Source organism: Pseudothermotoga sp., from assembly GCF_031962025.1.
Taxonomy (GTDB): Bacteria; Thermotogota; Thermotogae; order Thermotogales; family DSM-5069; genus Pseudothermotoga_B.
The window spans coordinates 1-57,671 of the sequence record NZ_JAVRKW010000011.1; the positions used below are offsets into that span (position 1 = coordinate 1).

At 41.8% G+C, this 57,671-nt stretch carries 53 protein-coding genes, 2 tRNA genes and 2 pseudogenes (1 of these 57 running past the window's edge); 42 read left to right on the forward strand and 15 right to left on the reverse strand.

Features of this window, described 5'->3' with window-relative positions:
• Positions 1 to 191 (forward strand): annotated as a pseudogene (locus tag AC4E92_RS08095) (RNA-guided endonuclease IscB); the annotation flags it as partial.
• 798 nt (positions 192 to 989) lie between these two features.
• Here AC4E92_RS08095 and AC4E92_RS08100 read toward each other — a convergent pair.
• Positions 990 to 1,065, reverse strand: a tRNA-Met gene (locus tag AC4E92_RS08100).
• A gap of 64 nt (positions 1,066 to 1,129) precedes the next feature.
• Between AC4E92_RS08100 and AC4E92_RS08105 the strand changes: the two genes are divergently transcribed.
• From AC4E92_RS08105 to AC4E92_RS08115, 3 genes are read left to right on the forward strand one after another with little or no spacing between them, the layout of a single operon-like run.
• Positions 1,130 to 1,306 (forward strand): hypothetical protein, encoded by a 177-nt coding sequence (locus AC4E92_RS08105; protein ID WP_490240085.1) that lies wholly within the window; start codon positions 1,130 to 1,132, stop codon positions 1,304 to 1,306.
• Between the two features lie 36 nt (positions 1,307 to 1,342).
• The gene (locus AC4E92_RS08110; RefSeq protein ID WP_490240086.1) at positions 1,343 to 2,788 is read left to right on the forward strand and encodes a TldD/PmbA family protein; all 1,446 of its coding nucleotides are present in this window, start codon (positions 1,343 to 1,345) and stop codon (positions 2,786 to 2,788) included.
• Positions 2,785 to 4,116, forward strand: a complete 1,332-nt coding sequence (locus tag AC4E92_RS08115; protein WP_490240087.1) for a TldD/PmbA family protein — start codon at positions 2,785 to 2,787, stop codon at positions 4,114 to 4,116. The genes AC4E92_RS08110 and AC4E92_RS08115 overlap by 4 nt, the downstream gene beginning before the upstream one ends.
• A gap of 14 nt (positions 4,117 to 4,130) precedes the next feature.
• Here AC4E92_RS08115 and AC4E92_RS08120 read toward each other — a convergent pair whose 3' ends face one another.
• Both AC4E92_RS08120 and AC4E92_RS08125 read right to left on the reverse strand, forming a co-directional pair.
• Entirely contained in the window at positions 4,131 to 5,891 is a 1,761-nt protein-coding gene (locus tag AC4E92_RS08120) for an NAD+ synthase (RefSeq protein ID WP_490240088.1), read from the reverse strand.
• A 95-nt stretch (positions 5,892 to 5,986) separates the two neighbouring features.
• Positions 5,987 to 7,234 carry an iron-containing alcohol dehydrogenase gene (locus AC4E92_RS08125; RefSeq protein WP_490240137.1) on the reverse strand — a complete coding sequence of 416 codons (1,248 nt, stop codon included), beginning with the start codon at positions 7,232 to 7,234 and terminating at the stop codon, positions 5,987 to 5,989.
• A gap of 121 nt (positions 7,235 to 7,355) precedes the next feature.
• Here AC4E92_RS08125 and AC4E92_RS08130 point away from each other — a divergent pair, with 121 nt between their 5' ends.
• The 8 genes from AC4E92_RS08130 (at position 7,356) to pyrE (ending at position 15,307) form a co-directional block, all read left to right on the forward strand.
• Positions 7,356 to 7,796: a MarR family winged helix-turn-helix transcriptional regulator gene (locus AC4E92_RS08130; protein ID WP_490240089.1), complete on the forward strand. Its 441-nt coding sequence runs from the start codon at positions 7,356 to 7,358 to the stop codon at positions 7,794 to 7,796.
• The gene (locus tag AC4E92_RS08135) at positions 7,789 to 9,534 is read left to right on the forward strand and encodes an ABC transporter ATP-binding protein (RefSeq protein WP_490240090.1); all 1,746 of its coding nucleotides are present in this window, start codon (positions 7,789 to 7,791) and stop codon (positions 9,532 to 9,534) included. The genes AC4E92_RS08130 and AC4E92_RS08135 overlap by 8 nt, the downstream gene beginning before the upstream one ends.
• The gene (locus AC4E92_RS08140) at positions 9,524 to 11,386 is read left to right on the forward strand and encodes an ABC transporter ATP-binding protein (RefSeq protein WP_490240091.1); all 1,863 of its coding nucleotides are present in this window, start codon (positions 9,524 to 9,526) and stop codon (positions 11,384 to 11,386) included. The genes AC4E92_RS08135 and AC4E92_RS08140 overlap by 11 nt, the downstream gene beginning before the upstream one ends.
• A gap of 195 nt (positions 11,387 to 11,581) precedes the next feature.
• On the forward strand, positions 11,582 to 12,712 hold the full coding sequence (locus tag AC4E92_RS08145; protein WP_490240092.1) for a dihydroorotase: 1,131 nt from the start codon (positions 11,582 to 11,584) through the stop codon (positions 12,710 to 12,712).
• A complete protein-coding gene (locus AC4E92_RS08150) occupies positions 12,675 to 13,328 on the forward strand; it encodes an iron-sulfur cluster-binding protein (RefSeq protein WP_490240093.1) in 654 nt (217 codons plus the stop codon). Before AC4E92_RS08145 ends, AC4E92_RS08150 begins: the two co-directional genes overlap by 38 nt.
• Positions 13,319 to 14,146 (forward strand): tRNA-dihydrouridine synthase, encoded by an 828-nt coding sequence (locus AC4E92_RS08155; RefSeq protein WP_490240094.1) that lies wholly within the window; start codon positions 13,319 to 13,321, stop codon positions 14,144 to 14,146. The genes AC4E92_RS08150 and AC4E92_RS08155 overlap by 10 nt, the downstream gene beginning before the upstream one ends.
• Positions 14,143 to 14,751 (forward strand): orotidine-5'-phosphate decarboxylase, encoded by a 609-nt coding sequence (gene pyrF / locus AC4E92_RS08160; protein ID WP_490240095.1) that lies wholly within the window; start codon positions 14,143 to 14,145, stop codon positions 14,749 to 14,751. Before AC4E92_RS08155 ends, pyrF begins: the two co-directional genes overlap by 4 nt.
• The gene (gene pyrE, locus AC4E92_RS08165) at positions 14,744 to 15,307 is read left to right on the forward strand and encodes an orotate phosphoribosyltransferase (RefSeq protein WP_490240096.1); all 564 of its coding nucleotides are present in this window, start codon (positions 14,744 to 14,746) and stop codon (positions 15,305 to 15,307) included. Before pyrF ends, pyrE begins: the two co-directional genes overlap by 8 nt.
• 58 nt (positions 15,308 to 15,365) lie before the next feature.
• Here the strand turns inward: pyrE and AC4E92_RS08170 are convergent, their stop codons facing one another.
• Positions 15,366 to 16,211: a DUF4382 domain-containing protein gene (locus tag AC4E92_RS08170; RefSeq protein WP_490240097.1), complete on the reverse strand. Its 846-nt coding sequence runs from the start codon at positions 16,209 to 16,211 to the stop codon at positions 15,366 to 15,368.
• A 247-nt stretch (positions 16,212 to 16,458) separates the two neighbouring features.
• On the opposite strand from AC4E92_RS08170, the gene AC4E92_RS08175 reads away from it, so the two are divergent.
• The 3 genes from AC4E92_RS08175 to AC4E92_RS08185 are packed head-to-tail and all read left to right on the forward strand — an operon-like array spanning position 16,459 to position 18,910.
• On the forward strand, positions 16,459 to 16,974 hold the full coding sequence (locus AC4E92_RS08175; protein ID WP_490240098.1) for a hypothetical protein: 516 nt from the start codon (positions 16,459 to 16,461) through the stop codon (positions 16,972 to 16,974).
• Positions 16,971 to 17,642 carry a response regulator transcription factor gene (locus tag AC4E92_RS08180; protein WP_490240099.1) on the forward strand — a complete coding sequence of 224 codons (672 nt, stop codon included), beginning with the start codon at positions 16,971 to 16,973 and terminating at the stop codon, positions 17,640 to 17,642. The genes AC4E92_RS08175 and AC4E92_RS08180 overlap by 4 nt, the downstream gene beginning before the upstream one ends.
• 5 nt (positions 17,643 to 17,647) lie before the next feature.
• Positions 17,648 to 18,910, forward strand: a complete 1,263-nt coding sequence (locus AC4E92_RS08185; RefSeq protein ID WP_490240100.1) for a sensor histidine kinase — start codon at positions 17,648 to 17,650, stop codon at positions 18,908 to 18,910.
• Between the two features lie 47 nt (positions 18,911 to 18,957).
• Here AC4E92_RS08185 and AC4E92_RS08190 read toward each other — a convergent pair whose 3' ends face one another.
• The 3 genes from AC4E92_RS08190 to AC4E92_RS08200 all read right to left on the reverse strand — a co-directional run bounded on the left by AC4E92_RS08190 (position 18,958) and on the right by AC4E92_RS08200 (position 24,071).
• Positions 18,958 to 20,121, reverse strand: a complete 1,164-nt coding sequence (locus AC4E92_RS08190; RefSeq protein ID WP_490240101.1) for a flagellin N-terminal helical domain-containing protein — start codon at positions 20,119 to 20,121, stop codon at positions 18,958 to 18,960.
• 71 nt (positions 20,122 to 20,192) lie between these two features.
• Positions 20,193 to 21,356 carry a flagellin N-terminal helical domain-containing protein gene (locus AC4E92_RS08195; protein WP_490240102.1) on the reverse strand — a complete coding sequence of 388 codons (1,164 nt, stop codon included), beginning with the start codon at positions 21,354 to 21,356 and terminating at the stop codon, positions 20,193 to 20,195.
• A 156-nt stretch (positions 21,357 to 21,512) separates the two neighbouring features.
• Entirely contained in the window at positions 21,513 to 24,071 is a 2,559-nt protein-coding gene (locus AC4E92_RS08200) for a glycosyltransferase (RefSeq protein ID WP_490240103.1), read from the reverse strand.
• Between the two features lie 120 nt (positions 24,072 to 24,191).
• On the opposite strand from AC4E92_RS08200, the gene AC4E92_RS08205 reads away from it, so the two are divergent.
• Complete coding sequence (locus AC4E92_RS08205) at positions 24,192 to 25,934, forward strand: ABC-F family ATP-binding cassette domain-containing protein (protein ID WP_490240104.1); 1,743 nt, start codon at positions 24,192 to 24,194, stop codon at positions 25,932 to 25,934.
• A gap of 7 nt (positions 25,935 to 25,941) precedes the next feature.
• On the opposite strand, the gene folP is transcribed toward AC4E92_RS08205, so the two are convergent.
• Together folP and AC4E92_RS08215 are read right to left on the reverse strand one after the other, a co-directional pair.
• The gene (gene folP / locus AC4E92_RS08210; RefSeq protein ID WP_490240105.1) at positions 25,942 to 27,138 is read right to left on the reverse strand and encodes a dihydropteroate synthase; all 1,197 of its coding nucleotides are present in this window, start codon (positions 27,136 to 27,138) and stop codon (positions 25,942 to 25,944) included.
• Positions 27,135 to 27,641 carry an NUDIX hydrolase gene (locus AC4E92_RS08215; RefSeq protein WP_490240106.1) on the reverse strand — a complete coding sequence of 169 codons (507 nt, stop codon included), beginning with the start codon at positions 27,639 to 27,641 and terminating at the stop codon, positions 27,135 to 27,137. The genes folP and AC4E92_RS08215 overlap by 4 nt, the downstream gene beginning before the upstream one ends.
• A gap of 113 nt (positions 27,642 to 27,754) precedes the next feature.
• Here AC4E92_RS08215 and AC4E92_RS08220 point away from each other — a divergent pair, with 113 nt between their 5' ends.
• The 23 genes and pseudogenes from AC4E92_RS08220 to AC4E92_RS08330 all read left to right on the forward strand — a co-directional run bounded on the left by AC4E92_RS08220 (position 27,755) and on the right by AC4E92_RS08330 (position 47,991).
• Positions 27,755 to 28,225, forward strand: coding sequence for an ATP-grasp domain-containing protein (locus AC4E92_RS08220; RefSeq protein WP_490240107.1), 471 nt, complete (start codon positions 27,755 to 27,757; stop codon positions 28,223 to 28,225).
• A gap of 123 nt (positions 28,226 to 28,348) precedes the next feature.
• Positions 28,349 to 29,408: pseudogene (locus tag AC4E92_RS08225) on the forward strand (RNA-guided endonuclease InsQ/TnpB family protein).
• Between the two features lie 141 nt (positions 29,409 to 29,549).
• A complete protein-coding gene (rnhB, locus tag AC4E92_RS08230) occupies positions 29,550 to 30,233 on the forward strand; it encodes a ribonuclease HII (protein ID WP_490240108.1) in 684 nt (227 codons plus the stop codon).
• Positions 30,234 to 30,290: 57 nt separating this feature from the next.
• On the forward strand, positions 30,291 to 30,491 hold the full coding sequence (gene rpmB / locus AC4E92_RS08235) for a 50S ribosomal protein L28 (protein ID WP_490240109.1): 201 nt from the start codon (positions 30,291 to 30,293) through the stop codon (positions 30,489 to 30,491).
• A gap of 110 nt (positions 30,492 to 30,601) precedes the next feature.
• Positions 30,602 to 31,114, forward strand: a complete 513-nt coding sequence (locus AC4E92_RS08240) for an adenine phosphoribosyltransferase (protein WP_490240110.1) — start codon at positions 30,602 to 30,604, stop codon at positions 31,112 to 31,114.
• Between the two features lie 14 nt (positions 31,115 to 31,128).
• The gene (locus AC4E92_RS08245; RefSeq protein ID WP_490240111.1) at positions 31,129 to 32,484 is read left to right on the forward strand and encodes a glucose-6-phosphate isomerase; all 1,356 of its coding nucleotides are present in this window, start codon (positions 31,129 to 31,131) and stop codon (positions 32,482 to 32,484) included.
• Positions 32,481 to 32,714: a hypothetical protein gene (locus AC4E92_RS08250; RefSeq protein WP_490240112.1), complete on the forward strand. Its 234-nt coding sequence runs from the start codon at positions 32,481 to 32,483 to the stop codon at positions 32,712 to 32,714. The genes AC4E92_RS08245 and AC4E92_RS08250 overlap by 4 nt, the downstream gene beginning before the upstream one ends.
• Entirely contained in the window at positions 32,711 to 33,310 is a 600-nt protein-coding gene (coaE, locus tag AC4E92_RS08255; protein ID WP_490240113.1) for a dephospho-CoA kinase, read from the forward strand. The genes AC4E92_RS08250 and coaE overlap by 4 nt, the downstream gene beginning before the upstream one ends.
• Entirely contained in the window at positions 33,307 to 34,563 is a 1,257-nt protein-coding gene (locus AC4E92_RS08260; protein ID WP_490240114.1) for an ABC transporter substrate-binding protein, read from the forward strand. Before coaE ends, AC4E92_RS08260 begins: the two co-directional genes overlap by 4 nt.
• Positions 34,564 to 34,606: 43 nt before the next feature.
• Entirely contained in the window at positions 34,607 to 35,638 is a 1,032-nt protein-coding gene (gene kdd / locus AC4E92_RS08265) for an L-erythro-3,5-diaminohexanoate dehydrogenase (protein WP_490240115.1), read from the forward strand.
• A gap of 8 nt (positions 35,639 to 35,646) precedes the next feature.
• Positions 35,647 to 36,171, forward strand: a complete 525-nt coding sequence (locus AC4E92_RS08270) for a hypothetical protein (RefSeq protein WP_490240116.1) — start codon at positions 35,647 to 35,649, stop codon at positions 36,169 to 36,171.
• A gap of 29 nt (positions 36,172 to 36,200) precedes the next feature.
• Positions 36,201 to 36,290, forward strand: a tRNA-Ser gene (locus AC4E92_RS08275).
• A 15-nt stretch (positions 36,291 to 36,305) separates the two neighbouring features.
• Positions 36,306 to 37,151: a pantoate--beta-alanine ligase gene (panC, locus tag AC4E92_RS08280; protein ID WP_490240117.1), complete on the forward strand. Its 846-nt coding sequence runs from the start codon at positions 36,306 to 36,308 to the stop codon at positions 37,149 to 37,151.
• 1 nt (position 37,152) lies between these two features.
• A complete protein-coding gene (locus tag AC4E92_RS08285; protein ID WP_490240118.1) occupies positions 37,153 to 37,641 on the forward strand; it encodes a DUF5317 domain-containing protein in 489 nt (162 codons plus the stop codon).
• A gap of 273 nt (positions 37,642 to 37,914) precedes the next feature.
• A complete protein-coding gene (locus AC4E92_RS08290) occupies positions 37,915 to 38,961 on the forward strand; it encodes a sugar ABC transporter substrate-binding protein (RefSeq protein ID WP_490240119.1) in 1,047 nt (348 codons plus the stop codon).
• Positions 38,962 to 39,027: 66 nt separating this feature from the next.
• Entirely contained in the window at positions 39,028 to 40,494 is a 1,467-nt protein-coding gene (locus tag AC4E92_RS08295) for a sugar ABC transporter ATP-binding protein (protein WP_490240120.1), read from the forward strand.
• Positions 40,491 to 41,501, forward strand: a complete 1,011-nt coding sequence (locus tag AC4E92_RS08300; protein ID WP_490240121.1) for an ABC transporter permease — start codon at positions 40,491 to 40,493, stop codon at positions 41,499 to 41,501. Before AC4E92_RS08295 ends, AC4E92_RS08300 begins: the two co-directional genes overlap by 4 nt.
• Positions 41,502 to 41,518: 17 nt before the next feature.
• A complete protein-coding gene (mtnK, locus tag AC4E92_RS08305) occupies positions 41,519 to 42,721 on the forward strand; it encodes an S-methyl-5-thioribose kinase (RefSeq protein WP_490240122.1) in 1,203 nt (400 codons plus the stop codon).
• Between the two features lie 14 nt (positions 42,722 to 42,735).
• Positions 42,736 to 43,764, forward strand: a complete 1,029-nt coding sequence (gene mtnA, locus AC4E92_RS08310) for an S-methyl-5-thioribose-1-phosphate isomerase (RefSeq protein ID WP_490240123.1) — start codon at positions 42,736 to 42,738, stop codon at positions 43,762 to 43,764.
• Positions 43,765 to 43,782: 18 nt separating this feature from the next.
• Positions 43,783 to 44,694: a transketolase gene (locus AC4E92_RS08315; protein WP_490240124.1), complete on the forward strand. Its 912-nt coding sequence runs from the start codon at positions 43,783 to 43,785 to the stop codon at positions 44,692 to 44,694.
• On the forward strand, positions 44,691 to 45,692 hold the full coding sequence (locus AC4E92_RS08320; protein ID WP_490240125.1) for a transketolase family protein: 1,002 nt from the start codon (positions 44,691 to 44,693) through the stop codon (positions 45,690 to 45,692). The genes AC4E92_RS08315 and AC4E92_RS08320 overlap by 4 nt, the downstream gene beginning before the upstream one ends.
• Positions 45,693 to 45,885: 193 nt before the next feature.
• Positions 45,886 to 47,025: a RuBisCO large subunit C-terminal-like domain-containing protein gene (locus AC4E92_RS08325; RefSeq protein ID WP_490240126.1), complete on the forward strand. Its 1,140-nt coding sequence runs from the start codon at positions 45,886 to 45,888 to the stop codon at positions 47,023 to 47,025.
• A 48-nt stretch (positions 47,026 to 47,073) separates the two neighbouring features.
• On the forward strand, positions 47,074 to 47,991 hold the full coding sequence (locus AC4E92_RS08330) for a sugar-binding transcriptional regulator (protein WP_490240127.1): 918 nt from the start codon (positions 47,074 to 47,076) through the stop codon (positions 47,989 to 47,991).
• A gap of 20 nt (positions 47,992 to 48,011) precedes the next feature.
• Here AC4E92_RS08330 and AC4E92_RS08335 read toward each other — a convergent pair whose 3' ends face one another.
• The 6 genes from AC4E92_RS08335 to nagZ are packed head-to-tail and all read right to left on the reverse strand — an operon-like array spanning position 48,012 to position 54,485.
• A complete protein-coding gene (locus tag AC4E92_RS08335; RefSeq protein WP_490240128.1) occupies positions 48,012 to 48,839 on the reverse strand; it encodes an ABC transporter permease in 828 nt (275 codons plus the stop codon).
• 7 nt (positions 48,840 to 48,846) lie between these two features.
• Positions 48,847 to 49,800, reverse strand: a complete 954-nt coding sequence (locus tag AC4E92_RS08340; protein WP_490240129.1) for an ABC transporter permease — start codon at positions 49,798 to 49,800, stop codon at positions 48,847 to 48,849.
• Positions 49,797 to 51,287, reverse strand: a complete 1,491-nt coding sequence (locus AC4E92_RS08345) for an ABC transporter substrate-binding protein (protein WP_490240130.1) — start codon at positions 51,285 to 51,287, stop codon at positions 49,797 to 49,799. The genes AC4E92_RS08340 and AC4E92_RS08345 overlap by 4 nt, the downstream gene beginning before the upstream one ends.
• 21 nt (positions 51,288 to 51,308) lie before the next feature.
• On the reverse strand, positions 51,309 to 52,058 hold the full coding sequence (locus AC4E92_RS08350; protein WP_490240131.1) for a GntR family transcriptional regulator: 750 nt from the start codon (positions 52,056 to 52,058) through the stop codon (positions 51,309 to 51,311).
• A 22-nt stretch (positions 52,059 to 52,080) separates the two neighbouring features.
• Positions 52,081 to 52,980 carry an N-acetylmuramic acid 6-phosphate etherase gene (gene murQ / locus AC4E92_RS08355; protein WP_490240132.1) on the reverse strand — a complete coding sequence of 300 codons (900 nt, stop codon included), beginning with the start codon at positions 52,978 to 52,980 and terminating at the stop codon, positions 52,081 to 52,083.
• Entirely contained in the window at positions 52,977 to 54,485 is a 1,509-nt protein-coding gene (gene nagZ, locus AC4E92_RS08360) for a beta-N-acetylhexosaminidase (protein ID WP_490240133.1), read from the reverse strand. Before nagZ ends, murQ begins: the two co-directional genes overlap by 4 nt.
• Before the next feature lie 255 nt (positions 54,486 to 54,740).
• Between nagZ and AC4E92_RS08365 the strand changes: the two genes are divergently transcribed.
• The 3 genes in view from AC4E92_RS08365 to AC4E92_RS08375 are tightly spaced (each overlapping or abutting the next) and all read left to right on the forward strand, a layout consistent with a single transcriptional unit that may run on beyond the window.
• Positions 54,741 to 55,541 (forward strand): electron transfer flavoprotein subunit beta/FixA family protein, encoded by an 801-nt coding sequence (locus AC4E92_RS08365; protein WP_490240138.1) that lies wholly within the window; start codon positions 54,741 to 54,743, stop codon positions 55,539 to 55,541.
• Positions 55,538 to 56,488 (forward strand): electron transfer flavoprotein subunit alpha/FixB family protein, encoded by a 951-nt coding sequence (locus tag AC4E92_RS08370; protein WP_490240134.1) that lies wholly within the window; start codon positions 55,538 to 55,540, stop codon positions 56,486 to 56,488. Before AC4E92_RS08365 ends, AC4E92_RS08370 begins: the two co-directional genes overlap by 4 nt.
• Positions 56,481 to 57,671: the 5' portion of an FAD-binding oxidoreductase gene (locus AC4E92_RS08375; protein WP_490240135.1), read on the forward strand. Its footprint extends 201 nt past the window's final position; only the first 1,191 of its 1,392 coding nucleotides appear in the window; its start codon is at positions 56,481 to 56,483; its stop codon lies off the right edge, out of view. The genes AC4E92_RS08370 and AC4E92_RS08375 overlap by 8 nt, the downstream gene beginning before the upstream one ends.

The window sequence follows — 57,671 nt, forward strand, 5'->3', positions numbered from 1 at the left end:
ATAACGGACAGGTTGGAATAGTTTATGGGTTAAGGAGTACAGGATATTTTGACATAAGGACTTTGGCTGGTGAGAAGATACATTCGTCGGTAAAATGGACAAACTTACGGCTTTTAGAGAAAGCAAAAACATTGATGTTAGAAAGGAGGGAACAGCACATTCTTCATCTTGCAGAAGATGGAGTATCCTAAACTGAATGTTGATGAACCTACCGTCTTTTTCAGCTTGAAAGAAGAGCTCAAAAAAGCAAAACACAGCTATGAACTCAAAAATCTTTCACGCTCAAGCCAGTGAATTAGCCAAGCTGGTGAATTGAAAAATAAAAAAAGAGGGCTTTCGCCCTCTTTTTGTTCAAAAATGTTATCTTATCGTGAAGTTGAAATTTTTTCAAACCTATCAGATTGAAAAACTTCGCTTTTTATAAAAAAATAAGGTGTGTGAATTATTTTTTCAAAAGCTTTTATACAGATTCAAAAACCATTTTTCAAAAACTGCTGTAAATCCTTGTACCAGTTATACCAGCTTTTTGATAGACTCAGAACAACTCATAAACCATACTCTAAATCCTTTTTCCAATCATATTTACCCATACAAGATATCAAAACCAAACCAAAAACTTCTTCTTCTTCAAAAACATTAGACCTATCCCAATATACGTCCTACCTTTTACCAGGATCCCGGTTGGCGCCTCCCATTATATATTATACGAAATGTATAAAACTAACAGTTGAGCCAAAGCCTTTCACAGAGAGCAGAAACGTTAAAATAACGATGTCTTTGCACATCAAAAGCGACATTCACAAGCACAATTTCATCTGATTTTGAAAAATCAGATCAGATAAGGCATCAGACTCTATTTCCATTGCCCAAACAGTTTTGTTGACGTTTATTTGGCTGAAAAAATTCACTGCACTGTAAGGTTTTGAAGACCACTTAACTTTACAAAATCAAAAGCTTGTGTTAAAATAAAAGGGAGCAAAAGCTCCCTTTGGTGGGCTCGGGAGGCTTCGAACCCCCGACCACCCGGTTATGAGCCGGGCGCTCTACCTACTGAGCTACGAGCCCGCAGCAGAAAAGATTATACATCCTGTCCTTGAGAGTGTCAAGGACTTTTAGGATGGTGGTCAAATTGAAAGCCGACGTGATGAAACTCGATCCGATCAAGAAACTGCTCAAGCGCTATCCACGTATTCTGGTAATAAAAGCCGCTCTGATTGTTCTCAGCACCGGTCAGAAAGTCAGTACAGAAAACATAGAAAGAGCAATAAAAGATATAATTGAAGCGAACGAGGAAAGCAGGGATTGATTCCCTGCTTTCTGATTGACGAAAGGAGGTCAGATCGTGCAGGAAAAATTACAGAAGATTCTGCATTTTCTGAGTTCAAAAGGTGTAAGGTACGCAGATGTGAGGTACGAAGAACATCTCAATCAGGAGATCAACGTCGAAAACGGAGTACTCAAAGCAATCACAAGCAACTTCAACTCGGGTACAGGAATAAGGGTTCTGTTTGAGAACGGCTGGGGGTTTGCTGCAAGCGATGAGCGGGGAGAATCTGCCTTGGAAAAGATTGCAAATCAGGCACTCGAAATCGCTCAGACTTCGAACATGAGGGCGAAAAAACAGGTGAGATTGGCTCCAGAGCCGGTGCACAAAGATAGTTTCAGCTCACCGTATCAAAAAGATCCGTTTGAAATTTCAGACAAAGAAAAAATCGAAATTCTAAAAACTGCGACTTTGAAGGCAAAAGAAGTTGAAGGCGTGGCACGCTCAACCGGCTCGATGCTTTTCAGAAAGATCAACAAACTCTTTATGAGTACAGACGGTTCTGTCATTGAACAGCATATCATTGTTTCCGGGGCAGGTATCACAGCTCAGGCAGTCACAGAAGATGGTTTTCAAATAAGATCCTATCCGGCGAGCTTTGGAGGAGATCACGCGACAAGGGGCTGGGAATTTGTAGAGCAGATGAATCTGGTTGAACATGCACCGAAGATTGCAAAAGAAGTTGTTGAACTTGTCAGAGCTCCAGAGATCGAACCAAAAGAATACGACATAATCATCAGCGGTAACCAGCTTGCACTGCAGGTACACGAATCCTGCGGTCATCCGGTTGAACTTGATAGAGTAATGGGATCTGAACTGAGTTTTGCAGGTGGTAGTTTTCTGGATATCAGCAAACTCAATACTTTGAAATACGGAAGCGAACACGTCACAATAACCGCAGACGCGACAATTCCCGGTGGACTTGGAAGTTTTGGTTATGACGACGAAGGGGTACAGGCACAGAAAACTTTCATAGTCAAAGACGGTCTGTTTGTTGGTTATTTGATGAACAGGGAAACTGCGGCAGAACTTGGTTTGAGATCTAACGGTGCCGCAAGGGCAGACAGCTGGTCTCATCTTCCCATAATAAGAATGACAAACATAAACCTGCTGCCCGGTAAATTCACTCTGGACGAACTCATAGCCGGTATAGATTATGGCTTTTTGCTGGACACAAATAAAAGCTGGTCCATAGACGATCTGAGGTTGAATTTCCAGTTTGCCACAGAGATCGCCTACGAGATTAAAAACGGCAAGCTAACGGGAAGAATTTTCAAAAATCCAGTGTATTTTGACATAACACCAAAATTCTGGAACAAATGCGACGGAGTTGCAAATGAGAACTTCTGGCATGTATGGGGCGTTCCAAACTGTGGTAAAGGTCAGCCAATGCAGGTAATGTACGTGGGACACGGGACAGCACCGGCAAGGTTTAGAAAAGTGAAGGTAGGTGTTAAGCGATGAAGACAGAAAACTTCTACAGAAATCTTTTCAGATTGATGAATGAACATTTTGTTGGGTTGAAATTTTTGAGTGTTGTTTCAAACAGCGAGGGAGCTTTAACCAGATTTGCCAACAGCGAGATTCACCAGAATGTCTCTGAGAAAAAAAGTTCTGTGAGCGTCCTTGCCACAAAGGACAACAAAGTGGCTATCGCCACTACCAACGATCTTTCCATAAATGGTCTGAAAGAAACAAGAAAAAGGCTCGAACAGATGCTGGAAAATTCAACTCCTTTGGATTACGAGTTCAAACTTCCAGAGGTCTCTATCGGATATCCAGTTGAAAATATCTGTGATTCTGTGAGAAATGCTTCAGCCCAGGACAGAGCCAGAATTTTTGATGAGATTGTCAAAGCATCCGGCAAAGATGTTCAGGCTTTTGGATATGTAAGCGACAACATCTTTGAGAGTGCCGTCATATCATCAAATGGCATGTTCATATACCAGGCTTATTCGAGTGCCAGTTTCAACTTTGTAGCGCTGAGCAACTCTGGCAGCGGATATGTTTCTTCGACGGCTCGTGGTTATAAAGACCTTGAGGTTGAAAAAAAGATCGGTAGAGCAATTGAATTTGCAAAAAAATCGAACAATCCTGTGGAGATTGATCCCGGGCTTTATACAGTTGTGCTTGGACCAGAAGCGGTCAGTGAGCTGTTTTTCTACTTCACCTATCTGTGCACAAACGGATACATGCATGAACTCAAGATGAGTCCTTCAGTGAGATTTCTGGGACAAAAGATCGGACCTGACAGTCTCAACGTTTACGACGATCCAACTCACAGGATGCAGGTGCCGCTGGTCTACGATATGTGCGGGAAAAAACGCGAAAAAACACCAATAATAGAAAACGGCACATTTAAAAATGTACTGTACTCACACGGTGCCGCTTTGAGATTTGGCAAAAAACCAACAGGTCATACATTCTCACTTGAGGATCTTGATTTTGCGATAGCCGCAAACCTTGTAATCGAAGGTGGAAGCACGCCCGTTGAAAAGATCATCTCAGATACCAAAAAAGGTATATACATAAACAGATTTCACTACATGAATATCGTGGATCCTTACGAAGCGATGTTCACGGGAATGACACGAGATGGCACATTTTTGATCGAAAACGGTCAGCTCACAAGGGCTATCAAAAACATGAGATTCAATGTGAAATTTTTTGAATTCACACAGAACATCGAGGCAATTTCACAGGAAACAGAATCAACCAGCGGCGAATATTTCCCGGCAATAGCACCGTTTATCAAGGTCAACAATTTCAACTTCACTTCTAAAACCGCTTAAAAAATTGGGCGACTTCAGTCGCCCAATTTGTTTTCCCATTCTCTGAAGTAATTTGTTATTGGAAGACGTCTGTCCTTACCAAAGGCACGGTGTGTTATTTTCGGTCCTAAAGGAAGCTGGCGGCGCTTGTATTCACTGCTATCAACCATCCAGGCAACCTTTCGAACGACAGACTCGTCGTATCCCATTGAAACAATCTCTGCCACACTCTGATCCTGTTCAACATAAGCTTTGAGTATGGAATCGAGCAGTGGATACGGCGGCAGTTTGTCCTGGTCGGTTTGATTTGGTCTGAGCTCAGCGCTCGGCGCTTTAACAAAAACGCGGCGCGGTATGATTTCTCTTTTTGCTTTTCTGTTCACATACTCAGCCAGTTCATAAACAAAGGTTTTATAAACATCTTTTATGACCGCAAACCCACCGGCCGTGTCGCCGTAAAGTGTACAGTAACCCGTACTGCTCTCGCTTTTATTTCCAGTTGTCAGCACGAGCCAGCCGAATTTGTTCGAAAGAGCCATAAGTATCATTCCGCGAATGCGTGCCTGCAGATTTTCTTCGGTGACATCAAAAGCAAGGTCTTTGAACACAGGTTTCAAGGTGTTCAAAAAGCTTTGAAAAATGTCGTTTATGGGTATGATCATGTACCTGATCGAAAGATTCTGGGCTAGTGCACGTGCATCTTCAAGGCTGTGATCTGAAGAGTATGGACCCGGCATCAAAACGCCGGTCACATGCTCTGGTCCAATTGCATCCACAGCTATGCAGCAAACAAGAGAACTGTCCATACCGCCGCTCAATCCAACCACAACATCGGTTATCTTGTTTTTTCTGAGATAATCACGTGTCCCGACAACCAACGCATTGTAAACTTCCGCCACAGGTTCTAAGTGTTCTTCTATACGCTGCTCGATAAAAGGCTTTTGCTCTGTTTTTTCAAAATCAAGTTTCACAACCTGAACTTTTTCAAAGTCATCCTGCTCAAGTGCTTTTTTGTCCTGCCTTCGACGCGGATCGCGCAGTCTGGACCTTTCAATGTTGTTCAGGTCAAGGTCTGCTATTAAAAAGTCTTCCTGGAATTGTTTTGCCCTGGCAAGCACCTCACCCTGTTCGTTTATAACCAAACTTGCTCCATCGAAGACGAGTTCATCCTGACCTCCGACCAGATTCACATACGCGACAACTGCAAGGTTGTCATTTGCGCGAACAGAAAGCATCCGTTCTCTCCAGCTTAATTTGCCAGAATGGTACGGTGAGGAAGAGATATTTACCAGAACTTGCGCATCACCAACAAGCGCCTCAAGTCGTGCAGGACCTCCAGGATACCAGATATCTTCACAGATCGTGATGCCAACACGAACATCACCAAGTACTAAAACAAGCGCTCTGTCGCCGCGCTGAAAGTATCGAAATTCATCAAAAGCACCGTAATTTGGCAGATAGTTTTTGTGATAAACAGCGGCGATTTTTCCATCGTGAAGTACGGCAGCCGCGTTGTATATATCGCTGTCTCTGTCAACAAACCCGACGACCGCAACAAGCGACTTTGTGACATACTTTGCCAGTTCACCGACCATCTGGACATTCTTAGAGACAAAGTGAGGCTTGAAAAGCAAATCTTCAGGTGGATACCCTGTCAACGCAAGCTCGGGAAATGCGACTATATCGGCACCCATTTGCTTTGCCAGCTCGATTTTCTCAATGATCTTTTTTGCATTGCCTTCTATATCACCTACAACTGTGTTTATCTGTGCAAGTGCTATTCTCAGCCTGCTCATCTTTTCACCTCACCAACGGCACACAGATTTTCCAACCTTTAGAGGCTGGATAAATGTGCCAGAGATTTTTGCCTGTTTTAATTCATAGTTGATCTTCATTGCAACTGTTCTACAAACCAATCGCAAAAATCGCCAAGAATACCAAGCTGATCAAACAGGTCAAGAATAGTGTACCGGTCTCTTATCATAGTCGAAATGACAACGGCATTTTTTATAAAATCCCCATCATATTCTGTGAAAAGCTCCTTTATCCCCATATCGATCAAAGAGGTTTCCACAAGATCATAATACTGCAAATAGAGTGATTCAAGTAGTTTTTTGACGCCTTTTATATCAATCTTCTGCGCTCTTTTTTTGCCAAGATATGTTTTTTGAAAATCTTTGGCAATCTGCTGTCCAAAAAAGGATATCAGCAGATTTTCTCTATCTTTCATGGGAATTTGATTTTCTGAAAAATGAAGATCTTCTAAAAACGCTTTATACGCCTTCAGAGTTATATAAGTTCCCATGGCAACCTGAAGTCCGTGAAACAATGGTAACTGTCCCCTGCATTCCTGATACATTTCCATCACATGAGAAATCAGATGTTCTGCCCCTGAAGCTGGTCTTGAATTACCCACAATGGTTATGTTCAGACCGGATATCAGTTGAACCTTCATCAGATTCAGTACACTCGATCTGTCTCTGTGGAGGATTTTTTTTACATCGACCATAACAGCTTTCAAAAGATCTTTCATATTGTCCCACACAAAATCGCAGATATATTCGCCCGTGAGAAAATTCGACAAAATCCAGTCAAGCCTTGCGGTGATTTTTGATGAAATATCTCCTATTCCGGCTTTTAGAAGATCAGCGGGTGAGTTCACAAGTACATCAGGATCGATCAGGACCTTTTTTGGAATGCCGGCATTCAGAGTTTTTTTCACACCTTTGATGATCAATGGAGCCACAGATGAGGTATAGGCGTCAACAGAAGGAGCCGTTGGAAAACAGGAAAAATCGATCTTAGAGAGATATGCCGAATATCTTGTAATATCCGTTAAACTGCCAGATCCAATAGATACTATATCCTGACAATTCTTATCTTTCAAAAAATCCAGCACCTTCTGAACATTCTCCATTGTGGCTATGACTCTGTGCGGATCTTTCAGAACAAATGTCCTTTCAGCGGGAACTATGGCAAGCAAAGCGGTGTTCTGATCTGCTATGAAGATGGCATTATCAAAAAAATCTGTCAGCCTTTCTGACAGGTTCTGGCTATAAACTATTTCTATTGCTGGAACTTCATGAGTTCTGCCACAGCTACACCTGATGGTCCTACTAAGAAAATCTATCAACCACATCACCTATGTTTCATTATACAACCGCGTTTGTTTCTTTTTTGAAAAGTGATTGACTGGCATCTTCCACGGTAGTAATATATAGACGTCTAATAGTTAGACGTAAAAAGATTGGAGGTATTTTATGTATGACAGTCTTTTGAAAAGGTTTTTCATAATCCAGAGACTACATTTTCGGCTCATGCAGGAGGAACTGGAAAAAAGGCAGGTCCATCCCGGTCAGCCACCGATGCTCATACTCATTGAAAAAAATGAGGGTATCACTCAAAACGAAATTGCCCGCAAGCTCAATATACGCGCCGCAACTGTTGCCATCATGCTCAAGCGTATGGAAAAGGCTGGCTTGATACGAAAAGATCAGGATGAGAATGACAAAAGAGTGCAGCACGTTTATCTGACAGAAAAAGGAAAAAACAACTGTGAATTTTTGAAAGAACAGGCACAGAGAATTGAACAAATTGCCACAGAAGGTCTTTCTGAAGATGAGAAAAAAGAACTCATGAGGCTTTTAGATCATGTGATTGCAAATTTCAAAAGACATACAAAGGAGTGGTGTCATGACTAAGGTTTTCAGATATCTCAAACCCTATACCTGGCTGGTGATTGTAACTGTTCTGCTGGTGATCGTCGATTCTTATGTAACTCTCTACTTACCGGATTTGATGTCTCAGATCGTGGACAAAGGTATAGCAAGAGGCAACGTCGATTATATATGGCAAACTGGTGGCAAGATGTTGCTTGTATCTCTGATTCAGGTTCTGGCAATAATTCTGATGAGTTTCACATCCGCAAAAGCCGCTATGGCAGCCGGCAGAGATTTGAGAGACGACCTTTTCAAAAAGATTCAGAGCTTTTCACTGACTGAAATCGACAAATTCAGCACAGCATCTTTGATCACCAGAACAACAAACGACATAACTCAGATACAACAGGCGCTGGTCATGATACAGAGAATGGTAATAAGAGCGCCAGTAGTTGCAATAGGCAGTATAATCATGGCAGTCTCGAAAGACGCAAAGCTCACGATGATCCTGCTCGTCACAGTACCGATTGCCCTGGTCGCAATGTATTTCATTTTCAGCAAAACTATGCCGCTGTTCAAGAGTATGCAGAAAAAGGTGGACAGATTGAATTTGGTTCTCAGAGAAAGAGTTACAGGCATCAGAGTCATAAGGGCTTTCAACAAAGAAAACTATGAAAAGAACAGATTCGAGCAGGCAAATGAAGATCTGACTCAAACCGCGCTGAAGGTAAACAGAATAGGTGCGATTATCTTTCCGATCATGATGATCATAATGAACTTCACAGTTATCGCACTGATCTGGTTTGGTGCAAAACAGATAGACCTTGGAAAACTGCAGGTCGGTTCGATGATGGCGGTTATGCAGTATGTCATGCAGATACTCTTCTCTTTTGTGATGATCTCAGTGATCTTCGTATTTCTGCCACGTGCCTCTGTTTCGGCACAGAGAGTCGTTGAAGTCCTGCAAACAGAACCAACCGTACACGAACCGCAAGAGCCCGTCATACCTGTCGGGAAAGGTGTAGTTGAATTTGAAAATGTGACATTTCAGTATCCGGGTGCCAAAGAAAATGCTCTGGAGAACATTTCGTTCAAAGCTGAACCCGGAAAAGTAACCGCCATTATCGGCAGTACAGGTTCGGGAAAAACGACCATGCTGAATCTGATTCTCAGGTTTTACGACGCCACACAGGGTAGTGTAAAGATAGACGGTGTAGATGTGCGGAAAATTCCTTTGCAAAAACTGCGCAGCATGATAGGCTATGCTCCACAAAAAGCGATCATCTTTTCTGGAACCATAGCAGAAAACATAAGATTCGGCAGAGAAGAGCTTACAAATGAAGATATATTCAACGCCGCTGAAATAGCACAGGTCAACGAATTTGCACAAAAGATGCCCGAAGGTCTGAACACACTTATCGCACAGGGTGGAACAAATCTATCAGGAGGACAGAAACAGAGAATCTCAATAGCGCGTGCCATCGCGGCAAAACCAAAAATCTATCTTTTTGACGATACCTTTTCCGCACTCGATTTCAAAACAGATGCACGCGTCAGAACAAGGCTGTTCAAAGAGACAAAAGACTCCACTGTGATCATCGTCGCACAGAGGGTCGCAACAATAATGCACGCAGATCAGATCATCGTTTTAAAAGACGGAAAAATACGCGGAATAGGAACTCACAGAGAACTCATGCAGACAAATGAGGTTTACAGGGATATAGTGCTATCACAGATCTCAGAAGAAGAAGCAGTTGGAGGTGAACTCAATGGCAAATGAGAACAGACCTTCACCCATGCGCAGACCAGGACCGCAGGGACCGATGTTCGCAAGACCTGCAGAAAAGGCAAAAGATTTCAAAGGCACTCTCAAAAGACTCATAGCGTATTTAAGACCTTATTTAGTTGCCATCATCATCGTTCTTGCCATTACCATAACTGCAACCGTCTTGACCATTTTTGCGCCAAAAATACTCGGCAAAGCCACAACTGAGATCTTCAGGGGAATCATGGCTAAGATGTTCCGCCTGCCAAATGCCGGAATAAACTTTTCCTATGTCGCAAAGATTCTGATTCAGGTGAGCATTTTATACATAATCAGTGCCCTGCTCAACTACATCCAGCAGTATATAATGGCTGGTGTTTCACAGAAAATCGTCATGAAAATGAGAAAAGATATATCCGAAAAACTGGCAAGACTGCCGTTGAAATTCTACGATTCAAGGACTCACGGTGAGATACTCAGCCGCGTGATAAACGATGTTGATCTTATAAGCAATACTCTCCAGCAGAGTCTGGTCCAGTTCGTCTCAGGTATTGTATCGATAGTCGGTGTCACGGTGATGATGTTAACAATAAGTCCGCTTTTAACCGGCGTGACTATTCTCACCCTGCCACTGAGCATAATAGCGACCGTGATAATTGCAAAATATTCTCAGAGATATTTCATCAAACAGCAAAAGCACCTGGGTGAACTCAGCGGTCATACCGAAGAAGTTTACGGCGGTCATGTGGTTATCAAGGCTTTTTTGAGGGAAAAGGAATCGATCGAGAAGTTCGAAAAAATCAACAACCAGCTTTATAACGCAAGCTATAAAGCACAGTTTTTGTCCGGTATGATAATGCCGTTGATGAGATTCATAGGAAACCTTGGATATGTGATAGTCTCCGTGGTAGGCGGAATTCTCGTCACAAAAAGGGCTATAACCATAGGAGATGTTCAGGCGTTCATACAGTACTCACAGCAGTTCACACAGCCGATTGTTCAGATCTCCAACATAGCCAATTTGATTCAATCCACCATTGCTGCAGCCGAAAGGGTTTTTGAAGTACTCGACGAACTGGAAGAAGCTCCAGAAAAACCAGATGCGGTAAAGGTTGAAAAAGTAAAAGGAGATATCAAATTCCAAAACGTTTATTTCAGCTATGTACCAGAAAAACCATTGATAGAAGATCTGAACATAGAAGTCAAAAGCGGACAGAGAATAGCCATAGTTGGTCCGACAGGTGCCGGAAAAACCACACTTGTGAATCTTTTGATGAGATTCTACGAGATACAGAAGGGAAGCATCAAATTAGACGGTATAGACATAAGGGATATTCACAAAAACAATCTGAGAAAATGTTTTGGAATGGTTTTGCAGGATACATGGTTGTTCAACGGCACGATAAAAGAAAACATTGCGTATGGTAAAGAAAACGCAACAGAGGAAGAGATAATAAAAGCTTCGCAGATGGCTCAGGCACACCATTTCATCATGGCTCTGCCCGATGGATATGAAACAGTGATAAACGAAGAGGCAACAAATATATCCTACGGTGAAAAACAGCTCATAACCATCGCAAGGGCATTCCTGGCAGATCCAGATATTCTGATACTGGATGAGGCAACGAGCAACGTCGACACGCTCACTGAAATCTACATTCAAAAAGCCATGGATGATCTGATGAAAAACAGAACCAGCTTCATCATAGCTCATAGACTCTCAACGATAAGAAATGCCGACTTGATTCTGGTGATGAATGAAGGTAAGATCATAGAAAAAGGCACGCACAAAGAACTTCTGCAAAAAGAAGGCTTCTACGCACAATTGTATAAAAGTCAATTTTTGGGAGCACTGGTCGATGCGTAAAATTTGTCAAATTAACCTTAAAGAAAAACAGCGGCAAAAAAGAAAGTGATAAAATTCTGAATTGAGAAACCCAGAGGTGAGGGAAATGGTTCTGTCGATGTGTCAAAAAATCGATACGATCATCAATAAAGATTCAAGCTATAGGTGTTTTTCAAAGGGGCTTTCAAGCCCCTTTTATTTTAGGTGTGGTCTGTCATGAAAATCTACAATCCAAAAGATCGCAAATGGTATCAGATGCAAATTCACACACCAAAAACCAGTAAAGGTCTCATAGCATGCCCAACTTTTTTTGACATGCACACGCACGTGAGGCTTTTTCATCAGGAAGACTACGATTCACTTGAAAAAGCCGCAATTGCCGGTGGGTTCGGCTCTGTTTTGATCCAGCCAAACACAAAGCCACCTATAGAAACACAGGATGTTTTCAAAAACCACCTTGAACTTGCCAGAAATAAAGCCGTTGATTTTTACTGGACCTGTTCTTTTTTTGGAGAGCTAAAACCAGACGGTAAAAGGATTTTGTGCTATTCAAATGACGGCATAGAATACGACACGCACAGGATAATGATGGCTTTCAAATCCAAAGAGCCATATTTATTACTGGATCACAGTCAGCTATACGAAGTCGGTGGAATCTTTTACGAAGGTACACCGCTGTATGTTCAAAAACGCCCTGTTTGCAGCGAATCGATCAGCATCTTCAGGAATGTCATGCTCGGTGTCGAATACGGTTTTAAAAGATTTCACATTCAGCACGTCACCACGGAGGCTTCGATTGAAACTATTCAATACCTTAAAAGATATGCTCAGATAACCTGCGAGGTAACGCCGCACCATCTTTTTTTCACCATGGAAGATATCAAAAACTCAAATTTCAAGGTAAATCCACCATTCGCAACAAAACAGGACAGACAGGCACTGCTGAATTGCGTTAAAAACGGCATCATAGATGTTTTTGCAACAGATCATGCACCGCACGATGAAAAGCCATCTGATTTTGAAAAAGCCCCATACGGAACAAGTGGCATTGAAATTGCCTTCAGCGCTTTTTACACAGCAACAGAAAACCTTGAAATGACTATCGAAAAAATGACAGTCGCACCAAGAAACTTACTGTCTCTCAACAGCGATTTTGATCCTGAAAATATCACCGTGATAGACCCACAGGCTGAGTACGTGGTTGATTCAAAAAAATTTCACAGCAAAGGTAAAAACTGCGTCTTTGATGGCATCAGGTTAAAAGGGAAGGTGATCGGTGTGAAACTGAAAGGAAAGTGGGTGTACTGGGATGGAGAATTTTTCCTTGACAGTCAAAAGAACCATTAAAGTCACCGAAGACAGCTTTATAATAACCTTCAACGAGAAAATCGACTTTGTCCCGGCTCAGTTCATCATGGTTGAAACACCATCGGTCACAAGAAAGCCATTCGGGCTTGGAAGATGGTTTGATGACCTTGCCATAGGTGTTCAGGTAATCGGTAATGGCACAAAATACATAACCGAGCAAAAGATACTCAAAGCCCATGGTCCTAATGGAAAGGGATTTGTCCCGCCGTCCAGAAAAGGTGCCGTGATAGCTACACCGGCATGCCTTGCAATTGCCTATGATCTTTACAGAAGATACGGCTGTGATATCTTCATCGGTTCGGTCAGCAGGCTCATGGTGGAGATACCATTCAAAACGGTTATCGGGAACGAGCAATTTGTAAGTCTGCTTGAATCTCTAAATGGTTACGAATGGTTTTATGTCGTTGGTTCAGATCAGATGGAGAAAGTATCCTTCGATTTATTGCGCAAAAAAGCACCGGTGTACCTTTCCTTTAACGAATACATGGCTTGCGGAATAGGTGCCTGCCGCGGCTGTGCGATTGAAACAAAGGAAGGTATCAAGCACCTGTGTGTGGACGGTCCCGTTCTCAGGGGTGATTTGATATGGAATTGAATCCACCTGTGGTGATAGCCTCTGGTACTGGCGGCATGGGTGAATATTTAAAACTCATCAATCCAGAGCATATAGGAGCCTACACGCTCAAAACGGTGACACTTTTCCCAAAGCAGGGAAATCGTCCACCGAGACTTTTTGCAACCGAAAACTATTTGATAAACAACATCGGTCTTGAAAACACGGGAATAGATGCTTTCATAGAGGCTCTGAACAGTGGTTGTTACAGAGAGCTTTTTGATAAGGTAAAAGTCATCTTCAGCATAGGCGGAGATGATTCAGATCAATACAAAAAGATGGCAGAAAAGATCAATCCCTATGAAAAATACTTCGAAGCGATCGAAGTTAACTTCTCATGCCCCAATGTAAACAAAGGCGGGTTGAATATCCTTTCTGATCTTTCTTCGTTCAGAGATGTTTTATCCTTCATGAGAAAAACACTCGGTGGTTTTTTGATAGCCAAAATCGGGATTGAAGGTGGTTTTGTTGAACACATCGCACAGATTGTAAAAGAACACGGCTGGAATGGAATAACATTGATCAACACGATCAGGGGGTTACACATTTCTCAGGACAGAATAATAAAAGGTGGTATCTCAGGTCCCATCTTAAAACCAGTTGCGCTCAGGGCTGTGTACGAAGTCAAAAACAAAGTCCCGGATCTTTATGTGATTGGATCAGGTGGAATTATGTGCGAAAAAGACGCAGATGATTTTTTCAAAGTCGGAGCAGACGCAATAAGTCTTGGCACAGCCATCTACAAAGATCCACAGATTGTTCAGAGAATATCAGAACATTTAAGGGGGTGTTGTAAGTGATATTGGTTCTGAGCCTTGATATGGAAAATCCATTCGAGTTTCTGGAAAAATATGGAAGCTTTGATCATGTCAAAATAGGTCACAGCGTTGCGGTTTTTGGTAAAAGCGTGTTCAATGAATTTGAAAAAAGAAATCTCAAGGTCATCGTAGATCTCAAGTTCGTGGATATTCCATCCACGGTGGTTAGATCCATCAAATCATGGGATCATCCGTGTGTTGTTGGCTTCACAGTTCACGCGGCAGCCGGAAACGATGCGATCAGGGCGGCACTTGAAAGCACAGACAAGCTGATCTTTTCGGTGATAAAGCTCACTTCGATTCAGGGGGAACTGAAGGACTACATCGATCAAATTAAAACCCTTAAAGAACTTGGATCTTCTTTCGTGTTGCCCGGCAAATGGGCGATTCAGCTCAGACACGATATACCAACCAGTATACTCGTACCCGGTGTGAGAATGAAAAGAGAGGCAGACGACCAGAAAGATGTTGTGAGCATCGAAGATATAAAAACAGTTGCCGATTTTACGGTAATAGGCAGAGAGGTTTATAAAAGCGACGATCCAAAATCGGCTATGGAACAAATAAGGAGGTATGTACATGCTTGAGATGCTCTATCAGGTGGGAGCGATTCTTGAGGGGCATTTTCTTCTCTCTTCAGGTAAACACTCTTCAAAGTACGTACAGTGCGCAAAACTGTTCGAAAGACCGCAGTACGGTGACAGAATCGGTGAGATGATTGCCCAAAAAATTTCCGATCACAAACCGGACGTCGTCATAGGACCGGCACTCGGTGGAATCATTCTGGCTTACACCGTTGCACGCCATCTTGATGCTCGAGCGATGTTCACAGAAAGAGAAGATGGCATCATGAAACTCAGAAGAGATTTTCACATCAAAGAAGGCGAAAAAGTGGCGATAGTTGAAGATGTCACAACCACAGGTAGATCAGTCCTTGAAGTTGCCCAAGTTGTTGAAGAATACGGCGGTCATGTGTGCTGTATAGCCAGCATCATCGATCGATCAACACAGCCTTTGCCCTTTAGTGTGCCGTTTTATTCATTGATAAAGCTGGAACTACCCATATACGAACCGGACAACTGCCCGCTGTGCGCGCAAAAAATACCAATTGTAAAACCTGGGAGTAGAACTCAAAAAAAATAACCGCAAAGTGGCAAATTAAATGAAGCAAAAACCTCCACCTGTTTAGGTGGAGGGTAATTCACTCTGATCTGATCTCAATTTCACCAAGATCAAGATCTTCATATCCAAGATTTACATCAACTGTGGCATCTGGTGTTTGTGAAAGTATGTACTGATCGATATTTTCGCTATCCCAGCATTCAAATTTTTCCTTCAAAAAGATTTTCAGTTCATATTCTCCAGGCTTTATCTTTGACAGCTTGAATTTTCCTTCATCCCAGTTATTGGACTTTTTGTGCGTGAAAGTGGTAGCAACCACAGTGGAAGGATCTGTTAAAGCTACAAGTGCATGAGCTACACCGGAAGATGCAGATGTGACTTTGCCAGTGATGTCATAAAGCTTTCCATATCTTAAGTGCACCACAGGCGTCATGTGATACTCAGTTGGACCATTGCCGTTACCATTCAAACTGCCTGTGACTTTTATGGATTTAGAAAGATCAAAATCCAGTACCAGAACTGTGTCGGAGTTTATCTGCAAAGGTTCTGTGAACGGGTATTTCAAAGAACCTGAAGAAACTCTGAGCTCATGTTCTTGGTTATTCACAGTTATCGTTGCCCGGGCTATGTCCAGCCTCAACTGGTTGTAAGTTCCTGAAATCTGAATGGTTGGAAAACTTATCTCTGAGCCGACAAGATCGAGTAAATTAACCGTCGTAACCTGGTCTGTAACAACAAGCGATGCCGCATCGCTCATCAACCAGATTTTGCTGATTGTCACATCGATTCTCTGTACATAACTAAGCGGTAAAACGGCGTCAGTCAGATAAACTTTGAGTGTGCCACCATTTGAAGATGAAAAATTCATGCAGCCAGCCACCAAAAGAACAACCAATACCAGACCGATAAAAAGCAGTTGTTTCATCCCTTCACCTCCACGATCTACACTTTACGACTTTTATTAAAAAATTATTAGAAACCATGACAGCAAAAATCACGGCAAAAAGATCGTTTTCGTGATGCAGTCGAACTTTATCAAAGAAATTTTTCACGTTCCAGTCTTTGCTGAAGTTAGATATTTTATTTTGACTGCGGTGGTATACTTTTTGTGGATTGAAAAAAATCTAATAATTTTTTAACCTCAGATAATTAAGATCTGGGCTGGTGGTCGAATGAGAAAGACCATAGTTTTGTTGTTCTTAGTTTTTGCGAATATCGTTCTTACGCAGGATGATCTTACAAATGCCATCGATAGAATAAACGAACTAATCAGTGTATACAGCCAGTTTGACCTGAGCACACTGAAGGTATCCATTCTCGATGCCATAAACATCTCTAAGAAAAAAAACGTGATAGCAACCTACCTTGATTTTGTAAACAACTTTCCTGTGTGGGTTGTTCTGACTGTTGAAGATAAAACATTAATCGACCCGTACACCGGAAAAATCATTTCTTCACAGCAGTATAACCACAAGCCAGTTACATACACAGTGTCGCTCAAAGATGCCATCTCGCTTGCCTTTGTTTCCACAGGGAAGGGTATTTACTTTGCTTTTTTGAACGATGACGGCACATGGCTTATCGGATCAAAAGAACAGATTGTCCATGTGAGTACAAAAACACCCGCGGTACTTTCAACACAAAAAAGAGAAGGACAGTTAAAGACACCGGGTGGTGGTAAAAAATGAAAATACTGGTCGTCGAAGACAACAAAGACCTGCTCAGGTCGATCGAAAGGTTCCTCACAAAGGAAGGCTACAGCGTTGATACATCCACAGATGGCGATGAAGGGCTTGATTTAGCCCTTGAAAACCACTATGACTGCATAGTTCTGGACGTGATGCTTCCCAACGTTGACGGCTTTGAATTCGTCCAGACGCTCAGAGAAAGCCAGATAGAAACCCCTGTTTTGATGCTGACAGCGCTGGATGCCGTCGACGACAAAGTCAGAGGTCTTGCAAGCGGTGCAGACGATTATCTGACAAAACCCTTCGATTTTCGAGAACTACTTGCCAGAATCAAAAGCCTAATCAGAAGAAGCAATTTGACAAAAGGTGAAGAAGTGATTTTCAAAGACCTCAGACTGAACAGCCGAACAAGACAGGTGAAGATCAAAGACGAGACAGTCAAACTCAGCAAAAGGGAATTCGATCTTCTTGAAATTTTTCTGAGAAACCCGGAAGTGACTTTTTCAAGGGACGAACTCATAGAGAAAGTCTGGGAAAACGAAAAAGAGATAAGAAGCAATGTAGTCGATGTCTATGTGCTGTATCTGAGAAACAAATTAAAACCTTACGGCTATGACAAATACATAGAAACAGTCGCGGGACTTGGTTATAGATTTCACAGGGAATGAAAAAGATGAGATCGCTTAGAAGAACGATTGAAAGATATTATCTTTCGGTCTTTTTTCTTTCCATGTGCGCCATGGCAGTTGTTTTTCTGGTCACAGTCGAAAGGCTCACCATGAAGCAAATAGATCAAGAACTTCTGGCATTCACCAGTGATCTTGTGCATTTTCTGGAAAATCCATCCGGCGAACTGGTTGCGGTCTTTGGGAAAAAAGATTATTCCTTCCAAGTTTTTGAAAAAGATAAAACTTATGCGAGCTTCAACACATCTGAAAAAATCTCAGCTGAACACACGGGCTTTTCATTGCTCGGCAGCAAAAGAGTCTATGCAACACAGGCTGGCACATATAAAGTGATCGTCGCAAGAGACATAAAAGACCACATAATGGTTATGGTAATACTCACGGCAGTGCTCATATCTGCGATAGCGGTACTGACATTCGTTGTGCACAGATCTGGCTTGAGACTCACAGGCAAGATGATCCAGCCGATCGAAGAAATAGGAAAACAGATGGATGACATATCAAAAGGAATCGCAAAACAGATACAGATCGAGCCGACAAGTCAGGAGGCTTACAATCTTCAGGTTCAGATAAACGACGCCTTAAAAAGGCTTCACAGCACAATGGAAGAACTCAGAGAATTCGCTTCAAGTCTCTCTCACCAGTTGAGAAATCCACTTGCAAGCGTCAAGGCACAGATCGAAGTCATGTTGAAAGAAACAAACAATCCCGAGATAAAAAACGAGCTGACATCCATGCTGAAAAACATCAACACAATGGTTCAGATCACATCTTCCCTGCTTTTGATAGCAAGGGCTCAGCACCAGAGCGAAGAAAGTTTCCAGCAGGAAGATATCTCCCTGATAGTTATGGAAAGCATCGAACAGGTTATGCACAGATTCCCGCAAACAGATTTTATACTGGAAGTGCCGGACCAGATAAAAGCAAGATGTGTTCCCGGACTTCTTTCACATGCCTTTATAAACCTGATAGAAAACGCCTGTAAATACTCCGAGCAAAACAAACCTGTCAGAGTGAGCCTGTCAAAGAACGAAAAATTCGTGATTTTCACCGTGTCAAATTACGGTGAGCCCATACCAGAACAGGACAGAGAAAAGATCTTTGAAAGATTTTACAGATCAAAAAACGCAAAAGCCGACGGACTTGGACTTGGACTTGCAGTGGTAAAAGCCATAGCCGAACTTCACCGCGCAAAGATTGAGTATTGTTATGACAAAATGAACATCTTTTCCATGTACCTGCCACTGTGAACAAAACAAAAAGGCGGGCAAGAGCCCGCCTTTTTTTGGTGAAAAAATTATCTCATCAACTGCAGGACTGTTTGAGGTTGAGTATTTGCCTGAGCAAGCATAGCCATGCTCGATTGCATCAATATCTGCTGTTTTGTAAATGCCATCATTTCTTTTGCCATATCTGCGTCTCTGATTCGAGATTCTGCAGCTGTCAGATTCTCCGCCGCTACTCCAAGGTTGGAGATGGTGTGTTCCAATCTGTTTTGTATAGCACCAAGTTGAGCCCTTGCACTGCTCACCTTGTGTATAGCAGCATCCACAACCATGATTGTTCTTTCTGCACTGTTCTGATCTGTGACAACCAGAGAATCTGCTGTCAAACCAAGTGCAGCCGCTCTCATGTCGTCAATTCCTGCAAGCATGTTGTGACCTTCGTTCGCTCCGATCTGGAAAACAAGCTGGCTCGCTACTGTATTCATGGCTTCTACCCTGACTACTGCACTATCTACAACTTCACCCGTAGGAAGCGCTCCACCAAAATCAGCAAGGGAAATGACTTTTGTATCCCACTTGAATGTAATGTTTCCAAGAGCAGCCGAGCCCGCACCAATTGTTGCAATTGTTGTTGAGATTCCATCGGCTTTGAAAAGCGTTATCTTCACATCCAGGGGACTTGTTTCACTACCATCAAGTTGTCCAACTTCGATTACATAAGTACCTTCAGATGCAGCCGAACTGACTGCACTGAGTTTTAGATTAATATTTCCAGCCGTGACTACTTTTGCATCTGGAGAAGATCTAAAGCTTTCTATCTTTCCATCCAAAAGCTTCATCGTGTTAAACTCAGTCGTTCTTGCTATCCTGTCAATCTCTTCGCGAAGTTGATTCAGCTCTGCCTGAATTTGATTCCTATCCACATTGGTGTTTGTGTCTGAAGCCGCCTGAACTGCAAGTTCTCTCATCCTCTGAAGTATCGAGTGAACCTCTGTTAAAGCTCCTTCAGCAGTCTGAATCAAAGATATGGCGTCCTGAGCGTTCTTCACTGCCATGTCAAGACCTCTGATCTGTCCTCTCATCTTTTCACTTATCGCAAGACCTGCCGCGTCGTCTCCTGCCCTGTTGATCCTCAAACCTGAAGAAAGTTTCTCAAGTGTCTTGCTCATCGTGTACTGCGTCTCACTCATGCTCCTCCATGCATTCAACGCACTGATGTTGTGATTAATCCTCATTAAACCACACCTCCTTGTTCTTCACACTGCCTTCCTGGCAGTTACTTGCTTTTTCATCTATTGGTCAAAAATTATCTCATCAACTGTAGGACTGTTTGAGGTTGAGTATTTGCCTGAGCAAGCATAGCCATGCTCGATTGCATCAATATCTGCTGTTTTGTAAATGCCATCATTTCTTTTGCCATATCTGCATCTCTGATTCGAGATTCTGCAGCTGTCAGATTCTCCGCCGCTACTCCAAGGTTGGAGATGGTGTGTTCCAGCCTGTTTTGTATAGCACCAAGTTGAGCTCTTGCACTGCTCACCTTGTGTATGGCAGCATCCACAACCATGATTGCTCTTTCTGCACTGTTCTGATCTGTGACAACCAGTGAGCTCGTTGTCAGACCCATCGCAGCCGCTCTCATGTCGTCAATTCCTGCAAGCATGTTGTGACCTTCGTTCGCTCCGATCTGGAAAACAAGCTGGCTCGCTACTGTATTCATGGCTTCTACCCTGACTACTGCACTATCTACAACTTCACCCGTAGGAAGCGCTCCACCAAAATCAGCAAGGGAAATGACTTTTGTATCCCACTTGAATGTAATGTTTCCAAGAGCAGCCGAGCCCGCACCAATTGTTGCAATTGTTGTTGAGATTCCATCGGCTTTGAAAAGCGTTATCTTCACATCCAGGGGACTTGTTTCACTACCATCAAGTTGTCCAACTTCGATTACATAAGTACCTTCAGATGCAGCCGAACTGACTGCACTGAGTTTTAGATTAATATTTCCAGCCGTGACTACTTTTGCATCTGGAGAAGATCTAAAGCTTTCTATCTTTCCATCCAAAAGCTTCATCGTGTTAAACTCAGTCGTTCTTGCTATCCTGTCAATCTCTTCGCGAAGTTGATTCAGCTCTGCCTGAATTTGATTCCTATCCACATTGGTGTTTGTGTCTGAAGCCGCCTGAACTGCAAGTTCTCTCATCCTCTGAAGTATCGAGTGAACCTCTGTTAAAGCTCCTTCAGCAGTCTGAATCAAAGATATGGCGTCCTGAGCGTTCTTCACTGCCATGTCAAGACCTCTGATCTGTCCTCTCATCTTTTCACTTATCGCAAGACCTGCCGCGTCGTCTCCTGCCCTGTTGATCCTCAAACCTGAAGAAAGTTTCTCAAGTGTCTTGCTCATCGTGTACTGCGTCTCACTCATGCTCCTCCATGCATTCAACGCACTGATGTTGTGATTAATCCTCATTAAACCACACCTCCTTGTTCTTCACACTGCCTTCCTGGCAGTTACTTTTACCCACAGGCGCCTATGGGACTTCATTATTTATATCGGCAGGACCTTGGAAGGCTTTAGAGAAAAGTTGGTATGAACTTTTTCTAAAACCCGCAGATGAACAAGGACTTATCTGTTACACTTAAACGCAACAATCGTTCTGTAATCCCCCTGCGAAGTTCTCCATCTGCCGAGAGTTTGGTAAGGTACTTTGAAATGCTCCAGCAGTTCCTTTTCTGTACTGAAATATTGCCTCAACTTGCTGATCCACCCTTGCCTGTAAATACCTTTTTCCTCGGGATGACCACTGTCGAAAACCAGATAGAATGTTTTTGAGAGCAGTTTGAAAAAGACGTCATCGGCCTTTTTCAGATCGTAATTGAAGACCAGGTGATGATAGACACTCAAAAAAAGAATGACATCCGCTTCTATGGGTAAATCCGACTCAGCTATGTTCATCTGTATGAACTCGTAATCTTCCGGCACCTGGAGATCCTTTTTTGATGAGATGTCAATACCTATTACTCTCATACCGTAATTTTTAAAGCCGTAAGAGAGTTCTCCCCTGTTGCAACCTATATCAACTATAGTCTTTGGTTTGACCGACAGAACGAATTGTTCTATTATTTTCTTTTTCTCTGGATCAGTTTGCTGAATTTGGTATGTTCCATCGAATATTCCCACGTAAACACTTTCAATGAACGTGCGGTAATGCTTCTCCTGTGACTCTATGTAATACTTCCAGTAAGCTGGCATTATCGAAAATATTTTTCCTTCCTCGCTCAAGAATCGATTTTTCAAAATATAAGCAGGTATTTTTTTATGACCCAGATAGTTCGCTATTGCTACCCTATGTCTTCCGCTAACAGTCCAAAACTTCACACTCTCTGCTATATCAACCGAACGTTTTTCACCGTTTTCAAAACTCACACCTTTCAAGTTTCCATCGTTTATGAAGGCAACCATGGGTTTCAGGATTTTACCGGATAGTTTCACGCTCTCGTACAAGTCGATGAATTTTTTTATGATTACCTCTGGTGGTAGGGAATAAAGCCCTTTCTTGTAAACATCGTGCAAAAACGCATAGTACAGAGTTTTTGTGTATGGAACACCGCGACCGTAGAACTTTTCAAGAAAATCTATCATGTACTCTACGTTGGTATCAGACACCAGGCTTCCCGGAGGCAAATCATTTTTATAACTTTCAAAAGATGCGAGTGAGTTTTCGAGATTTTCCTCGTAGTTTCGACCCATTTTCAAATAGATGCCTGCTTGAACAGGATCGATTATGCATAAATTTTGACCTGAAGGATTTTCTGTCTTTACTTGAGATGATGTGCTTTCAATCGCTTTAACAATCTGGTTGATTTGATTTTCTAAAGAACATTTTTCTTCGACAAAACTTCTATATCTTTCTGAATCATAGTTTTCGTTTTTTATCATTTCAATCGCTTCATCTATGGTATTGAATATAAATTCCTTTGGATAAAATTCCTCTGCTATGTAAAAGTTGTGAATCACCGGTTTGATACCTTTTGCCATTGCTTCGAGAATTGCTACTCCATATCCTTCGTGGATGCTGGTAGATAGAAACACATTCTTATCTTCAAGATAAGAATTCACATCATTATGCCAACCATCGAAACTGAAACTTTCTTTTATATGCAATTTCTCAAGCAGGTATGTGAAGTACCTGTAAATTCTCTCGTCTTGAATGCTACCAGCCCAAAACAGTTTGTATCTATTGTCAATGTCTAACAGTTTTTTGAGAATTTGGATAGCCAGGATGGGATTTTTCTTGTAATTAAAGTGACCAACAAAAACCAAGTTATAACCTTTCTCTCTTTTTGCATAAGTGTACCTTGTCAAATCAATACCATTTTGAATGAGATTTAAGGGTATTTCCTTGATCTTTTCACAATTTTCGTATGCTGTCTTCATAACATTTTCTGCAACAAATATCATCTTGTCTATTTTCTCCCAATTTATTGAATTCAGAAAATCCTTTCTCAGTGATTCGTATCCATGAAGCCTGCACAGCAACTTTTTATTTCCCTTAGGGAGTTTATTTGTTATTTCCACCGCCATCTCGTTTGCCCATTCAAGCCAGACGATGTCCGCCCAGTTGTAGGCTTCCATGATCTGTTTGCTATCAACACTGACGACCAGCCTGACCTGATAGACATGTGACAAAATCTCTGCAATGTCTTTTATGAAATTGTCCAAGCCGGGCAGACAAAAGATGGCGAGTTTTTCACTTTTAAAATGCTGTTTTTTGATAGATTCATACTTGTCTTTAAGTTCGTCAATCTTTGATAGTTCATAAGCTTTTTTGTAGTAATGCAGTGCCATCGCCGGGTTGTCCTGTTTAAGCTGCGTGTCGCCGAGCATGTCGTAAATTTCCCATGTTTTTTGGGCAATTCTCGTCAAATACCGCCATGATTCAAAATACTCTTCTTTTTCAAACAGCGCTTTTGAATAATTGAAAAGCACATCTGAATGTGTTGGGTTTATTTTCAGAGCTTTTTCAAAAAACTTTAGTGAATCATCGATTTTTCCTTCATAGAAAGATATCATCCCAAACACGTTGTTTTTGTCGACATCATCCGGTATATTCTCAGCAAGTTCTCTTGCCTTTGAAAATTCTTTTGCCCGGATTAAACCGGATATCTTTTCAAATATTTCCATTTTCAACACTCCCAAAAAATCGCTCCATTTAAACTTTCCATAATCAAAATGGATATTCCTAAAAATACAGATTGAGATGTTATAATCCAACTTGCACAGATGCAGTCTGGAGTGTTGTGAATGGTGATAATAAAAAACCTTTCCATATCTTTCGCTGAAAAAACACTTTTTACAGACTTCAATGCGACCGTAACTGATAGCGACCGAATAGGTCTTTTGGGGAAAAATGGCAGTGGCAAAAGCACTCTTTTGAAAGCCATAGCCGGTTTGTTTGAAGACTACGATGGCGAGATAATCACCACTGGAAGGATCGCTTATCTTGACCAGTACAGAGCTTTCAGTGCAAAGACACCGTTTGAATATTATTCTCAGCTTGCAGATACTCCACAAAAGCAGAAAAATGTGCGCAGTATATTAAAAGGCTTTGGCTTTGATGAAAAAGACTGGCACAGGTCAATTACCACTTTCAGCGGCGGGGAAAGAACCAAAATCCAGCTTGGAAGACTTTTCATTGAAGAACCAGACTTTCTTTTACTGGATGAACCAACCAATTTCCTTGACATAGAAGGCATTGAATTTTTGAAGAACCTTCTGAAAAACTTCAAAGGCGGTTACATAGTCATAGCACACGATAGAGACTTTCTGCGAAGTGTTTGCAACAAATTCTGGGAGATCAACAACGAACACGTGTGGGTATTTGATATGAATTTTGACAGCTACCGCACGCAAAGACAGCTAATCATCGAGACGCAGAAAAGACAGTTCACAAACATGCAAAGAGAGATAGAAAGGCTGAAAAAAATAATAGACCAGTACAAAAAATGGGGCAGAGATAAGGCAGTTAAGCAGGCAAAGAGCAGGCAGAAAATGCTCGATAGAATGCTTGAAGAACTTGAAAATATGCCGGCTCAATATATGCAAGAGCAGGAAAAGATCATAAACATACCCCTGCCGGAAAGTGCCGGTCATGTTGTGCTGGAATGCAGGGATATTCATTACAATTCTTTGATCAAGGGCGCCAGTTTTACGATGTACTGGCAGGATAAAATAGCCCTGATCGGTCCCAACGGCTCTGGGAAGACAACGCTGTTGAAGATCATAACCAACCAGGTTGATTACACAGGTACCGTGAAGATAGGGCACAATGTGAAAATGGTTTATATCGATCAATTTGTTGAAAAACTCGATCCGCAGAACACGGTTTTCGACGAAATATTTGAAGAACTTTTCGATCAGCCAGATTACGTAATAAGATCGTACCTGGGCAGGTTTGGATTCAAAGGCGAAGATGTTTTTAAAAGCGTTTCAGAGCTGAGCGGCGGCGAAAGACAGATGCTCGCACTTGCCAAGGTTTTGCTCAGAAAACCGAACCTTTTGATTCTGGATGAGCCAACCAATCACATGGATCTTTCGGCTGTTGAAGCGCTTGAAAATGCTCTTAAGGAATACAGTGGAAGTGTACTGATAGTCTCTCATGATGTTGAGTTGATCAAAAACGTCTGCAACAGATTTCTGAGCATCAAAGACGGCTCTTTAATAGAAGTCGACGAACCCATATTTTTCAAGGCACAGAAAAATCAGGATCTTCCAAAAAAGGGCAACGATCTGTTTGACGAAAAAAAGAAATTGAGAAATCAAATAAAAAGCATGAAAACACGTCTGCAACAGCTCAAAGACCTTGAAGAGTCGATAATATCACAGATAGACGAAATCGAAAAACAACTTTCCACAACCAGCGACTATAACAGAATCATAAAGATGAATGAACAAAAAGAGAATCTGGAACATAAACTGTACCAGATACTCGAAGAATCCGAAAAGATAAACCAGAACCTGAAGGAGCTGGAAAATAAATTGCTGTAAATGAACGTTATACAGAATTGTTCATATCACACAAATGACGAATGATCTTTGCAACATGAGAATTAGCCAGTACATCGTGTACCCTTATTATCTGAACACCTTTTGCCACACAATAAGCGCTGACGGCTAAAGTCCCGTATAATCTTTCTTCAGGTGGTATACCGTCCAAGAGATTACCTATGAAAGACTTTCTGGATGCTCCAATCAGAATGGGAACCTTGAAGGCTTTGAACTCTTCGATCCTTTTTAAAATTTCAAGGTTATCCTGCAATCTTTTTCCAAAGCCTATACCCGGGTCTATGATGGTCTTTTCTCTAAGCCCGAGTTCTTCAACCACCCTGAGCCTTTCTTTGAAGAAAACAAAAAGTTCTTTTATCACATCTTCGTAGAATGGATTTTGCTGCATTGTTTTTGGCTCACCTTTCATGTGCATCAAAACAACGGCGGGTTTGTATTTTGACAATACCTGTGTCATTTTTTCATCAAATCTCAGTGCGCTGATATCGTTCACTATATCCGCACCGATTTTCAAAGCTTCCTCTGCCACTTTGGCTTTGTAAGTATCCACAGAAACCACCACATCGAAGTTTTTCTTGATCAGCTCGATCGCCGGGATCACTCTATCCAGTTCTTGCTGCTCTGTCACCGGGTCAGAGCCGGGTCTTGTAGATTCTCCACCTATATCTATGATGTCAACTTTTTCGTTTATCATTCTTGCCGCCGAATCGATGATTTTACCTTTGTCAACTCTGCTTTTTTCGTAAAAAGAATCCGGTGTGACATTTATCACACCCATGATGAGCGTTCTATCAAAGACGAGTTTTTTACCAGATGGAAGTTCTATTTGCTTCACCTGTTCTTTGAACAAACATTCCTCGATCTGTCTTGCAATTTCACTCAAACCCCAGTAATTCATCATATAGAGCTTCTCTATCAGTTTCTGGTGCTGACCCAATGTGCCCATAGTCAGCACATCTGTCTTTTCAACTTTGTGCGTAATTGCATGTCTGTGAACGGCTGCATCTGCTCCAGCAGCAAGCATTTCCTGTTTAATAACATTGGCTGCAATAACCGGAACATCGTAGATCAAAAGGCTCACAAAAGACCCTTTCCTTTTAAAAATCGGTATAGAAGCCGGATCAACTCCCACCTTTTGCAAAAAATACAGGGGATTTTCCACCTTTGCCACGATAAAATCACTCATCTTTTCACCTCTTTCAGCATTTCTTCTATTTGCGAAAGCGACTGGTTTATTATCCTCGCAGTAGCACCCCAGACAACCAGTTCCCGCAGAGGATAACGGCAGGTGATATTTCCATTGGGCATAACAACCTCAACGCACTTTGTATTTTTGAACAGTTCAACCGACACAAAGTATATTTCTTCAACCTCGCTTTTGTTCAGGTGAAATTCTCTGCAATTGACGACAGCCAGAAAAGGAATTATTTTCACCGAAGTTCCCACTGTCACTGTACAAGACAGCTCACCAAGGACGGTAAGACAGTCCTCTTTGACTCCTATTTCTTCCTGTGTCTCTCTTATGGCTGCTTGCAGTGCGCTTTCACCTTTTTCGATGAAACCACCGGGGAATCCCACCTGCCCCGGGTGGCGCCTGAGCTTTCGAGATCTTCTTATGAGAATCAGATAAGGCTCTTTTTCGATGAAAATAACCGGTACACAAACAGCCGATTCGTTGATCTTGTTCACCTCAATTTGAATTATATATGTTCAGAGCAGGTGGTACGTTTTTAAAACTGACTATAATACAGTTATATTAATACAAAAGCTGAATCAGACTAAATAATAGTAACTTGACATATTTGAAATATGGTGATAAAATTATAGCAAAACTGATTTTCTTCAACTCTCAAATTCCTGCGTATTTTACCCGACCAAAGGGGGATTTTGCCACAATCCGGGCAGAACGGCAGGCGGCGCTCGTGGAGCAATTCATAGATGGAAGAGAGTTCAGTGTGGGTATACTGGCAGGTGAGGTTCTGCCAATTTTGGAAATAGATTTTTCTACACTGCCGGATGGACTGGAGAGGTTTTACTCCTACAGAGTCAAACACAGTTACGGCAGTTATACACGATATATATGCCCCGCGCAGATCAATGAGGATCTGCAAAGAAAAATCATAGACTACGCCTTGAAGGCATTCAAAATTCTGGGTCTTAGAAATTACGCGAGAATAGATCTGAGAGTCAAGGAAAATCACATATATTTTCTTGAAGTTAATTCTCTTCCCATGTTGACAGAAAAACCAGTCCCGCAAGCCCTTCTTCTTTAGGGGAAAGGTAAGGGGTCGGTTAATTATTTAAACTGTGCTACCATTGTATATGGAGAGTAGAACATACTATGTAGATTCGGCATGAACTGTTTCAGAAGAAACCATCAGGAGGTACATCGAAGAATGCCAAGATGTACAGTCAGAACCTATAAAGTTCCTGTTCCGAGAGACTTATATCCTCTGTGCTCTGAACTGAACAAGACAGCAGCAAGAATCTACAACAAAACCTTGTCTCTGGTCAAGAAGATAAAACAAAAGAAGAACTTCTGGCTCTCAGAGAATGCAGCACAAAAGTACATCCTGCGATGGTCTACTGATATCAACATCCACACCCACTCAAAACAGGCCATGGTTCAGCAGTACTTTCAATCACTTTACAGCTACCTCAAAGCAAGTAAAGAAAATCCAGACCTAAAGCCTCCGTACAAGAGAAAAAGGTTCATGCCGTTTATCTGGAAAAACACCGCAGTAAAACTCTTACCCGATGGAACACGGAACCGGCATCATGGCGGTTGACCTTGGGATACTCCGCCCCATAACCTGTTTTGACGGCTCTGAAGTGATCTCATACCACGGAGGAGTTCTAAACAGCGTGCTCAGATACCGAAACAGGAGGGTGGCAGATCTTCAAAGAGCCATGAGTTGTTGCAAAAAAGGCTCAAGAAGATACAGAAAACTTTCGATAGCAAAAAGAATGGTGCTGAGGAAGATTGGAAATCAGATCAAAGACATACTGCACAAGACAACAAGCAATTTCATTGGACTGTGCTTGCAAAAAGGAGTCAACACCGTTGTGATAGGAGACGTTACAAACATTAGAGAGGACGCAGAAGGAAACGACAACTTCAATCAGAAGCTTCATCAGTGGTGCTACAGGAAGATGATTGAGATGATAACCTACAAGGCAGAGCGGTTCGGGATTGAGGTAAAACTTGTTTCTGAAGCATACACAAGCAAGGAATGTCCTGTGTGTAGAAGTAGGAATCACCCGAATGGTCGAAACTACAGATGCAGCAAGTGCGGGTTTGAGTACCACAGGGACGGAGTAGGGGCAATAAACATCTGGAAAAGGTATCCTGGGAATTCCCAGGTAGTAGCGGGCTTGGCACCCGCCAGAGGTGTGAGATTCAACCCACACCTCCGTGGCTATGGAGCATCTACTGCTCCATGGAAGGCAGCCTGAACGAGCTGCCAAGAATCCTATCCCCTTTAGGGGATTGGGAGGAGGTCAAACCGAATTATTCTGATATCATAAAAATGGCAGAGGCGGCCGGGTATTCTTACGATAAACTCATTTTGAAAATACTCGACGATGCTCTAAATCATGAGAGATGAACTTTTCGAATTCGACGATTTCTACAAAAAAACCTTCAAAAACATAATAGGTGTCGATGAAGCGGGAAGAGGATGTCTCGCTGGTCCTGTTGTTGCAGCAGCAGTTATACTTCAGGAAAAGATCGATGTCTTTGATTCAAAACAGCTCACAGCAAAACAGCGCGAAAGACTTTTCAAAAAAATACTGGAAACTTCCAAGGTTGGAATAGGACTTGCTTCAGTTGAGGAAATCGATGTGTACAACATCTTGAATGCAACAAAGCTGGCAATGAACAGAGCTCTGAAGATGCTGAATCAGGATGGCTTTGTGCTGATCGATGGAAAATACTTAAGGCTCTCCATGCAGGGCACCTGTATCGTCAAAGGTGATGCAAAGAGCGCTTCAATAGCGGCGGCTTCGATCGTTGCAAAAGTGGTGCGTGACAGGATAATGAAAGCCTATGACAGAGTCTATCTTGGTTATGGATTTTCAGAGCACAAGGGTTATGCAACAAAACAACATATTTGCCGGCTAAAGCTCCTTGGTCCAACTGTTTTTCATCGTCTCACTTTTTCACCGGTTCTGTCATTGCTCAGCGTCGAACTTGTTGAAAAACTTTTCTCAGCACATCCAGATTCTTTAAGAAAAAAAATCTTACTGGAAAAAATTGCCTTGGTGGATAAAAAAGCTTGAAATTATTTAACGGTTCTGATAATATTAACTGGATGGATCAAGAAAGGGGTATGCGAAATGGCAAAAAGATGTGAGATATGTGGTAAAGAACCTGTAGCCGGCAAGAATGTGAGCCATTCTAACAGACATACTCCAAGGATGTTCAGACCAAACCTTCAAAAGGTTCGAGTCGTGATGGAAGACGGAAGCATCAAAACGATGAAAGTCTGTACAAAATGCCTGAAAGCAGGCAAAGTTCGAAAGGTAGCAACAGTATAACGCGCGGAGCCATCCGCGCTTTTCATTTTCTTTCCCTTTCGTTGAAAAATTACCTTCTTGTTTGCTAAAATGTACCTGTGTGATTTTTCTAAAAAAAGGATGGTGAAAAAATGGATCTGAAAAGTTTTATAAGAGATATCCCGGATTTTCCCATTGAAGGTATTATCTTCAGAGATGTCACACCTCTTCTCAAAAACCCAAAAGCCTTTCACACGGCAGTTGACGAAATGGCAAAAACCATTCTCGACTGGGACTTTGACCTGATCGTCTCTCCCGAAGCAAGAGGTTTTATCTTCGGTGCGGCACTCGCGTATAAACTGCAAAAAGGTTTTGTACCCATCAGAAAACCTGGAAAACTGCCGTATGAAACAACTTCCATCGAATACGATCTTGAATATGGTACGGCACAGCTTCAGATGCACTCAGATGCCATTGAAAAAGGACAGAGAGTAATAGTCGTGGATGACGTTTTAGCCACCGGCGGTACAGCCAGTGCAATTGCAAGGCTTGTCAAAAGAGCCGGTGGAGATGTTGTGGGCATGTGTTTTTTGATAGAACTGACATACCTTGATCCAAGAAAGAAGTTGGCTGAGTACCCCGTAAAAACGGTTATCTCTTACTGAGAGGGGGTAATAACATGCTTCGGTTCGACTTCAGTTTTATGTTTGAACCGAACACAAAAGGCGGTATAAACGATGAAGAATTCGCTTCTATGAAAGAGCAGGTCACAAAGTCTGTTGAAAAAACCATCAAAAGCAGACCCGGATTTGTCAATGTCATTTTCGACAGGAGCTATATGGACTCAGTCGAAGATATAAGGCAGTGGGTATTGTCCTTCAACAATCTGGTCGTTATAGGTATAGGCGGATCGAGCCTGGGAGCTGTGGCACTCGCGAATGCACTGACACCACCAGACTGGAATTATCTGACCAAGCAAGAAAGAAGTGGCTATCTTAGAATATTCTTTCTGGAAAATGTCGATCCGGATCAGGCAGCGGCGGTTCTCGATGAAATCGACCCGCGAGAAACCCTTTTCAATGTGATATCAAAATCAGGTTCTACGGCTGAATGTCTTGCGCATTATCAGGTAGTACGGGGCTTACTCCAGATAAGGGGATTGAATCCAGCCGAACACATGATATTCACAACAGATCCGAAAAAAGGTTTGCTGCGGCAGATAGCCAAAAATGAAAAAATACCGGCTCTGGATATCCCGCAGGACCTTGGCGGCAGATTCAGCGTGCTTTCACCTGTGGGGCTTTTGCCGGCAATGGCTTGTGGTGTGGACATAAAAGCGCTGATAGATGGTGCAAAAGACGCTTATCTCAAATGTGCAGACCTGAACATAGAAAAAAATCCGGCAGCTATGATGGCTGCGTGTCATTATTTGCACAAGAAAAAAGGCAGAAACATCAGCGTGATGATGCCTTATTCCAACAGACTATTTTCACTCGCTGACTGGTTCAGACAGCTTTGGGCAGAAAGTCTTGGAAAGAAATATTCCTTAGATGGGCAGATAGTCAACGAAGGTCTTACACCCATAAAAGCGCTTGGTGTGGTTGATCAGCATTCTCAGATTCAACTGTACAACGAAGGTCCGGACGACAAGACCGTGACATTTCTTGAAGTCGAAAAATTTGACAGAGACATACTGATCCCTGCCATCCACGAAAATGATGAAATTTCTTATCTGGGAGGAAAGAAACTCGCAGAATTGTTGAAAAGTGAACTGACCGGCACAGAAAGAGCACTGGCTTCTAATGGCAGACCGAGCATGCGCGTCATCTTTCCAACAATAAACGCATACGATATAGGTCAATTCTTCATGTATTATGAGTTCACCACAGCACTCATGGGAGATCTTCTGGCGATTAACCCATACGACCAGCCGGGAGTAGAGCTTGGCAAAAAAATCACGTACTCTCTGATGGGTAGAAAAGGTTTTGAAGTGCTGAAATTTCCCGAACCGGTTAAGAAGGTCGTGATAGATTGACAGAACACATCGTAAAAATATTTCAGCCGTTGATGGTCTATTTTCTCAAGGAAAGTCCGTTTGGGGATGATGTGTACATCGTCGTGACCAGCGAGACGAAAGACATGAACAAAAAGATGTCTGAACTTTACCAGAAAGCCGGTGAAGATATAGCTGTCGTTGTTTTAACAAAAGAAGAGTACAAGAGCTTTGAAGATCTCTTACGGGAAAAAGGGGAAAGGCTATATTGAAATTGGTCATCGGCTTGACCGGAAAGATGGGCAGTGGGAAGAGCACCGTTGCTCGAATCTTTGAAGAACTCGGTGCCCACATAATAGATGTCGATAAAATCGGGCACGAAATTTTGCAGGAACAGGCTGTGAAAGATGAGCTGAAAAAAGCTTTTGGTGAAAAAATCTTCAACGGCTCAGATGTTGATCGCAAAAAATTGGCTTCGGTAGTCTTCTCAGATCCTGAGAACTTAGCCGCTTTGGAACAAATTGTTCATCCAAAGATGAGAGAAAAGATCAAAAAGGAACTTGGCGCTCTTGATGGACTTATAATAATAGATGCTGCTATTTTGCACAGGCTCAAATTAGACGAACTGTGCGATTTTGTCATAAACGTTGTGGCTCCTTTAGAAAAAATCATCGAAAGGCTCAAACACAAGGGTTTAAACGAAGATGAAATCTATCAGAGACTGTCTTGCCAGCAGGATATTAAAAGCTCAGATTATGTCATCGTCAACGACTCAGATCCTTCGTCTTTGCGTGAGAAAATAAAAAACTTTTACAACAAGGTGATAAAATCAAAAATGCAACAACTGTCAGGGGAGGTGCAGGTATGAAAAAATTTGTTCTGGTTTTGTTGCTTGTTGCGGTAACTCTGAGTTTTGCCAAGGTCAAGGTTACATTCTGGCATGCCATGGGTGGTGGACACGGGCAGACACTTCAGGAAATAGTCAATTTCTTCAACCAGCAGCACCCGGATATCGAAGTCGAGGCAGTTTACATTGGAAACTACAACACACTGCAGCAAAAGTTACTTGCCGCGGCTCAGGCTGGAGGGCTCCCAACGATTTCACAGGCTTATTCAAACTGGACGGCAAAGCTGATTTACTCCGGTATCGTTGAACCTCTGAACAAATTCATCACAGACCCAAAGATCGGTTTCACATCCGCTGAGTGGCTCGATATATGGGAACCAATGAGACTCAACTGCACATGGGATAAAACCGTCTATGCACTGCCGTTTAACAAAAGCATCTACGTTCTTTACGTGAACACAGATGCTTTAACGCTGGCTGGTTTGAAAATACCAGAAACAATCGGTGAGCTGAAAAGGGCAGCTATACTCATGACCGAGGACTTCAACGGCGATGGAACGATCGATCAGTACGGTTTTGGATTCCGTTCCACAGTTGATCACTTCCAGGTCTTTCTGGCTCTGAATGGTGGAAATATACTCAAAAAAGATTCAGATGGAAAGTGGAAAATCACAATCAACAGTGAAGAATCAAGAGAAGTTTTACAATTCATGCTTGATCTGAAAGACAAATACGCGCTGGTGCAGGGTGGATATCTTGACGGTCCATTCGGCGAAGGTAAAATTGCCATGTTCATAGAGACCGTTGCAAGCAAACCTTATGTGGCAAGCTCATCAGCAGGCAAGCACGGATGGAGCTGGGCTCCACTTCCAGTCTGGAAAACCCAGAATGCGCTCTTTGCAGGTACTGACGTGATTATGTTCAGCACTGCAAAAGACGAAGAAAAGAAAGCCGCATGGGAATTCATGAAATTTCTCGTCTCTCCAGAGATAACAGCATACTGGGCGACCAAAACAGGATATCTACCGGTCAGAAAGAGCGCAACTGAAACCCAGATTTGGAAAAAATTTGTGGCGCAGGATCCTGCCGCAGAAGTTCCACTTCAGCAGTTGCCAAACGGCGTTTTTGATCCTCAGCTTGGCGTCTGGGCAGAGATTAGAACAATCGTGGGCAATATGGTCAACGACGTCTTATTCGGCAAAAAAACCATAGATGAAGGACTGAAATGGGCTGAGCAGGAAATTGCAATATTATTGCAGAAAGAAGGACTGTGATAAAAGGGGGCGCTCAGCCCCTTTTTCATCTGGAGGTGATCTTGTGCGCGGAGATCCATTTGGACTTCACAGGGTGATAGAACCAAAGGGAAAATTACCTCAGCCAGCCTGGAAGATCGACAACGACACCTCAAAAATATACGACAACGAAATACTCATAGACGTTATCAAGCTCAACATAGACGCTGCTTCGTTCACGCAGATCAAAAATGAGGTTGGAAAAGACGAATCGAAAGTGGCAGAAAAAATCATGCAGATAGTCAAAGAACGCGGTAAGATGCACAATCCAGTAACAGGTTCCGGAGGAATGCTGATAGGAAAGATCAAAAAGATCGGGAAAGATCTGAAAATAGACGCAAAAGAGGGAGATAAGATCGCAACACTTGTCTCATTGAGCCTGACACCTTTGAATTTGAAAAAAATCACAAAAGTTCATCTGGATAAAGAGCAGGTTGACGTCGAAGCCGAAGCCATACTGTTTGAAACAGGAGTTTTTGCAAAACTGCCTCAGGACATGCCAGAAGCAGTGGCGTTAGCCATCCTGGATGTGGCAGGTGCTCCAATACAGACCGCAAGACTTGTCTCACCCGGAGATACTGTCTTGGTAATCGGCGCGGCGGGAAAATCAGGAGTGCTCTGCTGTTATGTGGCAAAAAAATACGCTGGACCCACCGGTAAAGTGATCGGTCTGGTTCATTCAGAAAGATCTGTGGCAGAGCTTGAAAGTCTTGGAGTAGTCGATAAAATCATGGTTGCGGACGCTCAAGATGCAGTCGGAACTTATCAGAAATTCATCGAATTGAATGGCGGCGAACTTGCCGATGTTGTCATAAACGTTGTGAATGTTCCTGATACGGAAATGGCTTCTGTGATGTGCTGTAAAGAACGCGGAAAGGTTTACTTTTTCTCCATGGCAACCAGTTTCACAAAGGCGGCTCTCGGTGCAGAAGGTATAGGCAAGGACGTGGATATGATAATCGGGAATGGCTATGCAAAAGATCACGCAAAATTCGCTTTGGAGATCGTAAGAGAAAACAAAAAACTCTATGAACTGTTTCTCAAAAGGTACGGATGAGGTGAAAAATGAGACATATCGATGATTTCACAATAGATTATTTTCACGACAGTCAGGAAGCTATAAAACTCTACGAGACCATACAGAATCTGGAAAAAGATCTGTCACTGACTCTGAAAATCGGAAATAACGAATATTTTGGAAGCATTAACGTAGCAGTTTACACAATCGAGGATGAAAAAAACTTCCCATCTCTTGTAGCTTTGATAGCCCTGCACGGAGAAAATGCCATCGACACACTCACAGAATCAGGCGCTGATTTTTCCCAAACCGGTTTGCTCGAAGAACTTTCATTCACAAAAAACTTTTCAAAGCATCTTGCAACATTGATCTGGCTTGACAGTCTGGAAGAAGATTTTCCCATGATAGAACTTGGGGACAGCGTTATATGTATAACAAAATATTCAGATATAAAACAGATCAATCAACAAAAGCTGGCTGAGAAAATCGTGCAGGAATATGCAAAAAGACATTTCAGCGTTGAGAGAAACTACACCGTAAAAGTACAAACAAGTTCTTTGATTGATTTTTAAGCGTCTAATGGGTATAATGAAGGTAAAGCGGAGGCGTGTCCGAATTGGCTAAGGAGCCGGTCTCGAAAATCGGTGGGCTTTTTAAGCCCTTGTGGGTTCGAGTCCCACCGCCTCCGCCAGAGTGGGGTGGAACGATGACGGTTGTCAAAAGCATAGATCAAATGAAGAAAATATCCTCAGAATTGAGAAAAGAAAAAACCATAGGCTTTGTTCCAACAATGGGTTATCTGCACGAAGGACACGTTTCTCTGGTCAGGCGTTCAAAAAAAGAAAATGATATAACCATCGTCAGCATATTCGTCAATCCAACACAGTTTGGTCCAAATGAAGATTACAACTCCTACCCGAGAGATCTCAAAAGGGATCTTTCAATGCTTGAAAAAGAAGGCGTGGATTTTGTTTTCATACCAGAAGTTGAAGAGATGTATCCAAAAAACTACTCAACATACGTCAATGAAGAAAGCCTGTCCAGATACCTGTGCGGCAGATCAAGACCCGGGCACTTCAGAGGCGTCTGCACGGTTGTTACAAAGCTGTTCAACATAGTAAAACCCCACAGAGCTTATTTTGGACAGAAAGACGCACAGCAGTTCCGCATAATAAGAAGGATGGTTAGAGATCTGAACATGGATGTGGAAGTAATAGAATGCCCGATTGTGAGAGAATCAGACGGTCTTGCCATGAGCTCGAGAAATGTTTATCTATCAACTGAAGAAAGAAATCAGGCACTCGCATTGAACAAATCTCTGAAGATGGTGGAAAATCTCTACAAATCCGGTGAAAGAAGCGCTGAAAAAATGAAAGAAGAGATGGTACAATATCTGTCTTCTTTCGACAAAATAAAGATAGACTACGTGGAAATAGTCGATGAAGAAACCCTTGAACCTGTTGAAAAAATCGAAGGAAAGGTCATTGTTGCGATTGCAGCATGGGTTGGAAAAGCTCGCCTGATCGATAATACTATTCTGGGAGAAAAATAATTTGATATTAGATGTTTTCACAATAGCACTTTTACTCTCACTCATTTTGAGAAAAAGAATCTTTCATCTTGACAAACTCAAAGTCAGAGCAACTTATCTGTTTCCCGTTCCTTTTATTATACAGATACTTCCTTTTCAGCAAAGAGGTTTTCTGATGGCAATTTCCTATGGATTACTTTTTGTCGTACTCATATTGAACTGGAAAATCAGCGGCTTTAAACTCATGGCAGTCGGTTCAGCAATGAACGTATCTGTGATACTTCTCAACAATGGAAAAATGCCTGTTTATGAACCTTTAGCCAGAATGCTCGGACTTGATCTGACAGTCAAGCACACATTCGTTTCCTCTTTTTCTGAAAAACTCATTCTCGGAGACTGGATACCCGTTGTCCTTCCGTGGTTCAGAAAATTTCTCATAAGCCCCGGAGATATCCTCATATACACAGGTGTATTCATGTTCTTTTTAACTTCCCAGAAGATTGAACAATAATTCTTCGTAATCCTCTGGAACATACTTCATCCTATGGCAACAAAGGTGCGTTTTTATTCCCAATATTATATAGATACTTTTGTAACAATTAAAGAATAGAAATTGCAAAGGTAAAATGCCCCTAAAAGTGTAGCCAGATAAGAATTTCAAAGCTTTTCAGCTAATTCAAGATGAGGTGTTGCATCAGAAAAGTTTTATGCTATACTTATTTTGCACAAATGTGCATGATCGCACAAATGTGCACAAAACTATCCTCTGTGGAGGTGTATTTTTATGAAAAGTTCAAAAGTACTGGTATTTCTCTTAACATCACTCGTGGTTATCTCGATCTTCGCACAAACACAGCTTCCCAAAAAATTTGAAAACCCCAAAAATGTACGAATAGCTCTGGTAAGAGAAGTGGGAGAGGGCAGTTTCTTTGAACGCTACCTTGCTGGTGCTCAGTCAATGGCAAGAGAACTCGGTGTGACTCTTCTGGAGGCAACTGCTCAGGGAGATATGGCAAAGATGGTTACCATGGTCGAAAATTTCATTGCCCAAAAAGTTGACGCAATCATAATCGACCACGGAAGACCTGATCCACTTATGCCAAAAATCAAGGAAGCTCTGGACAGAGGAATCAAGGTAGTAACCTTTGATCTGGTTGTTGACGATGACAGAGTACCTGAAATCGAACAGGATGATTTATTGATTGGCTATTTGATAAGCAAACAATTGGCTGTTGACTTTGCAGGAAATGCTAACGTCATTTATGTTAATGTAGGTGGATTTGCCCCCTTGGACAAAAGAGACAAAATGTGGCAGATAATCAAATGGCGCTTCCCTGGAGTCAAAGAAGTTGCAAAGATAGGTGCAGTTACAGGATCAACTGCTGCTGACACTCAAACAAGAATGGAAGCAGCTATGAAAGAAAAACCTGAAGCAAATGCAGTGCTTGCCATGTGGGATGAATTTGCAAAAGGTGCAGTAAGGGCAATAATGCAAGCAGGTAAAAGTGATAAATTCAAAGTTTACTCAGTGGATGTCACCACAGAAGACATTCAAATGATGATTCAGCAAAATAGTCCGTGGGTTGCGACTGTTGGGACAGATTCTTACGCAGTTGGTCGACTTGCAGTAAGGGCTGCGGCGGCTCTCGTTGGTGGAGAAAAATTACCCAAATATTTATTAGTAGAGCCACAGTTGATTACAAAGCAATTTCTCCTCAACAACAACATAACAAACATGGACGAACTTGTAAAAGCATTGCCAGAAATGGGCGAGAGCAATCTTGTTTGGCCTGATTGGATAAAGGCTTTGATTGAGAAAAACAAGAAATAGAAAGGAGGACTGGGCAGGGTTCTGCGCCCTGCCTTCCTTAATATGGCTGTACTGAAAGGAAGCGGATTGAGCAAAAAGTTCCCCGGTGTTTTGGCACTCGATAATGTTGATATAGAAATCAAGTCGGGTAAAGTACATGCACTTGTTGGGGCAAATGGTGCTGGAAAAAGTACACTGGTTAAGATCCTGACTGGGTATTACGACAATTATGACGGCTTGGTTAAAATAGATGATCGAGAAGTAATTTTAAAAACGCCGTTTGATGCTCTTTACAATGGAATAGAAGTGGTTCATCAAGAAGTGGATACTCAATTAGTCCCAACTCTCACAGTAGCTGAAAATCTATATCTTGAGAATTTCACCAATTCTAGTACGATTATCTCTATGAAAGATCTTAGAAAGAGGGCCGAAAAAGACCTTAGAGATATAGGCTTTCCCATACCAGCCCTTGAAAAAGTCGAGAATCTATCTTTGCACGAAAAGCAGCAGCTTGTAATAGCAAGGGCTTTGTTGCACAAAGTCAAATTTCTCATTCTGGACGAGCCAACATCTTCTTTGAGTTTGATTGAGGCAGAAAAGCTCTTCAACATTGTGGAAAAGTTAAAAATGCATGATGTTGGAATTTTGTATATAAGCCAGAGGCTGGATGAAATCCAAATTGTGGCAGATGAAGTCACTGTTCTCAGAAATGGCAGAAAAGCGGCATATTTTGACCATGTACCACATCTTTCAAAAATAGTCGAAGCGATGCTCGATTCACCTCAAGAAAATCTTTTCCCCAAAAAAGAGCAAAGACAATTTGGAGAAGAAATCATGAGAGTAGAAAATCTCAAATGGAAGAACAGAGTTAAAGGTATAACTTTTGGGGTAAAAAAAGGTGAAATACTGGCTATCACGGGTTTGACAGGTGCTGGAAAAACAGAAACATTAAAAGCAATTTTTGGTGCTCTGTGCGCTGATGAAGGAAAAATTTTTGTAGATAACAATCGAATAAGAATTAAAAGCCCAGTTGATGCTATCAGAAACGGTATATATCTTGTTCCAGAAGAAAGAAGGAAAGAAGGACTGATTCTTGAAAAATCTGCAAGAGAAAATATAACTATACCATTTCTGGAGAACTTCTGCGGATTCTTAGGCAGAATACTCAAAAAGAACGAATGCAATCACGCTAAGAACTTAGCTGAAAAAGTTCGACTGGTACCCTTTGATGTCGAACGGCAGGTGCAGTATTTCTCCGGAGGAAACCAGCAAAAAATAGTCGTCAGCAGATGGCTTGGAGGTAGACCAAAAGTGCTTTTGCTTGATGAACCAACTCAAGGCGTTGATGTAGGAGCAAAAAAAGAGATATATCAACTTATCATGCAAGTTGCAAAAGAATCTGCCGTGGTTCTTGCTACCAGCGAAATAAATGAAGCTGCTGGAATAGCCGACAGGATATTGGTCATGAGAGACGGAAAAATTGTGGCAGAATTAACCTCTCAAAATGCAGATCCAAAAGTGATAATGAGCTATGCAGCGGGGGTGAAACCGTGAAAGATAAGATGACAAATTTTCTTCTCAAATATGGTGTAATAACTGCCCTGGTTGTTTTAATAGTTTTCTTTTCGCTGAGTACGAGATCTTTTTTCAGCTTAGACAATTTCTTTGACATCCTAAGGGCTGTCTCAATTTTAACCATCGTGGCTATAGGTGTGACCTTCTCAGTGGTTGTCAATGGTATGGATGTATCTGTGGGAGCTGTAACAGGATTAGCTGTGATATTTTCTACTGCTTTGATGGTCATCTGGCAGATTCCATGGTACATAGCAATAATTAGCTCGTTATTAGCTGGTATTGGTATCGGATTACTAAACTCATTTCTTATTTTGAAATTGAGAATACCAGATTTGCTTGCCACACTTGGGACATTGTATTTAGTGCAGGGTTTACAGATGTGGATCACAAAAGGAGATGCAGTATACAGAGGTATGACAAATCCTTGGGATCCCATGCGCCAGGTTACGAAAGGATTCATACCTAAGGAATTTTTGACAATAGGACAAGGTTTTGTGTTCAAAACCGAAAATTTTCGAGGTATACCCGTACCGGTCATCATAATGCTGTTTGTAGTACTGATCACCTGGTTCTTGCTTGAATTCACCAGATTTGGCAGGGCTTTTTATGCAGTTGGTGGAAACATCGAAGCCGCAAGGTTAGCAGGTATACCGGTGAAAAAGTACAGAACAGCCGCTTACGTGATAAGTGCTTTGCTCGCAACCCTTGGAGGTCTTGTCCTTGCCTCACGTATTGGTTCAGGTGCAGTCAAAGCGGGAGATCCTTATCTTCTGGATGCGGTTGCGTCAACATATTTTGGTTTTGCGGTACTCGGTGTCAGAAGACCCAACGTCTGGGGAACATTCCTGGGAGCAGTTTTCGTTGGAGTTATGTTAAATGGCCTTACCATGTTAAACACGCCCTGGTACATACAGGATTTCATCAAAGGACTCGTTCTGGTTTCTGCACTGGGAATTAGTTTTGCCATACGCAAAGAATCGCGTTGATTGAGGAGGTTGAACAAATGGAACAATTCAATGAGAGAACTGTTCTGGAATACGTGGAAAAAAACGATTTCAGAAAATCAATTCTCGGCAAAGGGAAACTTTCAGCCGAATTGATTTCAGAAGGCAATGTCAATTTGATATTCCGCATTCGCAATATTGAAAATGAAAACTCTGTTATTCTCAAACAAGCCTTACCATACGCATGGAGATATCCAGACTTCAAAATGCCAGTCGACAGACAGAGAATAGAGTATGAAACTCTCAGTATAGAATCACAGTATGTACCTGATCAAGTTCCAAAGATCTATTTTTATGACAATGAAGCACATGTTCTGGTTATAGAGGATCTCAAAGAGTTAAAAGTAATGCGTGAAGCTTTGATAGAGGGGAAGGTTTTTCCAAAAGTTGCTGAACATATCGGAACCTTCATGGCAAGAACGTTGTTTTATACTTCTGATCTTCATTTACCTTCAGGGAAGAAAAAAGAAATGGTGGTTAATTTTACAAATCCTGTTTTGTGCAAAGTTCAGGAAGACCTGGTTTTCACACAACCTTATATTGATCATCCAAATAACAAATGGAGTAAACCCCTTGATGAAATAGTGAGAAAGATTCATCAGGACGACAAAATAAGAGGAGAAATATTCTATTTCAAAGAGCTTTACATGACTAAATCTCAGGCTTTAATCCACAATGATTTGCACACAGGCTCGATAATGCTGAATGAAACAACTACGAAAGTGATCGATCCGGAGTTTGCGTTCTATGGTCCAATGGCACATGATATAGGAACCTATTTTGCAAACCTTGCAATTGCCTATGCAGCTCAGGAAGCTCATAGAACAGAAACCAGCCTGAGAAATTCTTACAGAAAGTGGATAATCGACTCTTTCGAAAAAACGTGGGATGTTTTTCAGCGAGAGTTTTTGAATGCCTGGAAAAAAGATTCAAATGGTGAATGGCCTTCAGAAAGCTATAGAGAAAATTATATGCGTAGACTTCTCAAAGAATCTGCTGGATTTGGTGCTGCTGAGATCTTCAGAAGAACTATAGGGATGGCACACGTTCACGATTTTTGGACAATAAAAGATGAAAACATCAGGGCAAAATCAGAAAGTATCGCCCTGTACATAGCCATTAACTGGATCAACCTGTGGAAAGACATTGAAAAAATTCAAGATCTGTCGCAGGTTATGAAAGATTCAAAGCCATTGATCTGAGAGGAGGAAATGATTTGAGCACGTTTAGATCTATAGAATGGAAAAAGGATAAACTTGTGCTTTTAGATCAAAGATATCTGCCAGAAAAAGCGATATATCTTGAATTGAAAACCGTTGATGAAGTAGCACAAGCAATAAAAGAGATGATTGTGAGAGGTGCTCCAGCAATTGGAGTGGCTGCAGCTTATGGAATGGTTCTCTGTGCACAAAAACTTTCGAAAAACGACGCTGAAGAACTTCAAAGGGCTGACAATCTCCTGAGATCTTCAAGACCAACTGCTGTCAATCTTTTCTGGGCACTTGATAGAATGAAAAAAATCTGGCATGGATTTACCGGTTCAGTTGACAATTTAAAGTTTCTTTTGGAAAAAGAAGCAATAGATATTGAGCGTGAAGATGTTGAAATAAACAAACAGATAGCCAGAAATGGTGTTGATCTAATACCTTATGGAGCAAAGATAATTCATCACTGCAACACAGGGTCCTTAGCAACGGTTGATTATGGCACTGCTTTGGGAATAATAAGGTACGCACACGAAATAGGCAAGAAAATACACGTCTTCTTGGACGAGACAAGGCCAAGATTGCAGGGTACTCGTTTATCTGCATGGGAAATGAAAGAACTTGGAATACCTCATACTGTAATTGTAGATGGAGCCAGTGGGCTGGTTATGAAAAAATTCAAAATAGACCTTGCACTTGTTGGAGCAGATAGAATAGCAGCCAACGGTGATACTGCAAATAAAATAGGAACTTACAATCTTGCTATCGTTGCCAAGTATCATAATATCCCATTCTATGTTGCTGCACCAACCAGCACAATTGATCTTCAAACACTCACAGGGAAAGATATTCCAATAGAAGAAAGAAATGCTGATGAAATTCGTCGCATAGGATATAACCAGCTCGTGCCACAGGAAAGTTTGGTCTTCAATCCGGCTTTTGATGTAACCCCCGCAGAATTGATTTCGGGTATTATTACGGAAAAGGGTATAGTTTATCCACCATTTGAGAAAAATCTCAGAAAACTTTTCGAATCATAGCTTTGGAGGTGATGTTTGATGAACAATAGAGATATCAAGAAAATAGCAGATGGAATTAGACGCAGAGTACTTGAGTTCACAATAAGAAACGGTGGAGGCTATTTATCTCAAGCTTGTTCAAGTGCAGAAATTTTCGCTACCCTCTACACAAAGCTGATGAATATTGGCCCGTCAATAGCTCCAAAAATTCCACCTGCTTTTACCGGTGTGCCATCCAGAAACAACAGAGAATATTTTTCCGGTTATGGTTATAACGGACCAAAAGAGCCTCATCTTGATAGATTTTTTCTCAGCCCCGTGCATTACGCTCTTGTGCTGTATGCCACTCTTGTTGAAACAGGTCGCATGCTCGCTGAAGGCTTGGAGATGTTCAATAAAGATGGCTATACAGTAGAGATGATAGGTGCCGATCATTCTCCTGGTCATGAATTGATGTCCGGTTCACTCGGTCAAACACTGTCGCAGGTTTTGGGAATAGCACTGGCAAGAAAAAGAAAAGGTGAAACTGGAAAAAACTGGGTTGTCATGTCTGATGGAGAATTCATGATTGGTCAGACATGGGAAGCAGTAGAAACGCTTTCTTTTTACAAAATAGATACTATCAAAGTAATAATCGATGCAAATGGGCAGTCAGCAGATGGAAAGATTGATACTGTAAATCAGATTGAACCATTGAAAACAAGATTGGAATCTTTCGGAGCAGTGGCAGTTGAAGTGAATGGACACGATGTACAACAACTCATTGATGCGGCAAATGTTCCCCATGAATCAAAGCCTTTATTTATTATCGCAAGAACTGTCCCGTATCAGTGCATTGAAATACTCAAAAAAAGAGCACCAAAATTTCATTACATAAGAATAACTAATGAGCAGGAAAAAGTTGAACTGCAGCAATTTTTACACGAAAGATTTGGGGGTGATTATAAATGAGATTAGAAGCGCGAGTTCATGAAAGAAATCTTGTCAAATGGGCTGCTGATAAACCAGAGGTCGTTGTTTTTTCTGCTGATTTGACCAATTCTACAGAAATAGGTCTGTTCAAAGAAACTTACCCAGATAGATTCTATTCTTTCGGAATGACCGAACAGAATATGATGAGTGCAGCAGGTGGTATGGCGAGAGAAGGTTTCACACCATTTGTACACACTTTTGCTGTTTTTATGTACAGAAGAGCATTGGATCAAATAGAAATGAGCATAGCCTATCCCAATTTAAAGGTGAGGATATTCGGTTTTTTACCCGGCATAACTACACCAGGAGGCGCATCCCATCAAGCAATAAATGATATCGGAATTTTGAGGACAGTTCCAAACATAACTATACTGGAAACTGGTGATGCAACAGAAGTAGAAAGCGTTCTTGATGTAGCACAGTCAATCGATGGACCTGTTTATATTCGACAACTGAGAGGGCAGATACCAAGATTGTTCAAAGAACCAATGAAACTTGGAAAAAGCAGAGTTTTGAGCAAAGGAAACGACATTGTTTTACTGACGAGCGGCATTATGACAGAAGAAGCTTTGAAAGCCACAACAGTACTCAAAAAGAATGGCATTTCCATAGAACACTTACATATCTCAACTCACAAACCATTTGGTGATAATACGATACTTGATGCAATTGAAAAGGCAAAATATGGCGTGATCAGTATGGAAAATCACACAATCATTGGTGGACTTGGCAGTTCGGTTGCAGAATTGATGGCTGAAAATGGTATTGTCAAACGCCTTGTAAGAATAGGTTTAAAAGATACGTACGCTCATGGTGGCAGTAAAGAATATTTGATGAGATACTACGGAATCGATGCTATGAATCTGGTAAGGAGTGTTGAAAATCTCATAGGTCAGAAATTAAACATCGAAGAAGAAGAACTTGTTGAACCACAGATAGATGAGATTGAACAATTTGTAAAAAGTGAAGATTTATAAGATATAAGAAGGGTAGGGACAATGGTCTGTACATAACAAGCAGAAATAACATGGCGATAAAAATGGTATACAGAAATAAGAAACCTGTTGATGGATACAGTTATGAATTAAAACAGGCAAAGATTTCTGGCATATTTTCTGTCCAACCTGTAGAGATTGGAGCATCTATGTGACATTAGTGAGGTGAATTAAAGTGGTTAGATACGAAACCAAATACCATTTCAGCCAGGAAAGATTTAGAGTAAAATATCAGATATTTGAAGAGGATAAAAAAGCGAAGAAAATTGCTGAAGCAATCTGTATTGAACAAACTATTGAATTTCCGATAGAACTCACAGGGAATTCAATCAGAGAAAATGTTGTTGGAAGAATCGAAGAAATTCAAAACGATCAGAACACCACAACCGTTACGATAAGCTATCCTGTTGAGATTGTCGGAAAAGAACCAACACAATTTTTCAATGTAATTATGGGAAACTGTAGCTTATTTCCAAACCTGAAGATAGTTGATCTTCAACTTTCCCCCTCCGTAGAAAATATCTTTCCCGGCTCGCTTTATGGTATTTCAGGATTGAGAAAGCTGTTTTCCATATACGATCGACCGCTTCTTGCAACAGCCATTAAACCAATGAGCCTTTCAGCGCAGGAGCTTGCTGAAATGGCTTATCATCTTGCACTCGGCGGTATAGATATCATAAAAGACGATCACGGTATAGCTGATCAGTCATTTTCGAAATTTCAGGATCGTGTTGCAAAAGTAACAGAGGCAATCTGCAAGGCAAATCGTGAAACCGGATTCCATACGATTTATGCTCCAAACATAACAGCTAATGAAAAAATCATGCTTAAGCGAGCAGAATTTGTCAAAGAAGCTGGAAGCGGTGCACTGCTTGTGTCACCGGCTCTGAGCGGATTCAGTAGTTTTATCACTTTGAGAGAAAATAACGATCTTCCTATTTTGAGCCATCCAGCCTTTCTTGGTGGATATCTCTCTATCATGGATTTTGATGTTCTGTTTGGAACAATACAGCGTATGATAGGTGCCGATGTGGTGATATTTCCAAATTACGGTGGTCGTTTCACCTTCTCAAGAGAAGACTGCCGCAAAATAAATCATGGGCTCAAGAAACCTTTTGGCTCATTCAAAACGGTTTTCCCATCTCCCGCGGGAGGCATGAATATCGATGTCACTTCTGATATGGTCTCTTTTTACGGTAAAGATGTTGTGTTATTAATAGGAGGAGCTCTCCATAAAATGGGATCAGATCTTACGGAAAATGTCAGAATTTTTAGAAAACAGATCGAAAAAATTTCTAAACCTTCTGATAGTTAAACTAAAAGCAAGTGGTTTTTAGGTATCATTTAAGGGAGAGAATCTTCAATGCTTGGTTTTCAAAACTACGAAGATCTACTGACTATAGTTGCTTGGATGTATTACGTGGATGAATATACACAACAACAAATAGCTGAAGAACTGGGTATAACAAGAACAAAAGTCAGCAGATTACTTTCTGCAGCTAAAAGTCAGGGAATTGTGGAGATTCGAATAACTCAATCTCTGCCCGAATACTATGTTCTTGAAAAAGAGTTGAAGAGGCGTTTTAAACTGAAAATAGCGGTTGTTGCACCAGAAGATAGAAACTTACTCGGGCAATTTGGTGCTGAATCTCTCTTGAGATTCATAAGCGAACATAAACCATCCAGAGTTGGGCTTGGATGGAGCACAACTGTCAGCTCTATGGCTCCGCATTTGATCCGAAGAAATATGCAAATATATCACAAATGTTCTATTCACGATCTAACTGGTAGCTTCATTGGCCAGAGGAATCCATACAGTATAAGTTGGATACTGGCTGAGACAATAGGTGCTCAATACGTTCCTTTAGCCGTACCTGTACTTGTGGAAAATCCTTCGATAAAAGAGGAACCTTCCATAAAAAGAGCCCTGGAAGAAGCCTCCGAAGTTGACGTGGCCTTCGTTGGAATGGGATGTATAGGTCAGGAAAGTACTCTACTAAAGACAAAGTTGGTTTCTCAAGAGACAATGAGACAGCTTGAAAAACAAAATTGTGTTGGAGAAGTTTTGATGAGATTTTTCGATGATCAGGGAAAACCTGTACAAACTCCTCTCGATGATAGAATAATCTCCATTGATTGGAAAGCCATTCAGAAAATACCAGTGTTTGTAATAATGGCAGCAGGAAAAGAAAAAGTCTTACCACTTAAAGCTGCGTTAAAAGGTGGTTGGGTTTCAGGATTAATAACAGATCTTTGCACAGCAAAAAGTTTGCTTGAATAACTTTTGCCATAGGGAAAACATCAACTGTTCCTGGGATCTAAGACATCTCTTAGCCCGTCGCCAAGGATGTTAAGACTCAGCACGATTACGGCAATGACAAAGCCTGGGAACAGCGTTATCCACGGAGCACTGAGCAAAAATGCCGTGCCCTGACCAACAAGACCTCCAAGGGTTGGTTCTGGCGGTGGCACGCTGAGCCCGAGAAAACCAAGTGAGGCTTCGGTGAGGAAGGCTGTGGAAAGATTAGTTGTGAAGGTGACTATTAGAACCGACGATAGATTGAGCAATACATCACTGAGCATTATTTTAAAATCGCTTTTTCCTATCACCTTTGATGCTTTCACAAACAGGCTCTCTCTGATCGATAAAGCCGCACCACGCACTGTTCTTGCAAAAATTGGTATGTAAACCACGCCTATGGCGATTATCAAATTCACGAGACTTGATCCAAAAAGAGCCACGATGAACAGCGCCAGTATCAGAGAAGGAAAAGCAAAAAATCCATCACAGATTCTCATTATAATCAAATCCCAGACTTTGCCGTAATAACCGGCGATGAGCCCGAGAATTGTGCCGATGAAAGAGGCAATCAAAATAGAACTGAAGGCGATTATCACACTCTTTTGAAGTCCAAAAATACACCTTGAAAAAATATCCCTGCCAAACTGATCTGTTCCGAAAATATGCTTCATAGATGGACTTTCAAGAATTGCATCGTAATCCATTGAATAAGGACTATATCTGGCAAAAACATCTGGAAAAGCCGCAATTATAAATATCACAATTAAGATAGCTGAAAAAATCAGATTCAAAGGATTTCTGAAGAGTTTTTTGACCGTTCTGTTCATAGTACTATCACCTTAGTTCAACGCGCGGATCAACAAGGGTATAGATGAAGTCAACAATTATGTTCAGAACAACGATTATCAAAGCTATGAACATCACCACAAATTGAATGACAGGATAATCTCTTTCGTTAACTGCCTGCAAAAGCAATCTTCCCAATCCCGGCAAAGCAAACATGTTCTCTATGACAACTGTCCCAGCCAGCAGATATCCAAGCTGGATACCAGAAAGCGTTATGATCGGGATTAAAGCATTTTTGAGTGCGTGTTTCCAAATGAGTTTGGAATAACTCACCCCTTTTGCTTTTGCGGTCTTTATATATTCTTGCCGTAAAACATCGAGCATCGATGATCTCGCCATTCTCATGATCTGAGCTGAAAGCATCAAGCCAAGTGTTAAGGACGGCAGAAACATAACCTGTAGATTTCTCAAAAGATCTTGCGATATGCGAGTATACCCAAAGATATTGAAACCTTTAAATGCCCCTGCAAAAATCACGATCAAAATCGCCCCCACCCAGAAAGATGGGGACGAAAGACCTATCAATCCAACAACTCTAATCAGGTTATCAACAAAGGAATTTCTCCTGATAGCGGCAATAATTCCCAGTGGAATCCCTATAATGGTTGCAAAAGCCATGGAAAGGATGGACAGTTCTAAAGTCACAGGGAATCTGTCGAGTATCAAATCCATCACTTTTTTTCCCGTCCTGAGTGATGTTCCAAAGTCGAGCGTCGCTAAATTTTTCAACCACACACCAAATTGAACGATCAGAGGTTTGTCGAGCCCGTATTGTTTATACAGTTCATTTATCTGCTCTTGAGTCAAATAATTCTGAGTCCCAAGCATCATATCAACGACATCTCCCGGAACCAGGTGTATGGTTATGAACACCACAAAAGCAACGAATAAAACTGTTGGTATCGATGTGATGATACGTCTTACAAGATAACCAGAGCTCACTTCTTATAAGTCTCCCTTAAAAAGACAAGACTTTCATTTGCAAGCAGTTTAAAGCCTTCGACAGAAGCGTTGCTCACAAAAATCTGATTTGCACTGTACAGGAATATGACAGGTGATTCTTTTACAAGGATTTTTTGCAACTCGTCGTAGATCGCCTTTCTCTTTGATACATCGACTTCGCTTCTTCCAAGTTCGAGCAGTTCATCAACTCTCTGATTCGAATACAGAAAGACATTTGTCGAGCCGCCGGTATGGAATGTTCTGTAGAACTGAATATCGGGCTCTATCGATCCGCTGTTCATAGAAATGAATGCATCGAAATCGCTTTCTCGCCATCTTTTGATGAATATACCCCATTCAACCAGATCGATCTTCACCTTAACACCTATTCCGGCAAGTTGAGCCTGAATAACCTGTGCAACCTTATCAAAATTGTATCTCTGGGAAGTCACGATTTCAAACTCAAAGCCATTCGGATAACCAGCCTGCGCGAGGAGTTCTTTTGCTTTTGATGGATTATATGTATATTCATCAAAACTCTTTGGTTGGAGTGCCCATGGTTGAACAGCTGGATTAAGTGGTCCTGTTACTATTCCCTCAGAAAAAGCAACAGCTTTTATTATTGCTTCCCTGTTGATCGCGTAGTTGAGTGCGTTTCTGACCCTTGGATCATTCAAAGGCTTTCTTGTGGTGTTTATACCTATCAGATAATAACTGAGAACTGGCGATCTGTAGATTTTGAACTTCGCATCGCTAAATTGTTTGAGATTCAAAGGCTCATTGATCTTGGCTATGTCGACATCGCCGTTTTTCAAAGCCGCCACTCTTGATACTTCTTCTGGCATGAACACAATTTTGATTTCATCCAGGTACGGCTGATCTTTCACAAAATAATAGGGATTTTTCTTCAAAATCATGTAATTACCCGGTACATACTCAGCTAGATAAAACGGACCTGTCCCATTTGTTTCAAGCTGCATGTTTTTGCCTGATTCGACAAATTTTTTACAGACTATTGAGCTGTTGACACCGGCGAAATTCGGTAAGAGTGCACTTGCCATAGGCTTCTTCAATTTGAACTCGATCTTGTTATCACCTATAGCTTTGATGGACTCAACATCCTGATAGAAAGCCGCGGCGGGAGATTTCGTATCCGGGCTGAGTATTCTCTGGAAACTGAAAAGAACATCCTCGACGGTCAGAGGAGTTCCATCGTGGAACTTCACACCTTCTCTGATTTTAAAAACTATTGTGTACGGATCCACAGCCTGTGCTTCCTCAGCCAGATTTGGAATCAGCTTCATGCCATCACCATACCTGAGCAAACCGTCATAGATATTTTCCAGCACTCTGTGAGATGCAAAAGCTGTGACAAGGTGTGGATCCAAGCCAACTGGTTCTGTCTCCATTGCAATGACCAGTTTGCCACCAGCAAAGATTGCTGTAACTGCCAGAACTGTTAAGATAAATGCCAGAAACTTTCTCATAAAATCACCCCCTTGTGGTTTTTATTTCTCAAAAACACCAGTTGTTTTGAGTTCGATCTTGAACCTGTATTTATCACCTCTGTAGATTGATCTGACAAATTCAATGCACCGATTATTCGATGTATACGTATAACGTTTTCTGAGCAGCGAGCAAGTACCTGCCGGTACATTGAGATGTTTTGCATCAGTTCCAGAAATTTGTGCTACTTCAAGAACTTCGTACGCGCGGACCAATGAAAGCTTCAATTCATTTCTGAGAAATTCATATAGTGATTCTTTTGACATGTCTTTTTTGAGCACGTTCAAAAGCCTTATATCGACAGCCGTATTCAGATATGCGCTTTCAATGGCAACGGGATCTTCGTTCATGTACCTCACACGCTTGAGCAGTATCACCATGGTACCCTGTTCTATCTGGAATGTCTCGGCAAGTTCCGGGGGAACTTCGATTAGTTTGTTCTCAAGCACAACGGATTTGACAGAAAAACCCTCTTCTTTTGCCTTTTCTGTAAAACCCTTCAGCACATTCATTTGTTCTTCTTCTTTCCTGCCCGTGATAAATGTTCCTTTGCCTTTGGCTCTGCTTATGAATCCTTCGGATCTGAGCTCTTCAAGCGCCCTTCTCACCGTCAATCTGCTGACATTGTAAATCTGTACCAGCTCAGACTCAGGAGGTATGCGATCCCCTGGTTTGTAGGTGCCGTCGAGAATTTTCTGTTTCAAGTTCTGATAAACCCGATAATAAAGTGGAACAGGGTATTCTTTATCCATTTCTATCCCCTCTTTCAAAAGTTTATTTACTTATAAAATTAAGTGCTTCTCTCAGGTTTGGATGTTCTTTCAACACCTTTTGGCATTCCTCAAGTGTTTTACCAGACATGATCATGAGTATTGCCTGTTTCACGTTGTAGCCGGATTTTGCCAGGTATTCTGCGGCTGTATTTCTGTCGACTTTTGCTATCTGCATGATCATGTTACAGGCTCTTTCTTTTAGCTTTTCATTCAAAACCATGACATCAACCATTAGATTATCAAAAACTTTGCCCATTTTTACCATGATCGTGGTGCTTATCATATTCAAAATCATCTTTTGAGCTGAACCAGCTTTCATTCTCGTGCTACCAGCGACAACTTCCGGTCCTGTCTCGGCACTCACAACAACATCCGCAAATGGTGCAAGTTCAGGGTTTTTCACGTTACATATCAAAACAGTCTGACATCCACACTTTTTGGCGTATTTTAGCGCTCCTGCAACATAGGGGGTTCTTCCGCTCGCGGCGATGCCGATGACAACATCATTCGATTGAAGCTGGTGTGCCATGAGGTCTTTTACAGCTCCTTCTTCGTCATCTTCGACACCTTCTATTGACCTACCAAGTGCCTGATACCCGCCGGCTATTATCGGTATGAAGACATTTTCTGGCAAACTGTAGGTTGGTATGAGCTCGACGGCATCGATAAAAGCCACTCTACCACTCGTACCCGCTCCGATGTAAAAGACCCGTCCGCCGGCTTTGAGCGCTTTCAAGCATATATGGACGACTTTGTTTATTTCAGGTAAAGCCTCGCGCACCGCCAAGGTGACCACTGCGTCTTCTTCGTTGATGATTTTGAGTATCTCAAAGGTGTCTTTGGTGTCAAGATCTTTTGATTTTGGATTTGGTAATTCCGTGGGCAATCTGGATAGACTCATTTTCGCACCTCCACCGGTAATCGACCGATTGGTTTGATTTCTCCAAGCAATACCTTCAGAAGTGCTTTTTGAGAAACCATTTCATAACTGTACGAGCAAACCGATGATGATTCAACCACAAAGCAATCGTACGGATTTCTCAGTGCAACTATTAAAAGTTTTTTGAAATTTTTTCGAGCCTGGCTGATGGCTGATTTTTGCCATTCAAAAAGATGCGCATTTTCTGTGAAAAAGATACATTTATTTCCCGAGACACTGATCGGTTTGTCCTTTTCAACCACGAGTAATTTTGAAGAAAACCTTTTTGCCAGTTCTTTGGCAACCCATGGTATATCAGGCTCTGTTTCCTGCACCTGAACGAGCCGGCTTGTTTTCACAGTCATTACGCAGTCGTCTTTTGAAAGGTGAACAGGTACCATTCCATCCAGGTCACTCACCAGTGTTATCGATTGTTCTGCTATCTTTTCCATAACACGCTGATCTTCTGAAAAATCAAAGACAGGTTCATTCAAAACCATCTTTGGTGCAAATTTCTCTTTGAATTTTTTAATTCTTGCCAGCGATTCCTTCAGCCTGTTTTCAAGTTCCCGATCGGTTTCAATTTTCTTCACCAGATTTTTCACAGCCGAAAGCTGAACTGCAGGCTCATGACATACAGTGAGTACATCCATGCCAGCTCTGAACGATGCGACTACTGCATCTTCAACAGACATATTTTTTGTGATACCGCCCATTAATAGATCATCTGCAACGGCTATGCCGTTGTACTTGAGCCTTTCTCTGAGCAGACCTGTTATTATCTCTTCGCTAATAGTTGCCGGCACCTTATTTTTCTGAAGCTTTGGAAGATATATGTGAGATGGCATGACAGACTCTATACCCATATCCATCAGTTTCATGAATGGCAACAATTCCCATTTTTCAAGTTGATCCAGATCTTTTTCCAACGTCGGCATATCTAAATGCGCATCCACAGTCACACTGCCTTTACCGGGAAAGTGTTTTGCACAGGCTGCAACATTGACTTCTTTCAAACCCGAGTAAAACGCCGTGGAGAATGTTATGACTTTTTCAGGTGTATCTCCAAAACTTCTGACGCCAATTCCGGGGTTATCTGGATTGTCGTTTATATCAACAACCGGAGCAAGGTTCCATGTTATACCAAGGGCTTTCATCTCTTTTGCCAATATTCTGCCGGCAAGATATGCATTCTCTCTGCTGCCGGTTGCCGCAAGTGCCATGGCACCGCATGAGACGGCAAAACCATTTCTGAGCCTTGTCACTATACCGCCTTCCTGATCTATGGCAAAAACAACCGGTTTTTTAACAACCTGCGTGATCTGATATGTGAGATTGTAAACCTGACTGGCAGATTCGATGTTTCTTGCAAACAGAATCACAAAACCCGGTTTGATCTGTTCCAGGAGCTCGACAGTCTGATCGTCGAGTTCTTTTGCAGGAATTCCTATCATGAAAAGCTCGCCAACCATCTGTTCAAGGCTCATAATCCTTCCTCCTTCTTATGGTATTATAACAAACCTTAAGGCAAAATGTCTTTACATTATGGTCATTTATGGTATAAGATATGTACAGCTAAGAGAAAATGTGAATAACCTCAGCCGGGGACAAAAGCCCATCGAGTTATGTTAAGTAACTGCTAAAGCTCCGGGCAAGCAGGCTTACACTTGGTGTATTTAGAGAGGAGGAAAGAGCGCATTTTTCCATCTTGTATAAGATGGAGTTGACTGCGCTGAAAGTTGATGAAAATTCTTGTGCTGGTAAAACAGGTTCCAGATACCGATAAAGTGAAGATCGATCCGACAACTGGCACGATGATCAGAGAAGGACTCGACGCAGTCATAAACCCGCTGGATCTGCACGCTCTCGAACTTGCCCTGAATATAAAAGAAAATAGTACAGCTCAAATCACGGTTTTGAGCATGGGACCAATGAGTACAGAGTCGGTGTTGCGTGATACACTTGCGCTGGGGGCTGACAGGGCAATTTTACTCTCAGATCCATCCTTTGCCGGATCTGATACGTGGGCAACGAGCTACACACTTTCAGAAGCTGTTAAAAGACTGAACATAGAATACGACCTTGTTATCTGCGGCGAGAAAGCGACAGACGGTGAAACAGGTCAGGTTGGAGTCGAATTTGCCGTTCTTTTGAATCTACCGGTGATAACCTACGTATCAAAGTTTATGCTGTTGCAGGATAATTTCATCATCGTGGAAAGAACAACTGAAGACGCATACGAAACGTGGAAGGTGAGATTGCCTGCCCTGATATCTGTTTTAAGGAGTGTGAGTGAGCCAAGGTTACCAACCCTGTCCGGCAAAAAACTGGCTCTGTCTAAAAAAATAGAAATTTACAACGCCAGGGATCTTGGATTGAAAAGCAGTGAGCTGGGACTTGCTGGTTCTCCAACAAGGGTTGTAAAAGTCTACAACACAAAATTATCTCGAAACTGTCATCTTTACATGGGAAAGGACCTGAATCAGGGGATTGAAAGAGTTGTGCAGATTTTGAAAGAGTACAGGGGAAGTGTTCAGAGATGATAGGAATAATAAACAATCAAATAGACAAAAACACAATAGAACTTTTAGGAAAAGCGAATCAGATGGCTAATAAGATCCAAACACAGGTCTTTCTTTTGATAATTGGTCCACAGAATGTGGACATAGACAGCGCAAAAGATTACGCTGATCTGACAGTTTTACTGCTGTCAAAAAAATTCGAACGATTTTCGCTGTACCCTTTTTTGATAAACCTGGAAAGGATTGTACTGAAATACAAGCCGTCTATTCTGCTGGCACCCGCAACGACATTCGGCAGAACGATCATGCCGGCACTCGCAGCAAAACTCAAAACGGGCTTGACGGCAGATTGTACCGATCTGGATGTGGACGAGAAAGGAAATCTTCTGCAAACAAGACCTGCCATAGGTGGAAATGTCATGGCAACGATCATCACGCCGAACCACCGCCCGCAAATGGCTACAGTGCGTCCAAAGTCATTTTCGATCCAGCCACAGAAGAGAAAAGGAATGATCAAAAAAGAGGAATTAATTGAAGTTCAAGATGTGTGCGAACTGGTAGATGTAAAAACAAGAGAGGCAAGTGCTCAAATAGATCAGGCACAGATCATCGTATCAGTTGGAAAAGGATTGAGAAGAAAAGAAAATACACAGATCGCACAGAAACTTGCCGCAATTGTCAATGGTGCTGTCGGTGCAACCAGAGCGGTTGTCGATGCAAAGTGGTTTTCCCACGATCAGCAGGTAGGTCTGAGTGGAAAGACCGTAAAACCCAAGGTATACATTGCGGCTGGTATTTCTGGAGCTGTGCAACACATCGCAGGTATGCAAACATCTGAAATCGTGATCGCCATAAACAAAGACAGATACGCACCAATATTCAAAGTGGCAGATATAGGACTGGTCGCCGATGCCTACACCACACTCGAACAGATCGTAAAAATCTTGGAAGGTGAAAACGGTGAATGAAATCATAGAGAAACTCAGATCGATTGTTGGACAGGAAAATGTGAAAACTGAGCGGGATGAAATCGAGAAATACTCAAAAGACGAAACGAGTTCTGTGGAGCCTTCTTTACCCGTGGCTGTTGTTTTTGCAACCGATGCTGAACAGGTCAGCAAAATATTGAAAATCGCCAATGAATACAAAATTCCGGTCACGCCAAGAGGCGCCGGAACAGGATTGTCTGGAGGTGCCATACCCGCAAAAGATGGAATAGTACTTTCGCTTGAAAAGATGAACCACATTCTGGAGCTTGATCTTGAAAACATGGCTGTGGTTGTTGAGCCCGGCGTCATAACCGATGAGATACAAAAATTGGCTGAAGAAAATGGATTTTTCTATGCAGGTGATCCGGCGAGCAGTGAAAGCTCTTCCATAGGTGGTAACCTTGCCGAAAATGCCGGAGGAGTTAAGGTTCTCAAATACGGTCCCACTTCTTTCCATGTTCTGGGAATCGAAGTGGTTCTTCCAACAGGAGAGATCGTGAAATTCGGTGGAAAGATGATGAAAAACGTCATGGGATATGACATGATCAGGTTGTTCGTGGGCAGTGAAGGTACGCTTGGAATTATCACAAAAATCATCCTCAGGTTGATACCAAAACCAAAGTATTCCGCGGTGCTGTTAACACCTTTCAAAGATATGGAAACTGCAGTTGCTTGCGTGCCGAGAGTTTTATGCGCATCTGGCATATTACCGACTTCTATCGAACTGATGGACAGATATTCTGTACAGATATCTTCAAGGTTTTTGAATGAGAATATTCCACAGCAGGGAGTTGATTGCCATCTGATTTTTGAGATAGAAGCCCCTGACAAAGAAAGCCTGACAAAATCGTACATCTGGCTGGGGGAAAATCTTCAGCAAATGGGTGCGCTGGAAGTCTACATCGCAGACAACAGGCATCAAAAGATGAAGATTTGGAAATTCAGAAAGGCTATCGCAGAGGGAATCATAGCTTTTAAGCCAGATCACTGTATGGAAGATGTCGGTGTACCAATAAAATCTATTCCCGCACTCATAAGATCAACCTATGAAATAGCCCAAAAAAACGGTGTAGAGGTGCTGAACTTCGGTCATGTTGGAGATGGCAATGTCCATGTGACTTTCTTAAAACCAGAGAGTATGGCACAGGAGCAATGGGAAAAA

Excerpts from the sequence above, each read along its gene's own strand:
- AC4E92_RS08115 (WP_490240087.1), top strand. The coding sequence starts at position 2,785 with ATGAAGACAGAAAACTTCTACAGAAATCTTTTCAGATTGATGAATGAA.
- AC4E92_RS08120 (WP_490240088.1), bottom strand. The coding sequence starts at position 5,891 with ATGAGCAGGCTGAGAATAGCACTTGCACAGATAAACACAGTTGTAGGT.
- AC4E92_RS08125 (WP_490240137.1), bottom strand. The coding sequence starts at position 7,234 with ATGTGGTTGATAGATTTTCTTAGTAGGACCATCAGGTGTAGCTGTGGC.
- AC4E92_RS08130 (WP_490240089.1), top strand. The coding sequence starts at position 7,356 with ATGTATGACAGTCTTTTGAAAAGGTTTTTCATAATCCAGAGACTACAT.
- AC4E92_RS08135 (WP_490240090.1), top strand. The coding sequence starts at position 7,789 with ATGACTAAGGTTTTCAGATATCTCAAACCCTATACCTGGCTGGTGATT.
- AC4E92_RS08140 (WP_490240091.1), top strand. The coding sequence starts at position 9,524 with ATGGCAAATGAGAACAGACCTTCACCCATGCGCAGACCAGGACCGCAG.
- AC4E92_RS08145 (WP_490240092.1), top strand. The coding sequence starts at position 11,582 with ATGAAAATCTACAATCCAAAAGATCGCAAATGGTATCAGATGCAAATT.
- AC4E92_RS08150 (WP_490240093.1), top strand. The coding sequence starts at position 12,675 with ATGGAGAATTTTTCCTTGACAGTCAAAAGAACCATTAAAGTCACCGAA.
- AC4E92_RS08155 (WP_490240094.1), top strand. The coding sequence starts at position 13,319 with ATGGAATTGAATCCACCTGTGGTGATAGCCTCTGGTACTGGCGGCATG.
- pyrE (WP_490240096.1), top strand. The coding sequence starts at position 14,744 with ATGCTTGAGATGCTCTATCAGGTGGGAGCGATTCTTGAGGGGCATTTT.
- AC4E92_RS08170 (WP_490240097.1), bottom strand. The coding sequence starts at position 16,211 with ATGAAACAACTGCTTTTTATCGGTCTGGTATTGGTTGTTCTTTTGGTG.
- AC4E92_RS08175 (WP_490240098.1), top strand. The coding sequence starts at position 16,459 with ATGAGAAAGACCATAGTTTTGTTGTTCTTAGTTTTTGCGAATATCGTT.
- AC4E92_RS08180 (WP_490240099.1), top strand. The coding sequence starts at position 16,971 with ATGAAAATACTGGTCGTCGAAGACAACAAAGACCTGCTCAGGTCGATC.
- AC4E92_RS08185 (WP_490240100.1), top strand. The coding sequence starts at position 17,648 with ATGAGATCGCTTAGAAGAACGATTGAAAGATATTATCTTTCGGTCTTT.
- AC4E92_RS08190 (WP_490240101.1), bottom strand. The coding sequence starts at position 20,121 with ATGAGGATTAATCACAACATCAGTGCGTTGAATGCATGGAGGAGCATG.
- AC4E92_RS08195 (WP_490240102.1), bottom strand. The coding sequence starts at position 21,356 with ATGAGGATTAATCACAACATCAGTGCGTTGAATGCATGGAGGAGCATG.
- AC4E92_RS08200 (WP_490240103.1), bottom strand. The coding sequence starts at position 24,071 with ATGGAAATATTTGAAAAGATATCCGGTTTAATCCGGGCAAAAGAATTT.
- AC4E92_RS08205 (WP_490240104.1), top strand. The coding sequence starts at position 24,192 with ATGGTGATAATAAAAAACCTTTCCATATCTTTCGCTGAAAAAACACTT.
- folP (WP_490240105.1), bottom strand. The coding sequence starts at position 27,138 with ATGAGTGATTTTATCGTGGCAAAGGTGGAAAATCCCCTGTATTTTTTG.
- rnhB (WP_490240108.1), top strand. The coding sequence starts at position 29,550 with ATGAGAGATGAACTTTTCGAATTCGACGATTTCTACAAAAAAACCTTC.
- rpmB (WP_490240109.1), top strand. The coding sequence starts at position 30,291 with ATGGCAAAAAGATGTGAGATATGTGGTAAAGAACCTGTAGCCGGCAAG.
- AC4E92_RS08240 (WP_490240110.1), top strand. The coding sequence starts at position 30,602 with ATGGATCTGAAAAGTTTTATAAGAGATATCCCGGATTTTCCCATTGAA.
- AC4E92_RS08245 (WP_490240111.1), top strand. The coding sequence starts at position 31,129 with ATGCTTCGGTTCGACTTCAGTTTTATGTTTGAACCGAACACAAAAGGC.
- AC4E92_RS08260 (WP_490240114.1), top strand. The coding sequence starts at position 33,307 with ATGAAAAAATTTGTTCTGGTTTTGTTGCTTGTTGCGGTAACTCTGAGT.
- AC4E92_RS08270 (WP_490240116.1), top strand. The coding sequence starts at position 35,647 with ATGAGACATATCGATGATTTCACAATAGATTATTTTCACGACAGTCAG.
- panC (WP_490240117.1), top strand. The coding sequence starts at position 36,306 with ATGACGGTTGTCAAAAGCATAGATCAAATGAAGAAAATATCCTCAGAA.
- AC4E92_RS08290 (WP_490240119.1), top strand. The coding sequence starts at position 37,915 with ATGAAAAGTTCAAAAGTACTGGTATTTCTCTTAACATCACTCGTGGTT.
- mtnK (WP_490240122.1), top strand. The coding sequence starts at position 41,519 with ATGGAACAATTCAATGAGAGAACTGTTCTGGAATACGTGGAAAAAAAC.
- AC4E92_RS08315 (WP_490240124.1), top strand. The coding sequence starts at position 43,783 with ATGAACAATAGAGATATCAAGAAAATAGCAGATGGAATTAGACGCAGA.
- AC4E92_RS08320 (WP_490240125.1), top strand. The coding sequence starts at position 44,691 with ATGAGATTAGAAGCGCGAGTTCATGAAAGAAATCTTGTCAAATGGGCT.
- AC4E92_RS08330 (WP_490240127.1), top strand. The coding sequence starts at position 47,074 with ATGCTTGGTTTTCAAAACTACGAAGATCTACTGACTATAGTTGCTTGG.
- AC4E92_RS08335 (WP_490240128.1), bottom strand. The coding sequence starts at position 48,839 with ATGAACAGAACGGTCAAAAAACTCTTCAGAAATCCTTTGAATCTGATT.
- AC4E92_RS08345 (WP_490240130.1), bottom strand. The coding sequence starts at position 51,287 with ATGAGAAAGTTTCTGGCATTTATCTTAACAGTTCTGGCAGTTACAGCA.
- AC4E92_RS08350 (WP_490240131.1), bottom strand. The coding sequence starts at position 52,058 with ATGGATAAAGAATACCCTGTTCCACTTTATTATCGGGTTTATCAGAAC.
- murQ (WP_490240132.1), bottom strand. The coding sequence starts at position 52,980 with ATGAGTCTATCCAGATTGCCCACGGAATTACCAAATCCAAAATCAAAA.
- nagZ (WP_490240133.1), bottom strand. The coding sequence starts at position 54,485 with ATGAGCCTTGAACAGATGGTTGGCGAGCTTTTCATGATAGGAATTCCT.
- AC4E92_RS08365 (WP_490240138.1), top strand. The coding sequence starts at position 54,741 with ATGAAAATTCTTGTGCTGGTAAAACAGGTTCCAGATACCGATAAAGTG.
- AC4E92_RS08370 (WP_490240134.1), top strand. The coding sequence starts at position 55,538 with ATGATAGGAATAATAAACAATCAAATAGACAAAAACACAATAGAACTT.